The sequence below is a fragment of the Candidatus Anaeroferrophillus wilburensis genome (assembly GCA_016934315.1).
GTDB classification, from domain to species: Bacteria; Desulfobacterota; Anaeroferrophillalia; order Anaeroferrophillales; family Anaeroferrophillaceae; genus Anaeroferrophillus; species Anaeroferrophillus wilburensis.
Genome location: JAFGSY010000022.1, coordinates 1 through 52,077 on the forward strand (window position 1 = coordinate 1; position 52,077 = coordinate 52,077).

The window sequence follows — 52,077 nt, forward strand, 5'->3', positions numbered from 1 at the left end:
ACTACCCGGCCACCCTTGAGCAACTTTTTTCACCTCCGGCAATGCCGCAATAAGCCTAGACAATGACGATTTTCCCGTGAATGCCATCAGAGAGCCCGACTCCGTCACCCTCTTCATCACCTGCCTGATCGACGGCATCTATCCCGAGGTCGGGACAGCGGTAGTGTCGATTTTTGAACAGCTCGGCATCATGGTAGACTACCCCACCGACCAAACCTGCTGCGGCCAGCCGGCCTTCAACGCCGGCTACCGCCGGGAGGCCAGGGCGGCTGCCAGGCGCTTCATTGAAATTTTCGAACACGCCCCGGTCATTGTCGCCCCGTCGGGATCCTGCGTCCACATGGTCCGCCACCATTATCCGCAGCTTTTCCAGGACGACAGCCGCTGGCTGGCCCGGGCCCGGCAGGTGGCAGCAAAAACCTTTGAGCTGACGGAATACCTGGTGGACATCCTCGGAATCACCGATCTGGGAGCCTCGTATAACGGCCGGATCACCTACCATGACTCCTGCCATCTGCGCCGGGGATTGGGCATCGCCGGCCAGCCGCGGGCTCTGCTGGCGGCGATCAAGGGGGCAACGTTTATCGAAATGACTGAAGCGGAGAGCTGCTGCGGATTCGGCGGCGTCTTTTCAGTGAAATATCCGGAGATATCAACGGCCATGGTGGAGAAGAAAGTGAACCATATCATCGATTCTGGCGCCCATGTGGTTACCGGCTGCGACATCAGCTGCCTGATGAATATCGCCGGCAGACTCAGCCGCTTGGGATCGCCAGTCCGCTGTCTCCACATCGCCCAACTGCTGGCCGGCAGGGAAGAACGGACATGACTGATGAATCCGGCCAATCCTATCGTCAGCGGGCCGCCAGGGCGATCGGCGACCCGCAACTCCAGAAAATGCTGCGGCTTCTTCAGGAGCTGCTCGGCAAGGGTGCCGAACGATCCTTTGCCGGCCTGCCGGGCAGCGAAGACCTCCGCCGGGAGGGCCGCACACTCCGCCAGGAAGCGGTGGAAAACCTCGACACCCTCCTGGAAGCCCTGGCAGCCGGTATCCGCCACCGTGGCGGCCGGGTTTTCTTTGCCGAAGACGCCGCGGCAGCCAACGCTTACTGCGTCTCGCTGGCTCGCAAACACCAGGTTAAAAACGTAGTCAAAGGGAAATCGATGGTTGCCGAGGAGGTCGGCCTCAACCATGCCCTGGCGCAGAACGGCATTGAAGTCACGGAAACCGACCTGGGGGAATTCATTGTCCAACTGGCCGGCGAACATCCCTCCCACATCATTGCGCCGGCAATCCATAAATCACGCCAGGAGGTTGGCAGGATTTTTGCGGAAAAGCTCGGCATAGACTACACTGACGATCCTCCCGCCCTCACCCGGGCGGCCCGTCAGGCTTTGCGGGAAAAACTGCTCCACGCCGACATGGGGATTACCGGCTGCAATCTTGCCTGTGCCGAAACCGGCCAGATCACCCTCCTCTCCAACGAGGGCAACATCAGCATGGCGACCATCCTCCCCCGGATTCATGTGGCGATCATGGGAATGGAACGAGTTACCGCCAGGCTGGCGGATCTCCGGACACTTCTTGGCCTTTTGACCCGAGGCGCCTCGGCCCAGAAAATGTCTGCCTATGTCAGCACCATCGGCGGGCCGGCCGGCAATGGCCAAATCGACGGACCTGATGAATTCCATCTGGTGATTCTTGACAATGGCCGCTCACGAATTCTTGCCGATCAACGGTTCAGGGAAATCCTCTGCTGCCTGCGCTGCGGCGCCTGCCTCAACGCCTGCCCAGTCTACGGCATCATCGGCGGCCATGCCTATGCCTCCCCCTACCCCGGACCCATGGGAGCAGTGGTCTCCCCCCTGCTGTTCGGCATCAATCGACATCAGGATCTCTGCCGCGGGGAGACCCTGTGCGGCGCCTGCAAAGAGGCCTGCCCCATCCACATTGACATTCCCCGCATGCTCTTGGAACTGCGGGCGCAGCTGGCTGTTGGCGACCGACAATGGGATGTCAGGCAGACATCAGCCGGCGAAAAGATTTTCTACCAACTCTGGAGCCTGATGATCGGCAAGCGACCGGTGTATGATCTCTTCCTCAGGTGCGGCTCGTTCATCGGCAGGCTGCTGGCCGGCCGGAAGGAAGTGATCTCCAGATTGCCACAGCCCCTCAGCGGCTGGACCATGAGCCGCGACCTGAAACCTCTGGCCAAGGAAAGCTTTACCACCCGTTGGAAACGCTTGCACAAAGGCAGCAATAGAGACCAGCGGTAAATCTGCAGCACCGGCACACGATGCAGGATTTGGCAATTCATCTGAGAAAAACAGCATGATGGACGACAACAATCAGCAGCAGTTTCTTGCCAACCTTCGTGCGGCCCTCGGCCATCCGGCCGCCGTCCGCCGTCGACAAAAACAGGTCTGTGAACGCCCCGATGATGCCGATCGGCAGGCCTTGGTGAAAGCTATTTCCCGGCGATCCCCGGAACAAACACAGGATCTTCTCGACCGCCTGATGGCAGAAGGCCACCTTCTCAACCTCCAGGTTATCTCCTGTCCAAACTGCACGGCCGCCGGCCAAGCCATCGCCGCCCTGCTCAGTGACGACATATCTGCAGGGGGCAGCAAACGAACCATTGCCTGTTGGCAACATCCCCTGGTAACGGAACTGGATCTTGTCAGCCATTTAGGCATACGCAACATCTCAATCTACTGTGTGGAACAGACCATGCACCCTTTGAGGTCCGCCGAGCGGGAGACCATCCGGCGCCGGGTAGCAGCGTCCTTCGCCGGCATAACCTCGGCTGATTACTGCCTGGCTGACACCGCCAGCCTGGTGCTGCGAGGCCGGCCGGGACAGGACCTGTGTGTTGCCCTGTTGCCCGCCATTCACATAGCCGTCATCAGACGGAAACAGCTGCTGGCTGACATGCAGGAGCTGCACGCGCTGCTGCAGACCAATTCCCCGGACTGCAGGGATGAACTGCCAAACCGCATGACCATGATCTCCGGGCCAAGTAAAACCGGCGATATTGAAGCCACCATGGTCTACGGCGTCCATGGCCCCCGGAATGTTTATCTGCTGGTCATCGACACATAACACCATCCTGCACAACTCCCCCGGCTTACAGCTGAAGCAGGCTGGTTCACTGCGCTACACGGCAACCGATTTCCACCCGACATCGTACGGCCAACTGTGGTATGCCGCCATCACTCTTGAACCTGACGATCAATAGTGGTACACTCGTAACAACCAACGGTAAAACGCCTCGAAACCCAGGACGCACAATGAAACTCGCCGGAGCAAACCCCTGGCATTCTGCAAAGGTTTTGGTAACGGTTCCAACTTTGGGACAAACAAAACCTGAGGGATAAAGCGGACAAGAGAGTACACCCGGCGGCAAAGGTTGCAGCTCAATGAAGAAGAGAGAGTTGTTACGAAGCGAGACTATCAACATTGGAGCAGATCATGGACCCTATTGCCCGTTTACGACAGGATGCCAAAACCATCATCAGGAAGGCGATTGAGGCGGTCAATCCTAAAACGGCAATCTGTTCCCATGTCCAGCGGCAGCATGATCTCCTGCTGTGCAACGGCAACAGCTACGATCTTAGCCACTACCGCCACATCTATCTGGTGGGCGCCGGCAAGGCAGGCGCTTCCATGGCCGCAGCCATGGAGAAACTGCTGGATAACCGGCTGACGGCAGGAGTAGTGGTGGTAAAATACGGTCATCTGGATCGGGTTGTCCGGACAACCATCGTTGAAGCCGGCCATCCGCTGCCTGATCAGGCCGGCGTCGACGGCGCCCGGCAGCTGACTGGCCTGCTGGAAAAGGCCGGCCCGGACGATCTGGTCATCTGCGTCATTTCCGGCGGCGGTTCCGCTCTCCTGCCCCTGCCGGCTGACGGCCTGACCCTGGCGGATAAGCAGGCAGTCACCCAGACGCTGCTCGCCTGCGGCGCCGATATTACTGAGATCAACACCATCAGGAAACACCTCTCCGGCCTCAAAGGCGGCCAACTGGCCCGACTCGCCTCGCCGGCCACAGTCCTTTCCCTGATTCTTTCCGACGTCATCGGCGATCCGCTGGCAAGCATCGCCTCCGGCCCCACCGTCGGCGACCCATCCACTTTTGGCCAGTGTCTCACGATCATCAGCAATTATGGCATCGAAGGGAAGCTGCCGCCAGCAGTGATCAAGCACCTGCAATCAGGGGCCGCCGGGGCCATTGCGGAAACTCCGAAGCCAGGCGATCCGCTTTTCAGCCGGGTTGCCAATCTGATTGTGGCAAACAACCGCCAGGCGGTGACGGCGGCTGCCGCGGCCGCCCGCATCCTTGGGTATCATCCCCTGGTGCTTTCCACCTTCATCGAGGGGGAAACCCGGGAGATCGCCCGCATGCACGGCGCCATCGCCAAAGAGGTGGCGGCCAGCGGCAATCCCGTCACCGCCCCGGCCTGCATCATCAGCGGCGGCGAGACAACGGTGACCATCGCCGGCAGCGGCCTGGGCGGCCGCAACCAGGAATTCGTGCTGGCAGCAGCACTGGAGATTGAAAACCAGGCCCATACGGTTATTGTCAGCGTCGGCACCGACGGCACCGACGGCCCCACCGACGCCGCCGGAGCAGTGGCTGACGGCCTGACCGTGGCCCGCGCCAAAGGTCTGCAGCTTACCCCCAAAGACTATCTCACCAACAACGATGCCTACCATTTTTTTGACCGTCTCGGTGACCTGGTAAAAACCGGCCCCACCAACACCAACGTTATGGACCTCCGCCTGATGCTCATCGCCAACAAAAAAGGTGACACCCGTTAGGCGTCACCTTTTTTGTTGCATTGCTTCCCCCGGAAAACTTTTTAATCACCCCCCGGGGGGGCCGATGAGGCACAATGCCTTTTCACTTCAGGAAATCTGTTCGAATTTACTTCCCGGCACACCGCAGACGCTGCACTTGTCGGGGCAGGCACCGATCACCGTGTTGCCGCAGACGCTGCAGACATGGATCTCAGAAGACGGCAGGTCATTACCCGCCTCAATGGCCGCCGCTGCCTGCTCATAGAGGCCATGGTGAATCTCTTCAACCTCATTAGCCCACTCAAACATCTTCAGGGCGGTTTTTTCTCCTTCCTCTTTAGCAGTAGCGATGAACTCGGGATACATCACCTTGAATTCATGGCTTTCACCCACAACTGACTCCTGCAGGTTAGCCTTGGTATCCTTGATGCCACCCATGGCCCGCAGATGGCCGTGGGCATGAACGGTTTCCGCCTCTGCGGCCGCTCGGAACAACTTGGCTATCTGGCCAAAGCCTTCCTGGTCGGCCTTTTTGGCAAAGGCAAGGTATTTGCGGTTAGCCTGACTTTCACCGGCAAAAGCAGCCGCCAGATTATCCATTGTCTTACCCATGATTTCCTCCTTGTCACAACATCATTATTTATGTGATTCAATAGTTGACGAGTAATTATCAAAAATAATTATTTTAGTCAAGTTTAAAATACGGAGGCATCAAGGCTTTTCATCCATAAACCTATCCCTGGCCAGCAACGCCGCCCCATACGCCCCGACAATCTGGGGCACCTCCGGCACCAGCAGTGCCACCCCCAAAGCAATTTCAAGCGCCTTGATCATTCCAGCATTGAGGGCCACTCCACCGGTAAATGCCGGACGGCCTTTAAGACCTAGCTGTTTTGCCATACTGGCCACCCGCCGGGCCATGGCCAGATGTACCCCCCAGGCGATCTCAGCCACCGGCTCGCCGGCGGCAATCAGGGAGATCACCTCGGACTCGGCAAACACGGTGCACATGCTGCTGATCTCTGTGCCCTTTCGAGCCTGCAAAGAAACCGGCCCCAAATCGGACAGCGACAACTGCAGGGTCTGGGCCATGACGTTGAGAAACTTGCCGGTGCCAGCGGCGCACTTGTCGTTCATGGCAAAGTCAAGGACCATACCGGTACCGTCAACATGGATCACCTTGCTGTCTTGGCCGCCGATATCAATGAGCATGTCAACCGCTGGAAAACAGGCCGCCGCTCCCCGGGCATGACAGCTGATCTCAGTCACCTGATGATCGGCAAAGGGAATATTGCGCCGGCCGTAGCCGGTGCCGACGACGGCGGCAATCCGGCCTTCATCGAGCCCCGTTGCCGTCAGCAGCCGGTCAAGAATCTCTCGGGCGGTCTGCAGATGGTTGGGCCTGGTAGCCATCTCCTGCCAGCCGCGGATCACCCCGGCGGCATCAACCAGCACGGCTTCGCAGGAAAGGGAACCGATATCAATACCACAAAAAAATTCATCCATTAGAGATCACTCTTCATAACACTTGATGGCTTCGCTACCGCCCCAAGGCCGGCAGCATCAGTCCAGCACCAGTTGGATGCGGGCCACATCCTCTTCATATTCAACCACCCGGAAACCAAATTTCTTGATAAATTTCATCATCTGCAGATTGTTCATCAACACCAGGCCGTAAATCCTTTTAATCTGCCGATCCCGGGCAATAACCAGCAGTTTATCCATCAACAGGGAGCCTACACCGCTGTTCTGCCAGTCATCGGCGACCACAATGGCAAATTCATACTCGTCATTGTGGGGGTAGTAGACCAGCCGATTGGTACCGATGCTCAGTTCGCGCTCCCCCTGCCTTATTTTAGCGACAATGGCAATTTCACGGTCGTAGTCAATCTGGGTAAAACGGACCATCTGCGCATCACCAATATGCTTTTCATGGCTGAAGAACCGGTTGTATCGCGTCTGATGGGAAAATGAATCGATCATGGCATAGTGGGCCTCGGCATCTTCCGGCTTGATGGGCCGGATGAGAACCTCGGTACCGTCTCTCAGGCTTTCCGTAAACTCGTACTGGTTGGGATAGGGGGTGGTGGCCAGATGGTTGGGCGAGATAACACCCCGGTCCTTAAGAACAATTTTGGCGTCAACAATGCGGAACTGATTATTACTGATGACCAGAGGATCAACATGCAGCTCATAAATCTCGGGAAAATCAACCACCAGCTGGGAAAGCCGGACCAGTATCTCCTCCAGAACTTCCATCGTAAAAGGCCGTAGCTGCCGGCAGCGTGGCAGTGCGGTCTTTTCAATCAGCTTGCGGGCCAGAAAGCGGTTCAGCGGCGGCAGAATAACCGCCTCATCCCGCACCACTCTGGACATCAGGCCGCCCATCCCAAGAAACAGATAGGGACCGAATTCACGGTCCGTTCCGGCCCCCATAGTAAGCTCGTAGTGGACCGGTTCGACCAGTGGCTGAACGGTAAAGCCATCGGCACCGGGTTCACCGAAAACCGCAAGCATCTTCATCCACGCCCTCTTCAGCGTTCCCCGGTTATGGATGTTGAGTATAACGCCACCGGAATCACTTTTGTGATAATAAACCGGGTCATTATTTTTCAGCACCACCGGATAACCAAAATGATCGCCGGCCGCCAGAGCCGCCGGCAGGGTTTTAACGATATCGGTGGGATTGACCGGCAATTCGTAGAGCTGGAGGATTTGCTTGCTTTCCGTCTCGCTGAGCAGTTGCCGCGCTTCCCCGAGCCGTGCGGCAATCAGCTCCCGGACCTCGTCATGATGGTAGGTCAACTCCCGGTTGAAACGGGGCGGCACCACCACCACCTTGTTCAGTTTGGCATAGTAGCGCATCCCGTAATAGTAGGAATTGGTTGCCTCTTCAACGCTGAAATGGATGCTGGTGCCGCGATTCTCCAGTTCCGCCACCCGCCGGGCATAGACCTCCCGGTTACCTAACAGGATGTAGAGCATCTTAACCCGGCATTCCTCAGCCAGGCAGCGAACGGCAGCAATAATCTTTTCCGGCTGCAGAAAACCGCTGAGCACCATGATCACCATCAGGGTGTCAAACTCCCGCGATTCAAGGCACAGTCGGATGACCTTGATAAAGCGCTGGTTGTCGGCATCGCTGGCGATGCAGACGGGATTCAAGGTACCCGAATAGGGGGCGATATATTCCCGCATACGGTCACCCAGGGCGGCGGACAGGGAATGTATCTGCACCTGCCGGCTGGCCAAGTTGTCCACCGCCATCACCCCGACACCACCGGAATTGGTAATAATGCCCAGTTGTTCACCGGCAAGCACCGCCTGCGGCACCAGGGCAACCCCGGCCGCCAGCAAGTCGGAAATACTCTCCACCCTGATGATGCCGGCCCGCCGCAGGGCCGTGTCATAGACCCGGTCCTCGCCGGCGAAACGCCCGGTATGCTTCTTGATGATTGCCTGGCTCAGGGCGGTTTTCCCGCCTTTAACGGCAACAATCGGTTTCACCCGGGCCACCGAACGGCAGGCGCTGAGAAATTTCTTAACGTTCTTCAGATTTTCGATGTAGAGCAGAATGCAGCGGACATTGTATTCCCATCCCAGGTAGTCAATCATATCCCCAAAATCAACGTCCACCAGTGATCCCAGACTGACCACATGGCTGAAACCGACCTTTTTTTCCCTGGCCATATCGAGGATGGAGGAAATGACCGCGCCACTCTGGGAAATGAGGGCAATCTTGCCGTCGTCAGGGGCAGTTTCAAAAAACGAAGTATTGAACTGCCGGCCGGGAACGATCAAACCGAAGGAATTGAAGCCGAGAAGACGAATATTCTGGCGCTGGGCAGCGTTGGTAATCAGCTGTTCATACTGTTCATCCTCAACCGCCAAGCCGCCCCGGGCAATGACGATGTTCTTTACCCTGGCATGCCGGCAATCATCGAGCAGTGCGGGAATCTCGGACAGCGGCAGGGAGGCGATCAGCAGATCGATGGCATCCGGCACCGCCGCAATGGCCGGGTAGCACTGCCCGCCGGCCGTGAACGGGCAGTCAGGATTATCACAGCCACTCATGTTGATGAGCAGGGTCCGGCCCACCCGGGAATCACGCAGGTTCCGGTAAACAACCTGTTCCTTGCACGAGCGGCAGTCGAAGTGACCGATCAAACCGATGGTCCGGGGGGCAAACAAATGGTCAAGATTATAGATTCCCATCCGCGCCCCCTCTCTTCAGCTGACCGGCCAACCGGTTTTCCTCTCCATCCTGTATGAACATCGTTGCCATACAGTTACCTGACTGTCGGAATATCAGACCAGCGACTGGTATAGGCCGGCGACCGGTGGTCGGCCGTCAGCCGCCATGGTGAATCCAGACCTTCGGCGGCAAAGGTGACCGTGCCGCTGCCCAGTCGGGCATTGATGCCATCCACAGCCTGCATCAGCAACCCCTCCCGCTGCCGGTCATACCGGTCAACCATCGACGGCTGCACCTGGCCGGCAGGAACCAGGCCGGCCAGGATAACGCCGGCTTTTTTATAACGGCAGCCGGGGCGGAAAATCGCCTCAATGCCGGTCATGGCATACCCTAACAGCTCACGGGTTGAGCTGCTGGCCACCGGCAGTTCCACCACCCGGGAATCATCATACCGGTTTTCCGGCACAAAGCGACTGGTCTGCAGAAACACCATCAGCACCGAAGCGGCCAGCTCCCGGGATCTGATTTTTTCCACCGCCCGGGCAAGATAGGCAGCCACCGCTTCCTGCATGGCGGCCAGGGTTTCCACCGGCTCCCGGAACGACCGGGAGCAGCGGACGCTTTTCGGCGACAACGGGCACTGTTCCACCCCCAGGCAGGCAATGCCCCGCAGTTCCAGCACCAGCCGCTGGCCGATCACCCCGAGCTTCTGCCGCAGCCACTGGTCATCACAGTCATGCAGCTGGAGAGCGGTTTCAATCCCCCAGCTGCGCAGTTTGACCGCCGTCCGCCGGCCAACCCCCCAGACATCGGCCACCCCGGTCATAGCCAACGCCTGCGGCCGGTGCATCGATGCGGTAAGGTCAACCACGCCGCCGGCTTTTACCGACTTTTTTGCCAGTCGGCTGGCAATTTTGGCCAGGGTTTTGGTCTCGGCAACCCCCACCGAAACAGGAATGCCAAGCCCCCGGCGAACCGCGGCGATCAAGCCTTCCGCCTGTTGCCGGCGGCGCTCGGGAGAAAGGCCGGTAAAGCTTAAAAAGGCTTCATCAATGGAATAAATTTCCAGCTCCGGGGTAAAACCGGCCAGGATGGCCATCACTCGACGGGACATATCGCCATATAGGGTATAATTGGAGGAAAAAACGGCAACCTGATGCCGCTCAAGGAGGGACCGAGCCTGGAAACAAGGCTGGCCCATTGTTATGCCCAGCTGTTTGGCCTCATTGGAGCGGGCAATGATACAGCCGTCGTTGTTGGAAAGGACCACCACCGGACGGTTTTTCAGGGCCGGGTTGAACACCCGCTCGCAGGAAACGTAGAAGTTGTTGCAATCAACGAGAGCAAAAACCCTGGGCATGAGAGATACACCTACATGTATTCTTCCCGCGGTTACCAAGCTGCCAGGACAAGGTTTCCGCTTATTCTCCCCGGCAGTCCATGGCTGGCTCCGAGCTGTCCGCCGCCAATCACCATCCGGGTGATTCGTCCGGTGCCCAAAACCACTTGCAACCCTGGCCTGACAGTTTCAGACAGTTGCCATCGTTTTCAGGGTGGATTAGAGCGAATGGATGACGTAGGTAACCACGCCCCACAGTTCAAAGTCCATCTCTTCCCGCACTTCGATGGGTTCATACGCCGGGTTTTCCGGCAGCAGAAAGAGCCGTTCCCCCATGGTCCGGGCCCGTTTCACCAGCAGTTCTCCATTGATGACGGCAATCACCACCCGACCGTCAGCAGCTTCCAGGGAACGGTCAACCAGCAAGAGGTCGCCATCATGGATACCCGCCTCAATCATCGAATCACCGGCCACCCGGACAAAAAAGGTCGCCGCCGGATGCTTGATCAGGTACTGATTGAGATCAAGAGCCCCCTCAAGGTAGTCATCGGCCGGCGAAGGAAAGCCGGCGGACACCGAGGCCACCGCCAGCGGCAGACGGCAGACCGGCGCCTGTAGGTCTGTGGCAAACAGCTCAACCACCCGCACAGGTGCCACATGATTATGGCCAGGAATACTCCGGGTTTGCATGCTCATGATTCGCAACCAATGAAAAAATGATTTCCCCTCTTGAACGACTTGAACGACGTTAACGACAGAAAGCTATCAGCCTCCGGTTTGCCGCTCATTCTCGCCGCCCATCCGTGGGCGGCTCCGAGGCGCCCACCGCGAATCACCATCCGGGTGATTCGTCCGGCGGCCAAAACCGCTTGCAACCCGGAAACCGACAGCTTTCTGGACATCCTGCTCACCATGGCCGAAAAACCCCGGGGACCTTACGTCTGCGTAATTCGGTGGCCGAATGGCATAATCCGCACCGCGTTATGATAGCAGATCTGCGCCAGCGCCGGCCGGCTCAGGCCAAGCTGCTCCATCTTTTCGACGTTGCGGCGCAGACCGGGCACCCCGGGAAAGTCGGAGCCGAAGAGAAACTTGTCCGCCAGCCGCTCCATCTTTGGATAGTAGGTCAGCAGGTTCTGGGGCGGCAGGCCGGAGATATCAATATGGACGTTTGCATGGCGGATGAGCATAAACTCCGCCAACTGGTACCAGAACCCCCGGCCGCCGTGGCAGAGAATCATGGTCAGATCGGAAAAATCGGCCGCCACCTCATCATAAAGATAGGGATCGGCATGCTTCAGCTTGGTCTTGGGAAACACCGAGGTCCCGGCATGGAACATCACCGGCAGACTTCTTGCCACGCACAGCTCATAGAGGGGATAGAGCCGCCGATCATTGACCGGAAAGAGGCCGTGAACCCCATGGATTTTCAGGCCCTGTACCCCCAAGGCCAGCTGCCGTTCAAACTCAGCCACCACATCGTCATGGACCAGCGGATTGACCGCCCCAAAAGGCAGATACTGGGGAAACCGGCTGCTAATCGCAAAGGTGCCCTCCACCGGCAGCACACCGGCAGTCTCGGGGGAATACTCAGGAAGCAGGACGCCGCCGACAATACCCTCGGCCGCCAGCACCCGGTGATACTGCTCCGGCACCAGCACCCCGTCGTCATTGTAGATCTGCTGCCGGTAGGGCCCGGTATTCATCCACAGATGCACCGCTGCCGGACTCCACTCAAACACATGTCCCACATGAAGGTGAATATCGATAATATCCATACCCCAAACCTACCCCATTGCCCCTGGGAGCGCAACTTTTTTCTCCATCGCCAGCTTCCGACAATACTCTTTTGAGTTATTTGGTTATTGCGTGTTAATCCCTCAACTGAGGCCTGACATATCAACAGTTCCCTAGAAATCATGAACTTTCGAATATCACGGATTCTCAGATCGACAGAGCAATGATGTTTTTAAGGCATCGGCTAAGAAAACCTCTGGACTAAAAAACACCATATGAAGTATCCTTTGACATCAAACATAGTTAACCGCTGCATTTACCTATTGAAAGCCACTATCTATCAAGGAGAAACCGATGTCAAAAGCTGGTGCCCTTCATGGCATAACCGTCATTGATCTGTCTCGTCTTCTACCCGGCCCTTATTGCTCGATGGTTCTGGCTGATCATGGAGCCCGGGTTATTGCCATCGAAGATAAGCGTTTTTTAGCGGACGACCTTTTTTTCAACCTCATCAACAGAAATAAAGAGCATATGGCGTTGAATCTGAAGACTGACGAGGGCAAAGAGATATTCTTTCGTTTGGTCAAAAGCGCCGACGTCGTCATGGAAGGTTTCCGCCCAGGGGTCGTTGACCGGCTGGGGGTCGGCTACCAGGAGGTTCGCGACATCAACCCGGGCATCATCTACTGTTCCATCACCGGTTATGGTCAAGACGGTCCATTTCGCGACCGGGTCGGCCACGATGCAAACTATTTAAGTTATGCCGGCGTTCTGGATCTCATCGGTGAGTCTGGTCATCCCCCATCTATTCCCGGTGTGCCCATTGCCGACATTGCCGGCGGCGGCATGAACGCGGCCATAGGAATTCTTCTGGCCCTGTTCGCACGGGAAAAAACCGGCAAAGGACAATACATCGACATTTCCATGACCGACGGCATGGCAGGTTTTCTTCCCACTTCATTGTTTTTCCAGCAGCGCACCGGCCAGGAACCCAGGCGTGCCGATGAGCTGCTGTCCCACCGCTACGCCTGCTACAACACCTATGAAACGGCCGACGGCAGATACCTGAGCATTGGCGCGGTTGAAAACCGCTTCTGGGCGCAGCTCTGCGATCTTCTCGACGTGCCGGAATATGCTCTGCTGCAATATGACGACTCGCGGCGCAAGGAAATAATTGCGGCAATGCGCACAACATTTAAACAAAAAACCCTGGATGAATGGGATGCGGTTCTGGCCGATCATGATATCTGCTGGGGGCGTGTCCAGTCATTGTCAGAAGTGATGGCAGACCCCCTGTTTCGCCAGCGGGAAATGGTTGTTGACGTTAAAGGGAAGGATGGAAGCATGTCAAAGACGTTGGGAGTTCCGGTGAAACTGAGTGAAACGCCCGGCTCAGTCCGCACCCCGCCGGTTGACTTTGGTGAAAGCACCACGGCCATCCTTGAAGAATTCGGCTATACTCAGGAAGAGATAAAGACTTTGGCAGAAAAAAAGGTACTATGACCGCAATGTAAAGTCACTCGTTATCGGTTTTAGGCAAATGTCCCTCTGTCATCATGGACTCAACGTTGTCAACCCATTGCGCGATTAAATGCATCAGCCGCCTGACTTCTGCCTGACGACGCAAGGAGAATTATAATGAATAGTGTTGATACGAGCGTAATAGACCAAGACATAATGGATCTTTTTACAGATTTAATCAAAATGCGGAGGCACATCCATGCCCATCCTGAAGTCGGGCCAGTGCAACCAGAAACTGTTGCCTACGTCAAAGAACAATTTGACGGTATGGAACATGTCAATATTATTGAAGGTGAACCAACCGCGGGCGTGGTTGTTGATATCTCGGGCAACAGTTCCGGCCCCACAATAGCATTTCGAGCTGACATGGATGCACTTGACATCTCAGAAACTACAACCGAAACTCATTTTCCAAATCAAATGAATTTCCGTTCCAAGTATGACAACAAGATGCATGCCTGTGGTCATGATTTGCATACGGCGATCTTAATAGGATTCGGAAAAATCATCCACCAGCACAGGGACCGTCTTAAAGGAAAAATCAGGTTATTGTTTCAACCCGGCGAAGAAGGATATGCCGGCGGCAAGCAGATGGTAAAGGCGGGGTATCTGGATGATGTTCTTACGGTGTTTGCTCTCCACTGTTGGCCGGATCTTGCCGTTGGCCAAGTAGGTTTTCGAGATGGACCTTTTTTTGCGTCTATAGACTACTTTACCGTTACAATCAGCGGGATAGGCGGACACGGTGCCGCACCTGAAAAAGCAAGCGATCAACTGCTGGCAATGAGTCGAATAATAAATGATTTACAAACAATAGTTTCAAGGAGAATAAGTGGGTTAGATCATGCAGTCTTATCTGTCTGCTATGCCAATGCCGGGTCATATGACGCCCCTGCGGTTATTCCGGCCACTGCACAATTTAGAGGGAGCATCAGGGCTTTCAGCAGCGCAATTCAAGATACGGTTGAAGCCGAATTCAAGAACATTTGTCGGCATAGTGCGTCTTCGGTACACCCTGACTGCAACGTTGCTATCGAATATAAGCGGGTCTATCCACAAACAGTAAATGATAGTCGCTTAACGCGAAAAGTTGCGGAAGTTTTCTCAAGATTTATCAAAAAAGATAATTTGTTCACCGATTACAAACCAACCATGGGAGGCGAAGATTTCTCATTCATGACGGAGAAAGTGCCCGGGGTTCTTTTCTTGGTGGGCGGGAGTTTACCCGAAAATCTTTCTGATAAAACAGTTTTTTTGCACAATCCATCATTCGACGTTGATGAACGTTTAATACTTTTTGGAGTGCAAGCATTTAAAAGTTTGGCGTTTGAACTCCTTTCATAGATTAATAATGTTACCAAACGCCCGCTACCGTTCTCCCGTTAGCCATTTATGCATTATGCTGGAAATTTTATCAGGCTTTTCCAAAGTGCTCATATGACCACAGTTGCTGACTGTAAACAATTCAGCTTCACTCATGTTCGCAACCATCTCTTCTGAACATTCGAGCGGTGTAATTTGATCCTGTTCACCACAAACAACCACTGTAGGACAGGAGATTTTCGAAAGATGTGGCACTTGATTGATCCTGGATATGATTGCACGCTGCTGGCGAATAAAAACTTCCGGCCCCATCCCATAAGCCATGGAAACCACCTGATGTCGCAGTTGAGAATCATTGAGCCTGGCTGGATGAATTAACAATGGGTAGATGGTTTCGATCACTTCATTAAACCTATTTCCCTGGCATCGGGCTATCAGAGCTTCTCGACGAGCCGTTTGCACAGCAGTATCAGCTCGCGCCGTTGTATCAATGAGTGCCAAGCGATCTACCTTCTCACCAAACTTACGGCAGATCTCCAATGCAATATATCCCCCCATGGACAACCCTGCCAACGCAAAACTTGGCGGGGCCTCTGAAACAATTGCCTCTGCAATCTTGCCAATAGTATCATAGTGCATATGTTTATCAGTTATCGTACAAGAGGCAACATGGCTAAGAGAGAGGACTTGGTGCTTCCATAGTGAAGCGTCACACAGCAACCCAGGAATGAGTATAAGGGGAATTTTTTTCATGAGGCCTTACAACGGTACACAGTGACTATGATGGGGAAATGTCTACTCAAAAAAGCTTAAAAGTACTTCATTGAAGACGTTTGCCTTTTCCACATTAACCAAGTGAGCTGCTTCGGCAATAACCATCAACTCAGAGGGAGTTATCTGTTGGTGGATAAATTCCGCAGATGAAACAGGAGTACTTGGATCACACGCGCCCACCACCACCAATGTTTTAGTTGAGACAGCGCGGATGGAATCACGCTGATCCATGTCTCTAATTGCAGCACAGCAAGCACAAAATCCATTCGCCGGAGTGTTGAGAATCAGTTGTCGTATTCGATCCACTTCCAAAGGGAGAAGAGCTTGACCAGCTTTGGTAAACCATCGGTCGATAGTGGCGTCAACGACCGCTTTCATACCATCCTTTTGAACCGTTTCGATACGCTTGTCCCAGATTTCTCGTGGAGACATGAAGGCTGAAGTTGAACTAAGCACCAAAGAATGTAATCGGTCACCATACTGTGTGGCCAACATCTGACCGACCATTCCACCTTTGGAAAGGCCGCAAAAGCGGACCTTCTCCAGACCAAACGCATCCATCAATCCCACAGCGTCTTCGGCCAATAATTCAATTGAATATGGCCCTTCTGAAACTGATGACTGTCCATGACCACGGCTATCATATCGTAACACTCGATACCCTGCCTCAACCAGCGCCGGAATCTGCATGTCCCACATACTAAGCGCAGCGGCCAGCGAGTTCGAAAACATCACCACTGGCCCCTCATCCGGTCCATCGAAGCGATAGTTGATAATCGTTCCATTTACCTCGGCTAAAGGCATGCGCCCTCCTACAACATTTCAATGGCACAGGCCATTGATACACCGCCACCGCCACAGAGCGTGGCCATGCCCAAGGATTTCCCCCGGTTTTTCATCGCGTAGATGAGCGACACTATAATCCTTGCACCAGTTGCCCCAATGGGATGACCCAGTCCAATCCCTGATCCATTCACATTGGTTATCTCACGGTTAAGCCCCAGCTCACGTTCACAACCTATATACTGGGCCGCAAAAGCTTCATTAATCTCAATCAGTTCAAAATCAGCGACTTTGAGTTTACTGGAGAAAAGCATACTTTGAACTGCCGGCACTGGTGACAGCCCCATAATGGAAGGATGGCATCCTCCGCTTCCCACAGCCCGAATAACAGCTATCGGTCTGAGCCCCAAATCACGTGCTCGCGACGCAGACATGATGAGCAAACCGGCCGCCCCATCATTCAGACCACTTGAATTTCCGGCTGTTACCTTCCCGCTGCCCGGCACAAAAGCGGGCGGCAGACTTTGAAGATCGGCCATAGTCATGGCAGGTCTGAAGTGTTCATCTTGCTCAAATACTACCGCCTGTTTTTTCCGTTGAGGAACTTCCACCGGGACAATTTCTTCCTTAAAACGTCCTTTTTTGGTGGCATCTTCAACGTTATTATGACTTCTCAAAGCCACCTCATCCATTTCTTCACGAGAAATACCCAGATACTGAGCCACAAATTCTGCTGTCAACCCCATAATATAAGGTTTCCCTTTAAATATCGATAGAGGGGACTGACTGCTGTCCACCGGTCCATCTTCAGGATGCGGAATCACGTGAGACCCACAGTAGAGAGAACGGATCAAAGCATCGACCATCACTTGATCCTGAAGACGGCAGCCCCAGCGAGCACCGGTAATATGATACGCTACCCCTGACATGTGTTCAACACCACCCGCCAGAATCACATTCGCCATACCAGCTTTGATCATGGCCATACTGGATATGACCGCTTCCATTCCTGATATACAGACCCGATTAATGGTAACCGCGGGAACAGGATCGGGAATCCCAGCCAAGAGTGCCGCAACCCGAGCCACATTAAGGGTTTCAGCCGGTTCAATGCAGCAGCCGTATCGAACATCATCAATAATGCCCGGATCAATGCCTGCCCGTTCCACCGCTTCTTTCATGGTGACACTGGCCAAAGCGGCTGCATTCAGATTTTTCAGAGTACCGCCGAAGGAACCGATGGCTGTCCGGCAGGCTGAAACAATAACAACATCTTCCATGGAAAACTCTCCTTAAGCTGGTCACCAGTCCCCCTAAACGGGGGAAATACCCATCAATAGCGCCATAAACGATCCAAGCAAGCTTTAGGTCGCCTTGTAGCTGACCACCGATCTACCGACCAAAGCCGATAGATCGGATCCAGCGGAATAGTTGAACAGGAACCCTATGATTCGGCAGGACATTGTAGACTAAAGGGACGAAAACCTCTTTGAAAAAATAGTGGACACATATACTGATCGGCGGTCCGCCTTAAACGGACCGCCGATCAGTCGGTTATATCCGGCCGGTCATTTTCATAAGGTTTTTAAGTATATCACCAGCCTTGGCACAATACTTCGGATCCTTCTTGGAGTACTCATCCAAAACTTCAATGGCAAACTTGCGGAGCTGGGCTACCGTATCACCGTCTAAGGTGGAAATCTCACCCATTTTTTCGTCATTCCAGACTTTGATATCCAAAATATCGTTGTAGCCGGACCATGTAAGAAAATCAACGCCCGCGGATCTGGCACATTCCTCAACAACAGCTTGCAGATGGGGTGGCAAGGCAGCCCATTTCTTTTGGTTCATAATAATTTCGCCATTATTGATTTCAGCCAAATTAGGTTTGATAATATATTTACATACTTCCTGCAGCTTCATGTCCCAACCAGTGGAAATAGTTCCCCAATGCGCCCCTTCACAAACACCGGTCTGGAGAGCCTGATACAACTCGGCGCCAGGGAAAAATACCGGTGTCGCTCCGGCTTTCTGGAAAACCTGGGCGGCAATACCGGTACTTCTCACTTTATATCCTTTGAAATCGGCAAGTGTCTTGAGTGGTTTCTTGGAATAAAGTCCAACACCAGCCATGGGCAACGGAGCTACAAGGCGGACACCATGGTCAACATAGGCCTGTCTGAAAACTTCGATGGCCCCCATATCATAAAAATAGGCATACATCTCGTCAACGGTTTGCCAAGTAAACAGCTGGCCGTTGACATATGCAGCGACCGGAACTTTTCCCATCCAGTACGTGGGCCAAATAAGAGAAATTTCAAATAAACCACGCCCCAGAGCTTCGAAAACATCCTTCGTAGGCACGATAGAGCCCGGCGGCAGCGGCGTAATATCAAGCTCACCGTCGCTGGCAGCCCTGACCCGATCACAGAATCTAACGTAGACATCCTTGTAGTACCCCACCCCAGTCGGCCAGTGGGTTTGCATGCGCCACTTTATTGTCGCCTTCTTTGTTGCGGCACGGGCCACTTTAGGAATAACGCCTGCCGCCCCTACTGCCGCCGCAGTTGCACCTGCCTTAAGTACATTTCGCCTAGAAATCTTCTCTTTCATACACTCCTCCTCCGCAGTTGTTAAGGTTTCCTCCCTTCGGTTGAGCCAACCGAATCCGTTTGGCAAAACATCTTGGGAACAGCAAACCATCCCTTTTCTGATGGAAAATAATGAGAAAAGTACAGCAGTAACGTTGCCCTGCAACCATTGATCTGCAGTTAATTATTTCTGAGCTCGCGCCGCAGTATTTTGCCGGTATTGGTTTTCGGCAGCTCGTCGAGAATTTCAATAATGCGCGGATACTTATAGGCTGCCAACCTTTCCTTGCAAAAACTGATCAGTTCTGCAGAAGTGATTTTCCCCGAATAATCTTCACTCAAAGAAACAAAAGCTTTGACGGTCTCGCCACGATAGCTGTCAGGAATCCCCACAACCGCAGCCTCCCTGACCCCGGGATGGAGATAAAGAACATCCTCCACGTCCCTTGGCCAGACTTTGAATCCGGAAACATTTATCAGATCTTTTTTCCGGTCAACGATGTAGCACCATCCCTGCTCATCAATCTTTGCGATATCGCCGGTAAATAAGCGTCCCCCTCGAATCGCTCTTGAAGTTTCAGCCTGATTTTCCCAATATCCCTTGATAATATTTGGTCCCCGCAAAACCAGTTCACCTTCCTGCCCCGGCGCCATGATGATATCCTGATTCTCTACATCAACGATCCATGCCTCAATGCCAGGAATAATAAGGCCCACGGAGAGTGCTCCGGAATTCTCGTCGACAGGTCCGTTGTGACCAAGAGGAGCTATGGTAGCCGGCGAAGAGCTTTCTGTCAGTCCATACACGTTATAGATGGACAGCCCCATGACTTCCTGAAATTTTTCTACGGTACCTGGGGAAACTGGTGCCCCGCCACTATAGGCTTTTTTAAAGCGAGAAATATCAAATGATTTGATCGCGGGATGGTTGAGAAGAGCAATATATACCGTTATGGAGGCGACCGTAAATGTCACCCGATGCTTCTCGATAAGCCGTAAAACATCATGAGCATCAAAACGGTTGAAAAGGACTACGGGAATACCCAAGTGAAAAGCGATTGCCTGATGAGCCACAATGCCAGTGATATGGAACAACGGTGCAATACCGAGCACGACGTCCGAACGGTCCAGACGTGCAGTTGCTTCGTAAACCTAACAATTATAATCAATATTTGCATGGGAAACCATAGCTCCCTTGGGGGGGCCGGTAGTCCCCGACGTATAAACGAGATAGGCCAAATCGTCAGGGTTAATGCTAATCTCGTCAAACGTCTGATCAGTGAATGCTCCAATCAGTGCCAGAAGATCAAAGGTTTCGGCCGGTGTTTCTTTAGACGTATTTTTAAGCTGTTCCGGCACCTGGTCACCGGCAACCAGAAAATCGAGCGGCGAGGTAGTAATCACGGTTCGCCCGCCGGCAGCTGCACGAATGGTTTTTTCGAACAGCATGTCCTCACAGATAATCAATTGCGCGCCACTATCCGTCAGCAGATGCTTCAGATCCTTCGATGTACACATGGGATTGACCGGCACCACAATCCCTCCCCGCATCCAGACCGCCAGCGAGGCAATGATAGTCTGTGGAATATTTTGTAGGACAAACAGAACTCGATCACCCTTGCATATGCCCTTGTCCGCAAGGGCAGCAGCCAAGGAAAGTGCCATTTTCTCCACTTGAGCAAAGCTATACTCCGCGTCAAAATAATAGATGCAGGAACTTTCCGGATACATTGAAGCGGAACGTCTAAATTTATCAAGAACACTTTCACTTTTTTCCGGGAAAATCGGGGCAAACCATTCTGGGTAAATATCGACCCAAGGTTTATCGTCATAATAACGAGGCATGAAATTACTCCATTCTAGCTATCAGCAAATCGTCCATCCACCATCAATTGCAATGCTTTGACCAGTAATAAAATCCGATGCCTTGCTGGCCAAAAAAATAACGATTCCCTCGATTTCTTCCAGTTGCCCCCAGCGTCCCATGGGAGTCCGCGCCTGAATGAAATCAAATCTCTCTTTGTCATCCCTGATCTGTTTGACCATTTCCGTTTCAAAATATGTCGGGGCAATGGCATTAACCCGCACCCCCAGTTTGGCCCATTCCAAAGCCATAATCTTCGTCATTTGCTCGACGCCTCCCTTGGCTGATGCATAGGCAAGCTGGTTGGGGATGCCAATCCTACCCAAAATCGAACTTATATTGATAACCTTGCCGTACCCGCGTTCAATCATCTGTGGAACCACGGCCTGAGCTACCAGATAATACCCTTTTAGATTGATATTGATAATTCGATCCCACTCTTCTTCAGGATAATCGATGATTGAAGTTCTAAAATTAGTTCCAGCATTGTTGACCAGGATGTCAATCTTGCCGAAATGATCCATGATGGCGCCAACAGCTTTGTTGACCGCATCCTTTTGCGTGACTTCGAGAACAAATCCAGCAGCATGGCTACCCATTGCCCGCAAGCGGCCAACCACACGATCAATATCAGCCGCGTTTCGGCCGCAGACAGCCACATCTGCCCCAGCTTTGGCCAGCGCTACAGCACCTGCTTCACCAAGGCCTTTGGAACTGCCGGTAACCATAGCTACCTGGCCCTTAAGATCAAATATCTCTATGGTCATTGGTTTCTCCCTCTCAAAACAGCATGTTAAAGGAATATATCACGCCGATCAGGATATGGGTCCTATCGGTGGAAAAGAGTCGAAAGTCACCCACAGGAAACAGCTTCACTTCCGAAGTGTCGTATGCTACGCTTCCTCATCTAAAAAATGAGGCTTCCTGCCCTGGGCTGTTTCTTCCGCCACAATAATTTCCGCTGCCCATCTGGCAGCCTTACCCACCACAGCCGGACATTTATCTTCATGCCCACCTGCCTGTATAAAAGCATCCCAATCCGCTGGATCATTAAGTTGATACGTCCGCCCCATAACCTGTTTATGGATTTCTCCGCAGGTTGAGGTGCCGTATTCCTCAACAAAACATTCATGAAGAGCATTAGCCAGACGATAGCCGATAAACCGAATCCCCTCAGGATCATCTATATTATCCAAATCACGACCATAGAGATAGCTCAAGAGCATCACCCCGCCAGTAAGCCCCCCGCAGGAACCGGCAACTGACAAGCCTACTCCCCCACCAAGCCCCGTAGCAGCTTTGAACACATCAAGACTTCGCAAATCAGGAAAGGCTTCCATCAACGCACCCAGAACACACTGAGCACAGCCATGGTATTTTTTTTCAAAGTTGGCAGCGCTGGCTTCCACTGAATCCAACAAATCTTTTTCTGATTTATAAGCTAGGTTCATCTCCCCCTCCTTTTGTTGTCCAGACCATGCAAAGGTCCAGAAAACAACTTGTTATATAAAATTACCGTACGCTATCAGCTACATGGTGCCTGGCAACCACATGATAATTGATGGAAAAACCATCATCATAATCATTGCCACAATCATAATCGCAATAAATGGTATCACCCCCCTGAAAATCACCATCATGTCTGTTCCCGGACTGAGAGATTTGAGATAAAAAAGATTGTACCCGAATGGCGGAGTAACATACCCAATACACAGAGCAATATTAAAAACGACCCCATACCAAACAGGATCATAGCCCAAACTCTTAACCACCGGATAAAAAATGGGTAGACAGAGGAGAATAATTCCCATCGGGTCAAGGAACATCCCAAGGATAAGGACTGCGGCCTGGAGCAAAAAAATCATCACCCAGGGACTGACATTAACACCCATGAGCATACTATTAACAAAGTAGATGCCACCACCGCCACTGTAAATTGCCACAAAACCGGAAGCACCAAACATAATCCAGAGTACCATGCCGGTAATACTCGCTGTTTGCCAGGCAGCCTCCTTAATAAATCTCCAGTTCAATTCACCGCGAACAAAGATACAGATCAACACGGCCAAAGATCCCACCGATGATGCCTCTGTCGGCGTTGCAACACCTAAAAAGAGTGAACCCAAGATGGAGATGATGATCAATAGGGGCAAGAAGACCGACTTCAGCGCCCGAAGTTTTTCTTTGAGAGTAACCGGCTCTTCCAATGCTGGGCATAAGTCGGGCTGGAGCCAAGCTCTGATTGCAATATAAAGCATGAATGCCGCGACAATGAGCGTCCCGGCAACCAAACCACCGGCAAACAGCTTGCCGATTGACTGGCCGGTCATCATCCCGATAACAATCAGAGTAATACTTGGCGGAATAAGAATACCCATGGTCCCAGCCGAACCGATCGAGCCAAAGATGATCGATTCACTATAGTTTCTCCGACGCATGGACGGAATGGCGACCAGGCCGGTGGTGACTGTGGAAGCGGAACAGTTTCCTGTCATGGCAGACAGGACAGCTGCAAAGCCGCAGCTGCCAATTGCCAGCCCGCCTCTCAACTTTCCGAACCAAATATAAAAAGCATCAAACATATCTTCCGCTATCTTCGACTTGGATAATGCCACCCCAATGAACACAAACATCGGAACTGCTGCCAGCAGCAACATCCACATGTAATTAAACACGCCGGTAACAATCGGCATGAGTCCGTCGGGACCCCACATAACCAAGGCTGAGATTACCCCGATCGCCCCCATGGCAAAGGCCAGGGACACACCAAACATTATACAGAGAATCAAGGATCCGAACATCCCAATGGTGAGCAGCAGTTCTTGACTCATGCTTTAAACTTAACCCCCTTGACAAAAACATAAACTGACAAAAGCAACTGGTTGAGCCCCTGCAGAGTGATCAAGACTGCACCAACCACCAGCAAAAACTTCACCGGATAGACCGGGTGAGCCAGCACCATCTCGTCAGCTTCACGAATAGCCCAAGAACTTGCAAAAAAGGCAATCCCCTCTTTGATCAACACCGAGGACCAGAGCAGTAGCAGCAAATAATTGATTATGTCCAGAAACGCCCGTCCGCGCACTGAAAAACGCCTGTAGAGAACATCGACTCTCACATGACCATTCTGGAGCAACGTATAGGCTCCAATCATAATAAAATAACTGCCAAACAGGCGCTGAGAATAACCATGGGCCCATACCGTTGGCGAATTAAAAAAATACCGGGCAACAACTTCGAACACCAAAATGAACATCCCAAAATAAACCAGGAACGAAATTATTTTCCCCGACCATTCACTAAAGCTGTCGGTAACCATTAAAAATTTTCTCAATGCTTCTCACCCTTGGTTCAAATTATCAGTTGTCACAAGGCACCACTATCACGCTCACTCTTCACTGCCTTCCAAATGCGGTTTAACGTTACGCATTTTCGAATCATCCAATTCTTCGTCAATGCCAGCCAGATAGCGAGCCAATTTTTTTCTATCATCAAAATCATATCCAAGGTTGAGCGCTATGGTCTCCATAATGGGGGAACCTCCTCCATGGACACCCGCAATTTTGTACCAGGACGCCATGCCGGAAGCACCGATATTCTCAACAAGCTGCCAAATCTTCAGAGAGTCTTCTGAAGACAAGTTCGGATTCCTGACAATGAACCGCTTGAGTGCGGCCGCGCAATCTCCTTGCTCGAAATCTTCATCGAATGGCATGGTCACCGCAATGCCTCCGGCAATTTCAGTCAAGATATTGAATTCATGATAAATCATTTCGCCAGTCAGCCGCCGGCCTACGTTCGCATAGATCTCATTGGGGAAAAATACGCCGCTAGAGGTTTTTTCTCCATAAACCGCCGCGGCAACTCCCGCGGCATAGGCCAATTCAGCCGCGCCGGCAAATTCAGAAAGCTTTTCCTTGACGTGGCTGGCCTTTAAAATATTATTAGCCTCAGCCGCTAAAGCCGTAACTCCACAGAGGATATCGGATACTCCTGGTTTACAGCCACTATAACTATGCCGGTGCGAATCAGCAAAGAGCAATGCCATTCTCCGGCCAAATTGCCATTCTCCACACATGAAAACCCGTTCTTTCGGCACAAAAACCTTATCAAAAAAAACGATACTGTCAGAAACTCCATATTGACAAAAAGGAGCCGCATCAGGTTTATCATTATTTCTCAGCCAGACCGGACGGGTGATCAGACTCAAACCTTCCGTGTCACCCGGGACCGCGAAAGCTACCGCATAATCCTGATCTGATTCCGTAAGCGCCCGGGTCGGCAGTGCAATTATCTCATCGGCATAGGGGGCCTGGGTAATGGACATTTTAAAACCACTTACCACAATGCCATCATCGCGCCGCTCGACAATGTGTAGATATGCATCAGGGTCTTCCTGTTCGCTTGGACGCTTCATCCGATCGCCCTTGCTGTCTGTCTGAGCGCAACAACCAACCAAATCTTTCTCGTGATACATTTTCAGATAATCCAGAAATCGTTGATGGTAGTTACTGCCATTAGCGGCATCCATCTCTTTTGTACAAACCGCCAAGGCGTTAATGGCATCATGGCCCATACAGCGCTGGATACACCCCCCTACCCTGCGAGCGGCAAGACGGATAAGTTTCTGCTTCTTTATCAAGTCACTAGGACTCTGGGGCAAATGGGCCCACCGGTTGATCTCTCCCCCGGTTACCGGCGAAACAGCGGTAGCAAGGCCTTTCCATTGCGGATCCTGAGCCAAATCGAAGGTTACATCAAGGACATTGATCCCCGGCTTGAGCCGCGGATCATCACGGCCAACAGGCTCACCGCCGATGAAGACATTATGCCTCATTGCAAAAAGATCTTTATGATACTGCTCCTTTGTTCTCAACATCTTTCCATGCCTCCTTATATGATATTATGTATCTGCTACGTTAGACCACCGGTCACGTTAAAAACCTGTCCGGTAAGATATTTTGACCCATCACCAATTAAAAAAAAGACCGCGGCAATGACATCGAACAACTCGCCTAAGCGACCTGAAGGAATCTCTTCTGCAACCTCGCTTTTAAAAGCTTTTTCGATCTTCAGCGGCCTGGACGCCCGAATATAACCAGGCACAATGCAATTGACATTTACCCCGGCGGCGGCCATATCCTTCGACATAACCTGACTCAAGGCTATCGCACCTGCTTTGGCCGTCTCAAAACGGACGGCATCAGCGTAACGGTCCCAAGCCCATGGCGCCAGATAGACAATCCTCCCTGCTCGACGAGCGCTCATTCTCTCCCTCAAATAGTTTGCTAAGTCATGGGCATGACGCATATTATCATCAAGAGCGCTCATCGCCTGCCCTCCAACTCCGGCTGCAGACTCACTCTCCATACCCATACCGAGATCATGGATATAAATATCGATCGGACCATATTGGTCCTCGATATCCTGCATCTTGGCCGGCGTAAGCTGGACTTGCCCATCCATAACATACACAGGCGCACAACATGATTGCCCGCTACCATTTCCAGGCTTACCATCTCCCCCGTTCCAGTTATGTCCATGAACAATTAAACGCCCGCCATTTGCCAGAAAAGCACTGCATATGGCCTGCCCCAAAACAGTGCCGCCGTTAAGAACAAGGACTGTTTTACCCTGAAGATCATCAAAAGTTTGAGGCAATGCGGCTAAAGCTTGCTTATCACGACTCAACCCATTGAAGATGATTTCAAGAATCATGCGTTCAGCATCAAGCTGATTCACATGATTTCTCAGGTCCCATCGTTTGATTACCCAGCTGTCAATCATCGATTTAATCAAGTTGGCCGTCAAACGCAAATCACAATCATTAAGTCTTCCAGCGGCAACACATTCCGCGATAACCTTCTCGAACTTTCCCAAATGCTGCCGCTCCTTCTGAAGCAACTTCCTGAGAAAATCACCTTTAAGAATATGGCTCTCCTGATAAATCAGCAACAGGGCATCTGCCCATTGATCCATCAAGTTGAACTCAGCGCGCACCATTCTACGAAGCTTATCAATCGGATCCTGGATATTTTCGATGCTCCGATTGATAATATCCATTGCCGACCCGGCCAAGAAATCATGGATCAGGAAAAAAATATCCTCCTTGCTTCCCACATAGTCATAGATGTTCCCATAACTAAGATTGGCTTCCGCAGCCAACTCTTTGAGAGTTGTCTTATGAAAACCGTTTTTGGCAAACAATTTAATCGCCGCCAGCACAATCTGGCGTCGACGCTTCTCAACCAAACCCTTGTTCTTAACTGTCGTTGGAATATCAACCACCGCGATTCTCCACAACGCTGCATTCAATAATTATGACTGACTAATCAGATTGTGACTGACTTGCCGAAAAAATCGATATCACAAACACACAGAGCTGTCAAACGAATAATTACAGTGTTTTATTTTTTTACAAGGGATAAGTTAATTACATCATGCTTGATGTGTTCCCTGTCGCAACATAAAACTACTACTGTACCGCTCTGATAATGAGCTATCTGAATCAGTTGCAGTTTCGTTTTTCGTCCGCGTGATAGGGAAACGGGCAGGAACATAATCCGGAAGAAACCTGGGGCGGGATCGTCTTTTATTTGATTCTCAGGGGTGCGAAGTGGTTAGAATTTCACGGCGTTTCGTGCAATTCTCGACCGACATCACCCACCTTACCGATCAGCCAGCAGTTCCACCAGCTCGACCAACCGGGAAACCATCACCCCCCCCTGGGGAGGCTGAAAGCTAAACCCCACAAAAGGAATGCCGGCCCCCTTACTGGCTTCCCAGTCAAGGGAGGAATCGCCGACATAGATTGCTTCCTCAGGGCATATCTGAAGCAGATCCAGGGCATGGCAAAGCATGTCAGGATAGGGTTTTGGCCGGGGGACATCCGTAGCGGTCACCACATGCCGGAAATAGGAGCCAAGCTGAAAATCATCACTGATCAGCTCCATGGTATTGGTACGGTTGGTGGCGATGGCCAGCTGAAAACGACCAGCCAACTCAGCCAGCACCTCATGCAGCCCCGCCTGCGGGACCATGAACGGAACAAAGCGACGGTAGTCCAAAGTCTGGGCATAACGATAGGCGTCCTCATACAGGCCACCCCGGCCGAAAAAATACTCCAGCACCTGGGGAGTTGAAAACGTATGAAGAACAGTGAGTCGCCGGTGATCGTCGGCCGCCACCTCCGGGAGGCCAAAAACTGCGAAAACACAGTTATAGTAGGCCAGGTTGGCTGCTTCGCTGGCAAACAGCACCCCATCACAGTCGAAAATAACTGCTTTGAGCTTTTGACCTTTTGGAACACACTCAGTTGCGGTCATCACCCCTCCTCAGTCGGCCCCCCACCAGCTGGCCGCCAATCGCCATGGCAATAAAGATCGGCACCGCCTGGTAGCGAATACCCAGGGATAGCCGCAGCCAGACAACCAGCGGGATAGAAAGATGAACATAGACAAACCAGTGCAGGGAAAATTTCCGCACCCCGGCCCGCAGGTACCCTAAGGGGATATTGACCACCAGGGCAACCAGGGCAATAACAACAATGGCTCTCATGAGGGGAGAAAAAAAAGAACTTTCCACCGTTGTCCTTGAAAATTGAAAGGTTGTAATGACAACATAGCTGTTATTTTAGCAGGTCTTTATTCAAACGGTTATAGCGCTCAATCTGCTCGACCAGGCTCAATTTCCGGTCGCCATGACGGCCGCACGACGGGCATTCGCCCCGACAGAGCCGACAGCGGTCATCACTGCACCACTGGCAGAAGCGACAGTCGGGGCAAGGATGTTTTTTGGCTGGCTGGCCATTATCCTGATGCTGTTTCATTAAAAAAATCCCGCGCCAGGGACAGTACATAGGCGGAGTTTCCCTGTAACGCCCGCTGCATGGGCAGCGAATTCTGCAGTTGAAGGCCGTAGCTTTTGCTCACCAGCCGGTTATCGGTTACCACCACGATGCCCCGATCACTTTGGCCGCGAATCAGGCGGCCAACACCCTGTTTCAGTTTAATGGCCGCCTGGGGCAGGGCATAGTCACGAAAAGGGTCACCGCCCTGGCGGACAATATGTTCAGTACGGGCCTGAACCACCGGGTCCGTCGGCACCTTAAAGGGCAGCCGGACAATGACCAGGGTTTCCAGTGCCCGGCCCTTGACATCAACCCCTTCCCAGAAACTGTCAGTGGCCAGCAACACCGCAGCGGGATTGTTTTTGAATTCATGGAGGAGCTGGTGCCGCTGCCCCTCTCCCTGTTTGAGGATGAGAAACCCCTGCCCCCCCAGCCTCTGTCGACACTGATCGGTGATCCGGTTCATAAGAAGGTAAGAGGTAAAAAGAATCATCGCCCGCCCGCCGACCGTGCTGATCAGATCGGCCAGAAAATCAGCCAACCGTTCTGGGTACGCCGCTGCAGCCGGTGGCGGCAGATCATCCGGCACCACCAGCAGGCACTGACGCTGATAATCAAAAGGACTGTTCAACAGCAAGGTTTCGAGCTTTTTGCCGGGCACTATCCTGTCCAGACCAACCCGGCTGAGAAAATAATCAAATCTACGGTCAACAGCCAGGGTGGCGGAAGTCATTATCGTTGTCTCAAACTGGGGATAAAACTGCTCCGCCAGTACCGAACCAACATCCAGGGGTGACAACACTACTTTAAGATTCAGACGCCGGCCGCCGCTGATTTCAACCCAGTAAATAAGCTCAGGATCACCATTGTCAGCCAGAAAAAACCGGGCAAAGATCCCCAGCTGCTGCTGCAGGCGGCTGCGAATTCCCCGCAGTTCGGACAGCAGAAAGTCAAACTGCTCAACACCCAGTAGTTGATCCCTGATGCCTGTCTCAACCCCATGGTCTAGCTGGTCCAGACCATGGAGCAGGGGAGCGCAGAGATCACCCAGCTCCTTTGCCAGGGGCAGGATATCATCTTTCCAGAGAGGCTGCCGGCGAATTGTATCGGTCAGCCGCAATTTGAACGCTCTTTGTCCTTCACTGCCAGGTTCTGCTTCGAGAAAGGAAAAAGCCACCCGCCAACGGCTGAACAAATCACCCAGCTCACGGGGAAGGAAGGCAACGGCAGGCAGCAGGTCCGCTTCAAGGAGGGCAAGCAGCGGTTCAATGGCCTGCTGGTTCCCTTTGCGGCATACACTTTCCAGACGCTGATAGAGGCGGGCAAGAACCCCGGCCTGGGGTCGCCGCTGGGAAGCCAGACGGGCCATGGTCCGTCCCAAACCCAGCCGTGAGGCGCTCTCTCCCAGATGAGAGGTGGCAGCTTCTTCCACATGGTGGCCCTCGTCGAAGATAACCGCCTCGTATTTAGGCAGTATCCGGGCACCGGCAGGCAATGCCTGGTCGGCAAGCAACAGGTGGTGGTTGACGATCAGCAGGTGGGCGGCCGCTGCCCGACGGCGGGCTTGGTAAAAAAAACAACGCTCAAAATGGAAGCACTTCGCCCCCAGGCAGATGTCCGCTTCACTGTTGCACTGCTCCCAGATGTCCGTTCCCGGAATCACCGGCAAATCTGCCAGGCTGCCGTCACTGGTGGTCGCCGCCCAGGCACAGATATCGGCCATCAGCTGCCGATCCTCTGCCTCCAGACCGGGCAACATGGTCGCATCAGCCTGCCATTCCTCCATCTTTTTCCGGCACAGATAGTTATGCCGGCCTTTCACCAGCACCACCTGTACCGGAATCTGCAGATGATCGGTCAGGAGGGGGATGTCTTTTTTAATCAGCTGTTCCTGGAGATTGATGGTATTGGTGGAGATAACCGCCCGCTTCCGGTTGGCAAGTACCCAGAGCGCGGCAGGAATAAGATAGCCAAGACTTTTGCCAACGCCGGTCCCGGCTTCAATCACCATGATACCCGGGTCATTGAAGACGCCGGTTACCGCAGCCGCCATGTCCACCTGTGGCTGCCGGTATTCATAGCTGGGCAACCGCTTGGCAAGCAGGCCATCCGGTTTAAAATAGGAAACCACCTCGTCTTGGTCAATGGCATGTTTCGCCGGCATTTTCAGCGGTTCGACCACCGCATACACCGCAGATACCTGATTGTTGACGATCAGGCTGCCGACCCCTTGAGCTCCCAGCTCCGAGGCCACCATAACATCAGCATCAGACGGGGTCAGCTCCCCTGATGGATGATTATGGATAACCACCTCGCCGGCCGCCACCACATTGAGCAACGCCGGAGTCATCATCCGGTTGCCGCGGGTCAGTACCTTGACCTCCACCACCCGGTACCGGGCATCAACCCTGCCCTGAAACAGCATTTCATTGCCGTTGTTCGCCTGAATCTGGCGACGCAAGGATTTCATGACCTGAGGGGTAAAATAGGATTCGGGCGTAAAGGGGCATTCAATCGCGGGACAAGAGTTAGTCATAGGCAATGGCAAACCGGTCAAATTCACCGGCAAAATCATGCCAGGAAAAGACAACATCGGTAACCAGAGCCAGAGTCGGCCCCCGGCGACACCAAGAAAGCAACCGTTCCAGCTGAGTCTGCTCCCCTTCGGCGATGATGCTGACGCTGCCGTCGGCGGCATTCCAGACCTTGCCGGTCAGTCCCAGGCGTTCAGCCTCCTCCCGGGCATGGGCCCGAAACCAAACCCCCTGAACCCGGCCGACAACCTCTATTTGCAGACGTTTTTTCATCATAACGGCAACGCAGAGTACCACATCAGTCAGCTAAGATTCTTTTGTCACCAACCTGAAGTTGGTCGTTAAAATAGTAGACCAGTGGCACCGCGGTTTTCACTTCTATGGTGGAAATATCAGCCGGAGCCAACCCATCCAACTGCATGATCAGGGATCTGATAACATTACCGTGGGAAACCAGCAGAACATTTTTCCCCATGGTCAAGTCAACAGCAATCGTCTGCCGGTAAGCTTTTCCTACCCTGGAGACCGTGGCCGCCAGGCTCTCCCCGCCGGGCGGCGGAATTTCGTAGCTGCGGTGCCAGAGCTGGTAGATATCCTGGCCGTAGCGCTGCCTGACAACCTCCTTGGGAATCCCTTCCAGATCACCATAAAAACGCTCATTGAGTTCGGTCAGGCGGACAACCGGTATCTTAACATCCAGGGTCTGCAGAATGACGCCCAGGGTCTCTTCGGCTCGACTCAACCGTGAAGTATAGGCCACATCGAAAGTACAGCCACTCAGCCGGGCAGCAGCCTGCTCTGCATCTGCAACCCCTTTGGCGGTCAAGGGCACATCGGCGGAGCCGGTAAAGCGGTTTTCAAAATTCCACAGCGACTGGCCGTGGCGAATCATCACCAGCATCGGCATGAGCGGTCATCTCCTACTGTTTCTCGTCCGTCTCGGGCAGAGCGCAGCGCTGCTCCAGCACGTACCCTTTATTATAGATATAATGAACAATCGTCATGACGAAAATGGTGCCAACGCTGATCCCGATCTCCAGGGCATAGGCCTTGTGGTCATAGTGGCCGATGGACATCTCGGCCTCCACCAGCAGAATCCGTCGAATACTGGAAATGATACAGACATAGATAAAAGGATTCAGGGTGAAGGGATCCTTTTTCAGGAAGGTCAGGACGGGCCACAAAATCTCCATGACGATCAGCACCAGCAGGACCATATTGACCGCTTTCAGCAGCGAATGGATATCCAGTGACTTGAAATGCACCACCGTATGCCCCAAAATACATAATGCAATGATCACCAGGGTCAGGGCCACCAGGACATGGACCAATTCATCCAGGTGAAAAAGCTGCCGGACAATGCGGCAAAGCAGATGAACCGATGATTGCGGATCATCAGAGCAGGGTTTTTCCATTGCAGGTTCCTCCTTGTCACACATTGATGAGCAAATTATAGCACGTTGCCATATTTTTCAAAGTTTTTTCTCAGCCCATCGCCACGCTGAAGGGGAATGCTTTGACAACCGGGATATTTTCTTTTATGACCAGATGATGGACATGAAAACCCTCGACCTTTTACTCCCGGCCCTGGAAGACTGCCTGCCAGGATCTTTCATCCGCAAAGTTCACCAGATGACCGCCTATCATCTGCTGTTTAAACTGGGCGGCAGTCATGGATCACACAACCTGCTCTGCTCACTGGCACCCGAGGATAGCGGTCTTCATCTGACCCAGGGCCGTTTTGCCAATCCTCCCCGGCCATTGCGGTTCTGCGCCTACCTGCGTCACCATCTCCAGGGTGCCAGGATTGTAAGCATTGAACAACTTCCCGGTGACCGGATCATGGTGATTCGCGCCACAAGAGCTGACTCACCGGTGCTGTCGCTGATTATTGAACTAACCGGCAAGCAGGGCAACCTGATCATCGCCCGGGGAGAATCCCAGGTGATCGAAGAACTGCTTTTCCCCCGTCATCCGGCGGCCAATGATCGTCTGCGTCAGCAGATGCCCTATCAACCGCCGGAGCGTCCGCCGACAGCAAGCGGCAACAGAAGCGCTGCCATACCGGTATTCCTGCAGGCACTCGAGGCTCCCGACGGGCTTGATTCGTTCGCCCTGCACGAAGCCTATGACCACTGGTTCCTGCCCCGCTATCAAGAACGCTACGGGGTTGTCAACCGCCGGCAAATCCTTTCCCGACTGAGAAAGGTTATCAAGCGGGAGAAGCGGAAGATCGACAACATCACCCGTGAACAGCAGGAAAAACAGCTGCATCTGCAGCAGGAGCCATGGGGTGAGCTTCTGAAAAGCTCCCTGGCAAAAATCAAGCGGGGGGATACTAATATTAGCGTGGTCAATTACTGGTCGCCGACCATGGAGGAGGTGGCTATCCCCCTGAATCCGGCGCTCAGCCCCCAGGAAAACCTGGAGCATCATTTTCGCAAGGTAAAAAAGGCCAAACGGGGACTGAAAATGATTGCCGACCGCCTAGCAAACGCCCACCTGGAACTGGCCTACTATCAGGATCTGCTTTTTCAGGCGGAGGAAAATGACCGAATGGAGGAATTAGCCGGTTATGCAGAGCTTTTGGGACAGAGCAGCCCCACTGGCGGAAAACAGTGCAAAGCTGCAGATAAACCTAAAAAAACCGTAGCTGGGGCGGTGGAAACCCATCCGTTACCTGACGGAGCTATGATTCTGGTGGGCAGAAGTGCAGCCGGCAATGAGAATATCTATCGCCACCTGGGTTCCGACAGTGATCTCTGGTTCCACGCCCACAGCATCCCGGGCGCCCATGTGCTCCTCAAACCCGCTCCGGGACAACGAGCAACCGCAGAACAGATTTCCCTGGCCGCCGGCCTCGCGGCCGTCCATTCCCGAGGTAAAAACGACACCCGGGTGACGGTGGACTATCTGCCATTGAAGTATCTGAAAAAACCGAAGGGGGGCAAACCAGGACAGGTGCTGATTGCCGGCAGTCGCCAGACGATAACCATCACTCCGGCAACCGTCCGGGATAACCTGCCCTAAACCTTATGAGATAACCAGTGATTTGCTTGTTTTGTCTATCTTTTCTGAAACTGTTTTTTTAACTCTGGAATGACGAACCCCGGATGCGCCGGTATGGCCAGTTCGACATAAACCGGATCGTTCACCACAATATCTATAAAAACTGATAATGCTTGAGAATCAATTCCTGACCTTCCTGACTGGTAGAGGGCTGTTCGCTGGGTACCTGGATGGAAGACTCGAGGACATCATCAATCATCGTAATCAGGTAGCAAAAAGATCGTATGACCACCAGCTGTTATATCGGTACACTGCAGGTCCAGACAGGAGTCAGTTCATGAAGAGGAAAAAATCATGGAAATAACCCTTCGCTATGGCCATGATGGTCTGCAGGTCCGCCTGCCGGAAACCCCGGGCTACCAGGGCGTGCTTCGCCCCCGGGAAGCACCGGTTATTCCGCAGCCGGACACCTCCCTCGCAAAAGCCCTGCAGCACCCCATAGAGTGTCAACCTCTGGCAACGTTGGCGGCCGGCAAAAAAAATGCCTGCATCGTCATCAGTGATGTTACCCGGCCGGTACCTAATACTACCATCCTGCCACCCCTGCTGTCCGCCCTGGAACATGCCGGCCTCCAGCCGGACAATATCCTTATTTTGATCGCCACCGGCATTCACCGCCCCAATGAAGGTCAGGAGCTGGTCAACCTGGTGGGCAATATCAGCGATGGTGTGCCGGCCTATGTTAACCGTCATTATGTGGAGGCCGATCTGAAAATTCTCACCGGCTTCATCGAACCCCATATGTGGGCCGGTTATTCCGGCGGCCGCAAATCCATTCTGCCGGGTATTTCCTCCATCGACACCCTGGAATACATGCACGGCCCGGAGATGATTGCCCATCCCAACACCGTCTATGGCGCTCTGGAGGGCAACCCTTTTCATGAAGCCGGCCTGACGATCATGGAAAAAGCCGGGGCTGATTTCATCGTCAACGTGACGTTGAATACCAGTAAGAACATTACCGGCATTTTTGCCGGCCATCCAGTAAAAGCCCATCTGGCCGGCTGCCGCTTCCTGGCCCCATTCTGTGTCCACACCCTTGATGAACCACTGGATTTCATTGTCACCACCAATTCCGGCGCCCCGTTGGACTGCAATCTGTACCAGACGGTTAAAGGCATAACCGGTGCCGCCCCGGTGCTGAAAGACCAGGGTACCATCCTGATAGCCAGTGCCTGCTTCGAGGGGGCCGGCAGTCCTGAGTATTGCAATATTCTCACCTTGGTTGACACGCCGCAACACTTCATCGAGCGGCTGATGGCCAAGGAATTTTTCATCCCCGACCAGTGGTGTGCCCAGGAAACCTATCAGGTAATGCTCAAACACCCGGTATGGCTCTACACCGAAGGACTCAGCAAAACCGCGGTCGAAGGCTATCACTTTACACCGGTCAACACCATGGAACAGGCCATCGACAAACTGCTGGCCATCTACGGACACGAGGCCCGTTGGGCTGTCGTTCCCGACGGCCCGCTGCTGATCCTCAAGCTCAGTCAGCAGTAAATGACAGACAACCCCTACTGATACCCTACAATCCCCAGGGAGGTACCACCATGGCATCATCAACTATCACCTTGCTTGACGTGCTGACGGCAGATGAGTACGACGTTCTTGATCACTGCTGCCGGGAGTGCCACGGCAGTAGTGATCTGCCAAAACTGGCAGATTTTCTTAACCGGCATTTTGCTGTCCAACTGAGCCTTGACCCTGACGTGGTAGCCGGCTATGCCACCGACTCCTCCAATCTGCCCGGTCATGCCGAGGCCCTGTGCCGGCCGGCCAGTGAACGGGAATGCGCCATCATCCTGAGAGCCTGCCACCAAAGCAATATTCCCCTGACCATCTCGGCCGGCCAGTCCAATCTTACCGGCAGTGCCACCGCCGAGGGCGGAGTTGTCCTTTCTCTGGTCAAAATGACCAGTCCTTCGGTTGCCGTTGATGCCACCAATAAACTGGTCACCACCCCGGTGGGAATAGTCCTGGAGGAGATGCGCAATCAGGTACTGGAACAAAGCAGCAAAAAGCTTTATTATCCGGTTGATCCCACCAGCCGGGCCGATGCCTGGATCGGTGGCACTCTCTCCTGCAATGCCTCCGGGTTCACCCCCGGCGAGATCGGGGCAACACGCGAATGGGTTGAAGCAATTGACTTTCTTCTCCCCAACGGCTTGAAAATCCATGCCAAGCGGGGTGACTATAGTTCCCGGGCCGGAGAGTTCAAACTCAAACATGGCAATCAGTCTCTGCTTCTGCCTGTACCTACCTATCCCCGTCCGGCAATTAAAAACGCCAGCGGACCCTTCTCCTCCGCTGACGGTACCATGGATTTTATTGATCTGGTTGTTGGCAGTGAAGGGCTGTTTGGGCTGATCACCGCCTGCACCCTCAAGCTGGCAGAACGGCCGGCAAGCTACCTTGAACTCTTTTTTTCCCTGCCCGCCGAAAGCAATGCCCTCGCCTTCCTTGACTACTTGGGCAACAGACTGGCGGGAGATTTCGGCCGCCTGGCAGCCTTGGAATATTTCGGCGTTAACTGTCGGCAGTACATGGACCATGAAACCAAACTGTTTCATGGCAACAATCAGGTGGGCATTTATCTCCAGGTTCCCGTTCTCCAGACGCCAATCGAGGAAATGACCGAATCCTGGTTCAACCTGCTCCTGGCAGCTGGATGCGGCATCGATCCTGAAGCGGTATTATTGCTCGATAACGAACCCATGCAAAGAACGTTCATGGAAGCCCGTCATTCAATGCCGGCTAACGCCCTGGAGGTGGTCCAGCAACGTGGCACTTATACCATCATGACCGATACCGTGGTTCCCCCGGCAGCATTTGCTGAGTTTCTCGCATACGTTCACGACCTTATCATCTCTGAAGGTATTGACTACCTTTCTTTCGGCCATTTCGGAGATTGCCACCTCCATTTCACCCTGCTGCCGGAGAAGGAAAATCTTAATCGAGCGTCGGCAATTTACGATCAGATCATTGCCAAGTCTGCGGCACTGGGAGGAGTTTATTCCGGTGAACATGGCACCGGCAAAAGGAAGCGGAAAGATTTTCTCAGATGTTTCGATGAACAGGCGATTGTCCAATTGAAGCGGTGCAAAGGGGCCGTTGATCCCGGTTTTTTGCTCAACCGGGGAAATGTTTTTGTCTAGGAGAAGAGGAGTAACCGCCCGGTTATAAGTTGTTTTTTTGTTAATAGTTATCAACGAATGAGCCCGGTGAAGCCGGGCTCATTTTTCTCTACGTCTTTCTGTCGTTCCCACCATGACATCGGCCTTGGATGGCCGGACTCACTTCATTTCGTTACCCCCTGCCATATATTCAGATGATCTTGCAACTTCCTTTTTATTGAACAAAAATGCTCATTTCTCAAGACATCCCCTACGTTTACTTTCTAATGAACATCGCCTGGGATATCAGAAAGACCTTTGCTGCACATACAGGAAGATGAGCGTACGTTTCTTATGTACTCCCCACCAATATCCAAGAAGCTCTTATTTTTCAATTAGTTATGAGATATAGCGTCTTACGGCAGGCCTTATGAGCGAATAAAATGTATAAAAAACATATACATCCGGAGGCTGGCCAGCTACTTAGCTTTCCTTTAGCAATCCACTAATATTAATTAAATTCAAATAGTTACACATCAAATGTGGCTTTTTTCCCCAGTGGAACGCTTTATGCAATTCTTTATACTGTATACAAGAATACCACAAAAGACATTGAAGTCTTTTGGAGCTGCAAGGAGGTGGGATCATGAAAAACACATTTCGCATCATCACACTGTTTGCCATCCTGCATGCAAATTCGGTTTTTGCCGCAAGCGGAGCCGGGGGTGGGGGGATCGGCCTCATCGGGTGGATTTTTATCGGATTTCTGGCGGTTATCATCACCTTTCAGTTTGTCCCGGCCGCATTTATGTTTGTATCCATGATGGCGGCTATTTTTGGGAAGGCGAGGAATCGTGAGAGAGTTACGGACAATGCCAAAGTCAATAACTCCTGATTTGATGGGCTACCGCGGTATTCCCTGGAAAGGGGGATCAATCATGCATCTTCTTCTTATAGCCGACAGGGATGAAGAAACTCGCAGTCGGATCGTCGGATTTTTCAACGGCAGCGAGTATAAGGTCATCGAGGCGGATTCCGTGGATGTTGTTCTTCGTAATATCCTCAAAAAAGAAGCCAGTGTCATTCTGTTGGGAAGCGAGTTTGACGGGTTAAAGGCAATGGAAATAATCCCCCTCTTAAAGAGGTGCAACCAGAAATTAACCATTATCCTCATATCAAATGAGGAGTCCCTCTCCCTTATCCGCAGATTTCGTAAAGAGGGGATATTCTATCACGCTTTAAAGCCGGTAAACGGCGATGACCGGGATGAACTCAGACAGGTGGTTCAATGTGCCTTTCATAACACAACGGACAGAAGGCTGTCCCAAAAAAGTCCCACCGGGGAACTCTAACGGGGAGACACCCCGGTAATGGGATGGAAAGGAAAAGGAGGATTGATCATGAAAACGGCCATTTCAACAATCTTTTTGGTTCTGGCAGCGATGGGTCCGGCATATGCCGGAGATACTACGGTGGTTTACAAGAGCGGGATTCTCGTCAGCGTCTTTGTCGGTGTTCTGGCGCTGATTGTTGTGGCCCAGCTGGTCCCGGCCCTTATCCTCATTGTTGGATTTGTCAAATCGTTGATAGCCGGAAAAGAGGCGGCCCCTGCGGCGGCCGAATCCACAACGAGTACGGATTAACTACAAAAAAGGAGAGCTTTCATGACTGGATTTTTTGCGACCATCGGCGAAGCCGTACAGATTGGCACCTTGGTGGAGTACTACGATTATATCAAGGCTGTTGAATACCTTATCTGCATCGGGTTTCTGGTGGCATTCCCCATATTTTACAAGAACGTAATCATGCACGATAATGATGCCGGGAAACGGGACAGATAGAATGTCTGGACATGTGAGGAGGGATGAACGAATGAAAAGTAGAAAAAGATGGATACTGGGAGGGATGATCGTCGCACTGGTTTTTCTTGCCGCTCCGGCTTTCGGTACTGCTGATGAGCCACCGGCATCCGTGCTGTTAGACTCCCTCTCCCACCTTTACTATGGGGCTGACTTCAACCATGATCAGCATGTGGAGATCGCCGACGATTGTTCGGTCTGCCACCATCATCGGTTCGGAAAAGGTGTCGAGGATGAACAATGTGCCAGATGCCATGCCGATAGTGAAGGAACATCTGCCGTGGTCTGCAGGGATTGCCATGTCCAAGAGCCGTTTACCGGCCAGCATATCGGGAAGATGGAGGCTGATCCGAATCGCTACCATATCGACATGACGGGTCTGAAAGGCGCCTATCATCTGAGGTGCTTCACCTGCCATGCTACGATGGGAGCACCAACAGCGTGCGAGGATTGCCACGAAATGACTGACGAAGGCGAACAATTCTACCATTCCGGCAAGTATGCGCCGGTGGGAGGTGGAGTTGGCGGTCGACATGAGTAGATTGTCCTGGAAAGAGACCATTTTTCAATATCGAAAGGAGGATGGAACATCATGAATGGTATAAGCCGGAGAGGATTCTTCAAGGTGGTCGCTGGTGGCAGCGCCTTGGCGTTGGCCCCCAAGAAAAGCGCCTTTGGTATGGCGGAGTTTGATGGTTATCCGGAGAGCATGGGAGTATTGGTAGACCTTACACGCTGCATCGGTTGCCGGACCTGCGAGGCAGCGTGCAACAGGGAGCATGGCCTTCCTGAGCCCGACCTTCCCTTTAACGACCTCTCGGTTTTCGACCAGACCTTCCATGGAGGAACCCAGAAACGCAGAACGGATGATGGTGCATTCACCGTCGTCAACCGGTATGACACTAAAACTGCTGGAGGACCGGTCTATCGGAAAATCCAGTGCAACCATTGCAAGGAACCGGCCTGCCTGACCTCATGTTTTGTCAGCGCTTACAAGAAAACAAAAGAGGGGGCGGTTATTTATAACCCCGATGTCTGTGTCGGTTGCAGAATGTGCATGGTCGCCTGTCCCTTCGGGATCCCGGCATACTCCTATGACAGCGCTTTGCATCCAGAAGTAATAAAATGTAACTTCTGCTACGACAACCGGCTGAAACATGGAAAACCGCCCGCGTGTGTGGAGGCTTGCCCCCAGGAGGCCCTGACGTTCGGCCACCGGAACACCCTTGTCAAGACCGCCCATGAACGCATTCGGGCAAACCCCGAAAAGTATGTCGACCATGTGTATGGGGAAACAGAGGTTGGCGGCACATCCTGGATGTACCTGTCAGGCGTTCCCTTTGATCAGCTTGGCTTCAACACCAGCCTGCAGCACCATCCGATCCTGGATAACACCAAGAGTTTCCTTGGCATCGTACCGATGGTTCTGGGTATCTGGCCTGCCATGTTCATGGGATTTCATCTCCTGGCAACCGGGGGAAAGAAAGAGGAAGAGAACAAAAAGTCTCAACATAGAGGGGAGGTGCACGAAGAATGAACCGACTTATGGAAAAAGGCTTTAGGCCGATTGACTCTCTGAACGATCCGGATAATGGTCACCGGTGGAGTTTATCGCAGAAACTGCTGCTGGGATTATCTCCTAGAGATTACTTCCGGCAGGTTCTGCGCAACCCCTTCAACTGGGTATTATTTCTGATCTTTGCCATCGGCCTGCCTCTTATTGTCTACCGGTACGCCAACGGCCTGGGCAGCGTTATGCACGGCAGCTGCGATTATCCATGGGGACTTTTCCTGGGCTTCGGGCTTTTCTGCATGGTCCCCCTTTCCGCCTCGGGGTTTCTCCTCGGCACTGCGGTGGAGCTGTTCGGCCAGAAAAAATTCAAACCAATCCTGAATCTGGCGTTGCTCAACGGCTTGTTGGGATATTTCTTTGCGGTTGTCAACCTTCTGGTGGACCTTGGTTGTCCATGGCGGCTCTATTACCCCATGTTTGTCTCCTGGGGTACAGCAGCCGTTCTCTTTCTGGTTGGCTGGCATGTTGCGACCTACCTTTCTGTGCAGATAATGGAAGTTTCCGAGGCATTTTTTGAATGGATCGGCTGGCCCACCGCGAAGAAATTTATCCATGCAGGAACCATCGGCCTGACGGTGGCGGGGATCATTCTTTCCACCCTCCACCAAGGAGCCCTGGGAACCCTCCTGACCTATGCGCCGGCAAAGGTGCACCCCCTTTGGTACTCACAGGAATTTCTCTGGATATTCTACCTCTGTTCCTCGGTCTTCGCGGGTCTTTGCATGGTCATCGCAGTAAGTACCATCGTGGAAAAGACCATGGCCTGGCGCTGCAGCAGGGATTTTTTGGACCATCTCGGATCCATTACCATCGGCCTAGCCAAAGGCGCCACCATGGCCTTGGTAACCTACTTTGTTATCAAGCTTATCGGCATCGCCCATGACAACGAGTGGTCCTACCTGACCACCGGATGGGGCAGTTGGTTTATGCTGGAAATCTTTCTGGGAGTTGTACTGCCCATCATCCTGTTCTCCGTCGCTATCAGGAAAAACAGCGTCGGCCTGGTCCGGTTTACCGCTTTTCTTACCATCGTGGGTTTAATCATGAACCGGTTGAATACCGCTCTTATCAGTTTCAACTGGAACCTCTACCCGGAGATTCCCCATCCGTACGAATTGATGATCACCATAACCATCTTTACCATGTTCATAGCAGTCTATCGCTTTATCCTCTATCGGCTGCCCATTCTGTATTCATGGAAAGCAGCACCGGAAAAGGTGCTGGTAGCCAGCCCAGTCAAAAATCGGGCACCGGTATTCATCGAAGACAGCGCGGAAGGAGCCTGGGCCCGGCCTAGTGGCCGACCCTAGCCGAACCAAAACCTACGTCTTCCGGTTCCCAGGGGGGTTATAATACCTCGGGAACCGGAAGACTGGATAAGGAGGGCCGCAGATGTTCAACAGCTTTGCTACCCATACAAACATTCCTCATGGTGGTTTCATGCCCGGGTTGACCCCGTTTTTCCCGACACCCCTCGGGGCGGAATGGGTATATAATAATGGAAATCGCGTTGTCGTAAGCGATGTAAAAGAACACAATGGGGTTTGGTTTGCATGTGGCGTTGATAACAAGCGAAATGACGGCTATACATGGTTTGAAATTGGAACAGACTATGTAAAAACAGGAACATACTGCCGCCCGGATCACATAGTGCTGTCGGATACATTTTCAGAACCCTATATCCTGAGTGGAGATCTGTCCCTCGGGTCAACCTGGGCTGGAGAGCTGAATTCGAATTGGTATCCCATAAACACGTTATCGACGGTTACCGGTGTGGATGTGACGGTCTTCGCCAATGGAATCGCCTATGCGAGTTGCCTTCAGGTAACAGTTGAGTACGAATATCCGGAAGGGTACATGTACATGCCATGCATGACAAGTCGTGTACTCCACTTTGCCCCTGACGTCGGCTGTGTGAAACGTACTGACAGGAAATCCGACGGAAGCACATTTATTCTCGAGCTCACGGAACACAATCTCGGCAACGGAAACCCGCTGCAACTATGACAGAATAGAAGGTAAAGGATTCGTAAAAATCCCAGAACCCGATGACCCAAAAGGCTCCCGATTCGAGGCACACGTCTGCACCCATTGGTGTAAAAACCATGAACATAAGATATCCATTCAGCACCCCGGAATGACATAAGGTACAGCATAGAAGATGGAGTTTTTACAAAGCCATCAGAGGAGAGGCTTTTAACAGCACCTCGGATTGGAATTGGAAGGCCGGAAAGGAGGGCCGGAAATGTTCAACAGCTTTGCTTCCAAAGCAATCATCCCAGTGGCGCTTTCCCTGACTGGTTTTGTTATCGTCTGCAGCCTCATCCTTTATTCCTCTATTAGAGAGGGTTTTCTGAGGGACGCGGTACGGCAGGAAACCAGCCTTGCCGATACGGTCGTCAGCTCAACCCGCTACACTATGATGACTGATGACCGGGAAAGCCTCTACCATATCATTGACAGTGTCGGAGCCCAAAAGGGAATCGAGCATCTCCGCATTTTTAATAAAGAGGGGGTTATCATGTTTTCCTCGGACCCCGGAGAGCTGAACAAGGTCGTAGACAAAACGACAGCCGGATGCATCGAATGCCACAGCGGTCCCGAGCCTGCGGAACGTTTGGGCTCCATGCAGCTGGCAAGGCGCTTCGTCAATGGCAAGAATAACAACGTGCTGGCCATCACCGCCCCGATCTATAACGATGCACACTGTTCAGCAGGTGACTGTCACTTTCACCCCGACCACCAGAAAGTTCTTGGCACCCTGGACATCGGCCTGTCGACCGCTTCTCTGGATAGCAGCCTGCTGGCCCTGCGCTTGAAAATGGTCGTCTTCTGCGTCATGGTTCTCATCTTATCTGTAGGCGGAATCAGTGCTCTCCTCAGGCGAAACCTGCTGGCACCAATAAACAATCTGATTGACTATGTAAGAAATGTTTCCGGGGGGAGCATGGATAATGATTTCCCCAAGGGGATCAGCGAGATCGAGACCCTTGGACAGATATACCATGAGATGGCCAAGGAAAAACATCATGCTGAAACGGAATTGATAAAAATCAGGAAAGCTGATAGCCTACCTAAAAGAAAGGGTGGCTAATTGTAGTTAAGACATGGCTCAAAAACCTTGACCTCATGGAATTTCTTGGACTAAATGGGGGTTTCGCGTGTTTTTACGACGGAAACAGAGACAAAGTCATCCCCTGACTCCGGACGAAGGTATACCAAGCCCAGAGTCACGGCGCCAGGAAATTCAGGGTCGCATCCACTACCTGACAAAACAGATACGCTACAGTAAATGGTGGATGGCCCTCTTTTTCCTCTTCAGCCTCTGTGCGGCGGTTGATTTCCGTTTTTTTCCCCCCATCTCCGAAAAAACAAGGCAGTTTCTGGGGGCATCCCCTTCTCCCACTCTCATCAGCATTGCGCTGATCGTCTATGCTTTTTCCGCCCTTATCCTCATACTGGGTCATATGAACACCGGCTCGGTTCGCTTTCGTGGATGGTCGCACATCGGCTATCTTTCGGCATTTTATCTATTCTACTACTATACCGGCGTCCTGCGGGAGAATTTCTGGCCGGTGTTCATCGCCGGCCTGACGATTCTCGGCCTGGAGAGCTATCGGGTCTGGTCCGCCTGTAGTGAGGCCATCAGGATGGAAAAAGAGATCCTTGCGTCAGTGAAAAAGTAATGGGGTTTGCTGCAGGTCCATCAAACAAGAGATTTGATGCTCAGATGGGTAGAATAATCGTAAAAGCAGTGCCTTTTTCCAGCTTGCTGTCAACCTTGATCTCCCCGCCATGGGACTGGATAATGCCGTAGGAAACCGAAAGTCCCAGACCGGTGCCTTTGTGTCCCTTGGTGCTGAAAAAAGGATCGAAAAGTTTTTCAATATTTTCCGCTGGGATGCCGCAGCCGGTATCCTCGATTTGCACGTAGATGTGCTCCCCTGACGCATGCATCCCTGTCCTTATGAACAGCTCCCCTCCCTGCGGCATAGCTTGACTGGCATTGATCATCATATTGATGAGGACCTGTTCAATCTGGGAAGCGTCAATCAAGGTTTCCGGAAGGTCGGGATCATACTCCTTGACAATCTCGATGTCTCTGAAATCAGCATTGTGTTCAATCAGGGCGGTAGTTCGGTCAATGGCTTTGCTGATTGGCTGTAGTGCCTTCTGCGAATCAGAGACCCTGGCGAAATCCAGCAACTCCTTGACGATCTTCGAACAGCGCCTTGCTTCGTGAATTACCGTCCGGCAATCCTCCACCAGACCATCTTCCAATCGCGGATCCTCGGCAATAAAAGAGGCATGGATCATAATCCCGGTCAGGGGATTATTGAGCTCATGGGCGATCCCTGCGACCAGTTCTCCGAGAGACGCGAGTTTTTCCGAGCGGACCAGAACGGACTGCATCGCTTTTATCTCGCGCGTTCGCTCCTCCACCTTGGTTTCCAGCGTAGCCGCCCATTCATCCCGTTCCTCCCGGTTTTTTTTCAACTTACCGGTCATATCGTTGAACGCCTCAGCAAGTTCCCCCAATTCGTCACCGGGTACTGATTTGATCAGGCACCAATTTCCCTTGCCAACCGCCCGGGTGTGCTCCAGCAGCGTATGAACCGGCTGGATGATCAGCCTCTTGGTAAGCAGGGTCAGGCAGAGAGAGATGGAAAGAATCAAAAAAATGATCTGGATAATGGTATTGTTGCGATAGCTGCGGATGATCGTCAGCATAGGATCGGCGGAAATAGTAATGTCCAAAAGGCCCAGAAAACGGGTATTTTCAGAGTGGGCGTGGCATGCACCCGTCCAGCAGGTTTTTTCGTTATAGATCGGCCTGATCATGCCGAGAACCGTTTTCCCCCGACTGTCAATAAACATCCTGCTGCGGGCCAAGGGGGAGGGGTCATCCAGGGACATTTCATCATTATGGCAGACCATACATGCCGGAGCCCGCTTTTTGTCGAGAGTAGTGCCGATTTCGGCACTTCGGGTGGAAAAGGCCAACATTCCCTCGCGGTTGAGGATTCTGATACGCCCGATCCCCTTCTGTTTGCCCATCTCGCCGATGGTAACCTGGATCTGATTCCGGTCATTTTCCAGCATTTGATGAAAGACAGCTCTGAACATCGTTTCACTCAGATGCTCAAGATCTGACACCGCACTCTGCAGAAAGGCATATTTGAGGGTGGTTATATTGAAATAACCGAAGAGAGCCGAGGTGAACAAGAGGACGATTCCCGTAATCAGCGAAATCTGAACGATCAGTTTCAGACGCATGCCTGTTTTCTCCTCTCCCCTGGTTCGAACTCCAGGGGAAAACCCCTGCTACTCGGAATGATCTCTCACAGAAATCCCCTGTTTTTTCAACATTGCCTGAAAATTGGGCCGCAACATCCCCACATCCCGGGCGGCCCGGGTGACGTTCCAGTTGCTGCGTTCAAGGGCCTGGATAAGGAATGCCCGTTCCACAGGTCCAACCGCCTTTTCCCTGACTTTTCTCTTGGCCTCCTTCAGGCTCTCTGCACTCTGGGGAATGGACTCGGTCATAGTTTCAGGAAGACCGTCGGTGGTGGCCTCAATCTCGAGGTCCTCAGGTTGGATGAGTTTGCTATGGGTAAGCACAACCGCTCTTTCAATAATATTTTCCAACTCCCTGACGTTTCCGGTGAACGGATGCTGCGCCAGGATGGACATGGCGGCCGGCGACACTCCATGGATCTCCTTGTCGATCTCTCCGGAGAATTTTTTCAGGAAATGACCAATAAGCAGGGGAAGATCTCCTTCTCGCTCAATCAGGGGAGGTAGATGAACAGGGATGATGTTCAGTCTGAAAAAGAGATCCTTGCGAAAAAGCCCCTCATCAACCAGATCACTCAGGTCTCTGTTGGTAGCGGTTATGAGACGGATGTCAATGGAAATGGGCTTGGTCCCCCCGATGGGGGTTATGGTAAATTCCTGAAGAACCCGCAACAGTTTTCCCTGGGTGGCCAGACTGATGTTGGAAATCTCATCCAAAAAGAGAGTTCCGCCGTCAGCTACTTTGAACAGGCCCATCTTCGTCTGTACCGCCCCGGTAAAAGAGCCCTTGACATGGCCGAACAGTTCACTTTCCAGCAGGTTCTCCACCAATGATGTGCAGTCAACGGCAACAAAAGGCTTATCACAACGCATGCTGTTTTCATGAATGGCCCTGGCAACCAGTTCCTTACCCGTACCGCTCTGACCGGTGATCAGGACCGTACTATCAGTGGGAGCGACCTGCTTGATTCTGTTATAAACCCTTTGCATCGCTTCGCTCTCGCCGACAAAAATATCAAAACCGGCTTGGCTTGGTCCAACTGCTGGATGACCACGCTGCAGCTGAACGGTTCGCTGTTCCAGCGCTTTTTCGACCATTTCGATCATCTGCTCGGGGGTAAAAGGCTTGGAAATATAATCGAAAGCGCCATTTTTCATCGCATCAACGGCGGTATCAACGGTGGAATACCCGGTGATAATGATGACCGGCACATCAGGCTGCAGGATTTTAATGGCCTTAAGGACCTCTATGCCATCCATTCCCGGCATTTTAAGATCCGTAATGACGATGTTGAACGGCGTTTTCTGGAGCTTTTCGATCGCCCCAAAACCGCTTTCAGACGCCTCCGCCTGGTAGCCCCTGCCCTCCATGACCCGACAGAGCCCTCTCCTGATTACCGCTTCATCGTCAACTATAAGAACTCTTACCCCTGTCATATCCTACTCCTTGAAGATCACAGCTCCATTCACGTCATGGCAATGGCCATCTACAGCTCTCGAACGCATGGCCGGCTTCCCACTCAAGGACATGCTGGTTTGCGCGTGCCTCATTAATGACCTCCAGAGCAGACACTGTAAAGTCATCGTGAAACCGGACTTTCACCTTCATTGTGATGTTGGACTTCACCTGCACGACACACTATTACGAGGAAACTCTTCCGATAGCTACTCCTTTATTCCGGCCCTTGTGAATCAGTACACAGTATAATGTATAAAATGATTTTGTCAACTGTTGCCTGCACCCCGGCAGCACCGCGCCAAAGAAAACTGTGAAAAAGCAGGGTTTACAAACCATAATTAATTCGTTAGACTGGCTCCATAGAGAAAGGCAACAACCAGCAACCAGTAAGGAGGCACGAACATGCTGATCAAAAAAGTATTGACCTTGACGGATGGTTCCGAACTGAGCCGTAGTGCCCTACGCTATGCGGTGGAAATCTGCCGCCAGTTCGACGCAACGCTGTACCTGCTCACTGTGGTGGATAAAGTGCCGTCGTATATTGACGCAGAAATCAGCCACGAGATTTATGAAAAAATGGAGGATGTTCTTAGAAGTGAAGTGGCCAACTGTTCCGGCTACTGTGAGACTTCCGGTCTGGGATGCAAGGCGGAAGTCCGCCACGGGATACCCTACGAGGAGATCATCTCATATGCAGAAGAGATTGATGCAGATCTGATTGTCCTGGCCACCCATGGGCACAGCGGCATTGCCCATGTACTGCTTGGCAGCGTCGCTGAAAAAGTTGTCCGCCATGCTCCTTGTCCGGTGCTGACCGTCCGGCCGAAAGGCAAGGATTGGGAAATTAGCAAACCTGGCTCTTGCGAGGTCTAACCGGCTTACGATCATCTCTATCTCATACTGCTAAAACCCCTGGGTTCCAGGGGTTTTTCATTGCCATTTGATGCCCTTTGCTAAAAGGCATCAAATTGCCAGAAGCGTCAAAACAAAGGGGTCAGGAGGACATTTCCTGTTTTGTAGCAAAGCAGAATATGCTATGCTGACAAAAGATAAGGCATTCTGTACTACGTCTGGAAACCTTCGGGAAAAAATTTGCTGACATCAGCCAAAAAACAATAAGAACATCATGACACTCAAACAACAGCTTATCACCAGCGGTTTAACCGACGGGCAGATCCTCGACAGCCCTGAAGCTCTGCTCTGCTATGGCTATGACGCCACCCGTCAGTGTGGCCAGCCCCAGCTGGCCGTCTTTCCGGAAACCACCGCCCAGGTAGCGGCAGTGATGAAGATCGCTGATCGTGAAAGCATTCCTGTTTTCCCCCGGGGGGCCGGCAGCGGCATGTCAGGGGGATCCGTACCGGTCAGCAAAGGCATGGTTCTTTCCCTGACCAGCATGAAAAACATTATCGAAATTGACCTTGACAACCTGATGGCGGTGGTGGAACCCGGAGTCATCACCCTTGAGCTGCAGGAAGCGGTGATGCGACACGGACTCATGTATCCGCCCGACCCGGCCAGTCTGGCGTTTTCCACCATCGGCGGCAATGTGGCAGAAAACGCCGGGGGTCCCCGGGCAGTAAAATACGGCGTTACCGGCAATTATGTCCGCGGCCTCGAAGTAGTCCTGCCCAACGGCGACATCATCAATACCGGCAACAAATGTGTCAAATCGGTATCAGGCTATGATCTGACCCACCTTTTTGTCGGCTCTGAAGGAACTCTGGGGGTTATTACCCGGATTCTCCTTCAGCTGGTGCCAGCACCGGCCGCAACCGAGACCCTGCTGCTGGCCTTTGCCGAGATGGAAACCGCCGCCCAGACAATTACCGAGATGGTTCGCAACCGGATTATTCCCTCAACCACAGAATTCCTTGACCACCACTCCATTGCCGCCATCCGTGACGCACTCCCTTTCTCCCTGCCGACTGAAGCCCGCACTCTGCTGCTGGTGGAGGTTGATGGTGATCCGGATACCGTCAGCCGGGAAGCGGCGGCAATCCGACAACTGGTTGCCTCCCGCTGTGTTCTGGTGCTGACCGCCACAGACAAAGCTGACCGTGAACTGCTCTGGCAGGCCCGACGATCCCTGTCGCCGGCAATCGCCAAAATTGCCCCTCACAAAATCAACGAGGATATTGCCGTTCCCCGGTCGGCAATACCGGCAGTCCTTAACCGGATTGAAGCCATCTCCCGGGCCACCGCCCTGCCCATTGTCTGTTTTGGTCATGCCGGTGACGGTAATATTCATGTCAATGTCATGCTCGATAAAAACAACCCCCACCAGACCGCCCACGGGGAACAGGCGGTCAGAGAGATTTTCGCCGCCACCATTGAGCTGGGGGGGACTCTGTCCGGTGAGCACGGCATCGGCAACACCAAATCAGCATTTTTTCCCCTGGAATGGAGTCCTGAAACGATCGCGGTAATGCAAAGGGTAAAAAAAGCATTTGACCCCCATAACATTCTGAATCCCGGGAAAATCTTTCCCCCCGCAAACTCATGACGACTGCCATAGATCCCCGAGAAGAACTGAAAAAATGCGTCAAATGCGGCGCCTGCATGGCCGTCTGCCCCATTTACCGGCAAACAGGACGGGAGGAGATGGTGGCCCGGGGCAAACTGGCCCTGATAGAGCGGCATCTTGAACAGGCAGCTGCTATTCCAGCCAGCGACAACCTTTCTCCTTTTTTCTGCCAGGCGGTTGACTACTGCCTGCTCTGCCACTCCTGTGAGGACAATTGCTCCAAAGGGGTATTGATAACTGAAATCATTAAAGGAATCCGCGCCGAGATTACCAGCGAAAAAGGGCTGCACCCGGTGAAAAAATTCTTTTTTTCCCTTTTGCCGGGCAAAACCGGCCGACTGAAAAACCTGCTCAAGATTGGTTGGCTGCTCCAGCTTATCGGCTGGCGCCGACTGCCCGCGGGCAGTGGTTTACGACGGCGGCTGCCCATGCCGCTCACCGATGAGCATACGGTTATCCCGGTTATCCCCCGGCACAACCTGCAGGACCGGCTGCGAAAACGGCAACCACCTGCAGGATTGCCAACCCTGCTCTATTTCCCTGGCTGCGCCACCGGCTACCTGACCCCAAACCTGGGATTGGCGACCATAACGGTACTGGAAAAACTCGGGTTTGCCGCTATCGTCCCCCATGCCTGGGCCTGCTGCGGGGCGGTCACCCAAGGCAGCGGCGACCGGCAGTCATACAACGTGCTGGAGGAGAAAAATCTTGCGATAATCAGGGAACGTCGCACCGATCTCGACCTGGTGGTAACCAGCTGCGCCACCTGCGGCTACACCCTGAAGCACTACCCGTTGCCGGAATCGGTCAAGGTCATGGATATCACCGAATTCCTGTATGAGCAGCGGGAAAAACTGGAAAAGCTCCTGGGCGGGAAATCCCTGGAGGAAAAAGTCACCTACCACAGTCCCTGTCATCTCCGCAGCCAGAAGGTTACCAGGGAACCACGCTGGCTGCTGCAGCTGATGGCAGGTGACCGGTTTGTCGAACTGCAGCATCCTGAACGCTGCTGCGGTTCGGGGGGGTCGTTCGGCATCACCCATAAAGCACTATCCCGTGACATCCTGGGCGAAAAAATGGCTGACCTTGAACATTCAGGGGCCGGCATTATAGCCAGCGGCTGTCCCGGCTGTCTGATTCAGTTGCGGGAAGGCATCCATTATGCCGGCCTGCCGGCAACTGCAGAACACCCCATTACCCTCCTCGCCCGCCTCCTTTCCTGAAGAACCACCGCTCTCCGGCCCAACCATTGCACCTGCCATGCCGCTTTCATCCGGCTGCCGCGAGCCCATGTCGGTAATTCTCAACCGGCTCAAGACAAGCGTTTATCCGCATCACTCAGAGCGCCTCTCAGCCGGAAGCTCTTCGTCTCTGCCAGGGCAAATCCTCATAGACCAGTGATCGTTCAATAAGGCATTCATCCCTGTGGCCTGCAATGGGAGATCTTACATGAAATCTGATCAATAACTATATAATAATATAGGATTTATTGAATAATTATCGGTAAAAAAAAGCTAAACTTTTTATCCAGCCAAACGATAAGATAAAAAAACCATAGCTCAAAAGCGGAATAAAGAAATGATCAAACAATCAGGGTCAGATCACCCAACACCATCTTCAGCAAGGATTACTGGTCATGCTGGTCTGGCTGGTTTGCAGCCTGATTCTTCCCGGGACCATTCTGGCCGATAAACATATAATAATATACAACTTTTCATATTATTATCAATAAAGGTAGTTTTTCTTCCTGACCAGTCAATAAAATAGAAAAATTATATTTTCAGAAAGGAATAAAACAATGGAAAACAATCAGTGTCAGATCACCCAACACCATCTTCAGCAAGGATTACTGGTCATGCTGG

Annotated in this window: 48 protein-coding genes and 1 pseudogene; 22 read left to right on the forward strand and 27 right to left on the reverse strand. The window is 52.6% G+C overall.

The features are described 5' to 3' along the window. Positions 1 to 85: 85 nt before the first annotated feature. The 4 genes from JXO50_05495 (at position 86) to JXO50_05510 (ending at position 4,825) form a co-directional block, all read left to right on the forward strand. On the forward strand, positions 86 to 829 hold the full coding sequence (locus JXO50_05495; protein MBN2332544.1) for a (Fe-S)-binding protein: 744 nt from the start codon (positions 86 to 88) through the stop codon (positions 827 to 829). Continuing rightward, entirely contained in the window at positions 826 to 2,277 is a 1,452-nt protein-coding gene (locus JXO50_05500; protein ID MBN2332545.1) for an iron-sulfur cluster-binding protein, read from the forward strand. The genes JXO50_05495 and JXO50_05500 overlap by 4 nt, the downstream gene beginning before the upstream one ends. Before the next feature lie 55 nt (positions 2,278 to 2,332). Further along, a complete protein-coding gene (locus JXO50_05505) occupies positions 2,333 to 3,103 on the forward strand; it encodes a lactate utilization protein (GenBank protein ID MBN2332546.1) in 771 nt (256 codons plus the stop codon). A 369-nt stretch (positions 3,104 to 3,472) separates the two neighbouring features. Next, complete coding sequence (locus tag JXO50_05510; GenBank protein MBN2332547.1) at positions 3,473 to 4,825, forward strand: glycerate kinase; 1,353 nt, start codon at positions 3,473 to 3,475, stop codon at positions 4,823 to 4,825. Between the two features lie 87 nt (positions 4,826 to 4,912). Here the strand turns inward: JXO50_05510 and JXO50_05515 are convergent, their stop codons facing one another. From JXO50_05515 to JXO50_05545, 7 genes are all read right to left on the reverse strand, one after another. Beyond that, positions 4,913 to 5,416: a rubrerythrin family protein gene (locus JXO50_05515; GenBank protein MBN2332548.1), complete on the reverse strand. Its 504-nt coding sequence runs from the start codon at positions 5,414 to 5,416 to the stop codon at positions 4,913 to 4,915. Positions 5,417 to 5,515: 99 nt separating this feature from the next. Further along, positions 5,516 to 6,310: a 2-hydroxyglutaryl-CoA dehydratase gene (locus JXO50_05520; GenBank protein ID MBN2332549.1), complete on the reverse strand. Its 795-nt coding sequence runs from the start codon at positions 6,308 to 6,310 to the stop codon at positions 5,516 to 5,518. A 57-nt stretch (positions 6,311 to 6,367) separates the two neighbouring features. Beyond that, positions 6,368 to 9,019 (reverse strand): bifunctional acetate--CoA ligase family protein/GNAT family N-acetyltransferase, encoded by a 2,652-nt coding sequence (locus JXO50_05525; protein ID MBN2332550.1) that lies wholly within the window; start codon positions 9,017 to 9,019, stop codon positions 6,368 to 6,370. Between the two features lie 74 nt (positions 9,020 to 9,093). After that, complete coding sequence (locus tag JXO50_05530; GenBank protein MBN2332551.1) at positions 9,094 to 10,359, reverse strand: Y-family DNA polymerase; 1,266 nt, start codon at positions 10,357 to 10,359, stop codon at positions 9,094 to 9,096. A 198-nt stretch (positions 10,360 to 10,557) separates the two neighbouring features. Further along, entirely contained in the window at positions 10,558 to 11,028 is a 471-nt protein-coding gene (gene umuD / locus JXO50_05535; protein ID MBN2332552.1) for a translesion error-prone DNA polymerase V autoproteolytic subunit, read from the reverse strand. Between the two features lie 2 nt (positions 11,029 to 11,030). After that, positions 11,031 to 11,240, reverse strand: coding sequence for a hypothetical protein (locus JXO50_05540; protein MBN2332553.1), 210 nt, complete (start codon positions 11,238 to 11,240; stop codon positions 11,031 to 11,033). A 33-nt stretch (positions 11,241 to 11,273) separates the two neighbouring features. Further along, positions 11,274 to 12,116 (reverse strand): amidohydrolase, encoded by an 843-nt coding sequence (locus JXO50_05545; protein ID MBN2332554.1) that lies wholly within the window; start codon positions 12,114 to 12,116, stop codon positions 11,274 to 11,276. 313 nt (positions 12,117 to 12,429) lie between these two features. Here JXO50_05545 and JXO50_05550 point away from each other — a divergent pair, with 313 nt between their 5' ends. After that, entirely contained in the window at positions 12,430 to 13,578 is a 1,149-nt protein-coding gene (locus JXO50_05550) for a CoA transferase (GenBank protein MBN2332555.1), read from the forward strand. Positions 13,579 to 13,713: 135 nt separating this feature from the next. Further along, positions 13,714 to 14,940: an amidohydrolase gene (locus JXO50_05555; protein MBN2332556.1), complete on the forward strand. Its 1,227-nt coding sequence runs from the start codon at positions 13,714 to 13,716 to the stop codon at positions 14,938 to 14,940. 24 nt (positions 14,941 to 14,964) lie between these two features. Here JXO50_05555 and JXO50_05560 read toward each other — a convergent pair whose 3' ends face one another. The 18 genes and pseudogenes from JXO50_05560 to JXO50_05645 all read right to left on the reverse strand — a co-directional run bounded on the left by JXO50_05560 (position 14,965) and on the right by JXO50_05645 (position 32,729). Continuing rightward, on the reverse strand, positions 14,965 to 15,558 hold the full coding sequence (locus JXO50_05560; GenBank protein MBN2332557.1) for an alpha/beta hydrolase: 594 nt from the start codon (positions 15,556 to 15,558) through the stop codon (positions 14,965 to 14,967). Positions 15,559 to 15,714: 156 nt separating this feature from the next. After that, complete coding sequence (gene pcaD, locus JXO50_05565) at positions 15,715 to 16,497, reverse strand: 3-oxoadipate enol-lactonase (protein MBN2332558.1); 783 nt, start codon at positions 16,495 to 16,497, stop codon at positions 15,715 to 15,717. Positions 16,498 to 16,505: 8 nt separating this feature from the next. Next, positions 16,506 to 17,756 (reverse strand): acetyl-CoA C-acyltransferase, encoded by a 1,251-nt coding sequence (locus JXO50_05570; GenBank protein ID MBN2332559.1) that lies wholly within the window; start codon positions 17,754 to 17,756, stop codon positions 16,506 to 16,508. Between the two features lie 274 nt (positions 17,757 to 18,030). After that, the gene (gene dctP, locus JXO50_05575) at positions 18,031 to 19,089 is read right to left on the reverse strand and encodes a TRAP transporter substrate-binding protein DctP (protein ID MBN2332560.1); all 1,059 of its coding nucleotides are present in this window, start codon (positions 19,087 to 19,089) and stop codon (positions 18,031 to 18,033) included. Between the two features lie 158 nt (positions 19,090 to 19,247). Continuing rightward, positions 19,248 to 20,912: pseudogene (locus tag JXO50_05580) on the reverse strand (AMP-binding protein). Between the two features lie 21 nt (positions 20,913 to 20,933). Beyond that, positions 20,934 to 21,698 carry a glucose 1-dehydrogenase gene (locus JXO50_05585; protein MBN2332561.1) on the reverse strand — a complete coding sequence of 255 codons (765 nt, stop codon included), beginning with the start codon at positions 21,696 to 21,698 and terminating at the stop codon, positions 20,934 to 20,936. Between the two features lie 126 nt (positions 21,699 to 21,824). Continuing rightward, positions 21,825 to 22,382: a C_GCAxxG_C_C family protein gene (locus tag JXO50_05590; GenBank protein MBN2332562.1), complete on the reverse strand. Its 558-nt coding sequence runs from the start codon at positions 22,380 to 22,382 to the stop codon at positions 21,825 to 21,827. 78 nt (positions 22,383 to 22,460) lie between these two features. After that, positions 22,461 to 23,762 (reverse strand): TRAP transporter large permease subunit, encoded by a 1,302-nt coding sequence (locus JXO50_05595; GenBank protein ID MBN2332563.1) that lies wholly within the window; start codon positions 23,760 to 23,762, stop codon positions 22,461 to 22,463. Next, positions 23,759 to 24,265, reverse strand: a complete 507-nt coding sequence (locus tag JXO50_05600; protein MBN2332564.1) for a TRAP transporter small permease subunit — start codon at positions 24,263 to 24,265, stop codon at positions 23,759 to 23,761. The genes JXO50_05595 and JXO50_05600 overlap by 4 nt, the downstream gene beginning before the upstream one ends. A 54-nt stretch (positions 24,266 to 24,319) precedes the next feature. Next, positions 24,320 to 25,810: an aromatic ring hydroxylase gene (locus tag JXO50_05605; GenBank protein MBN2332565.1), complete on the reverse strand. Its 1,491-nt coding sequence runs from the start codon at positions 25,808 to 25,810 to the stop codon at positions 24,320 to 24,322. 35 nt (positions 25,811 to 25,845) lie between these two features. After that, positions 25,846 to 27,219, reverse strand: a complete 1,374-nt coding sequence (locus tag JXO50_05610) for an SDR family oxidoreductase (protein MBN2332566.1) — start codon at positions 27,217 to 27,219, stop codon at positions 25,846 to 25,848. 380 nt (positions 27,220 to 27,599) lie between these two features. Continuing rightward, on the reverse strand, positions 27,600 to 28,256 hold the full coding sequence (locus JXO50_05615) for an HAD-IA family hydrolase (GenBank protein ID MBN2332567.1): 657 nt from the start codon (positions 28,254 to 28,256) through the stop codon (positions 27,600 to 27,602). After that, positions 28,243 to 28,488, reverse strand: a complete 246-nt coding sequence (locus JXO50_05620) for a hypothetical protein (protein ID MBN2332568.1) — start codon at positions 28,486 to 28,488, stop codon at positions 28,243 to 28,245. Before JXO50_05620 ends, JXO50_05615 begins: the two co-directional genes overlap by 14 nt. A gap of 70 nt (positions 28,489 to 28,558) precedes the next feature. Then, the gene (locus JXO50_05625; GenBank protein ID MBN2332569.1) at positions 28,559 to 28,759 is read right to left on the reverse strand and encodes a hypothetical protein; all 201 of its coding nucleotides are present in this window, start codon (positions 28,757 to 28,759) and stop codon (positions 28,559 to 28,561) included. Further along, the gene (locus tag JXO50_05630; GenBank protein MBN2332570.1) at positions 28,740 to 31,250 is read right to left on the reverse strand and encodes a helicase; all 2,511 of its coding nucleotides are present in this window, start codon (positions 31,248 to 31,250) and stop codon (positions 28,740 to 28,742) included. Before JXO50_05630 ends, JXO50_05625 begins: the two co-directional genes overlap by 20 nt. A 58-nt stretch (positions 31,251 to 31,308) precedes the next feature. Further along, positions 31,309 to 31,590, reverse strand: coding sequence for an acylphosphatase (locus tag JXO50_05635; GenBank protein MBN2332571.1), 282 nt, complete (start codon positions 31,588 to 31,590; stop codon positions 31,309 to 31,311). 22 nt (positions 31,591 to 31,612) lie between these two features. Further along, a complete protein-coding gene (locus JXO50_05640) occupies positions 31,613 to 32,221 on the reverse strand; it encodes a 2,3-bisphosphoglycerate-dependent phosphoglycerate mutase (protein ID MBN2332572.1) in 609 nt (202 codons plus the stop codon). 13 nt (positions 32,222 to 32,234) lie between these two features. Continuing rightward, on the reverse strand, positions 32,235 to 32,729 hold the full coding sequence (locus tag JXO50_05645; GenBank protein MBN2332573.1) for a hypothetical protein: 495 nt from the start codon (positions 32,727 to 32,729) through the stop codon (positions 32,235 to 32,237). 13 nt (positions 32,730 to 32,742) lie between these two features. Between JXO50_05645 and JXO50_05650 the strand changes: the two genes are divergently transcribed. The 13 genes from JXO50_05650 (at position 32,743) to JXO50_05710 (ending at position 44,617) form a co-directional block, all read left to right on the forward strand. Beyond that, positions 32,743 to 34,344 carry an NFACT family protein gene (locus tag JXO50_05650; GenBank protein MBN2332574.1) on the forward strand — a complete coding sequence of 534 codons (1,602 nt, stop codon included), beginning with the start codon at positions 32,743 to 32,745 and terminating at the stop codon, positions 34,342 to 34,344. A gap of 333 nt (positions 34,345 to 34,677) precedes the next feature. Continuing rightward, positions 34,678 to 35,886 (forward strand): nickel-dependent lactate racemase, encoded by a 1,209-nt coding sequence (gene larA / locus JXO50_05655; GenBank protein MBN2332575.1) that lies wholly within the window; start codon positions 34,678 to 34,680, stop codon positions 35,884 to 35,886. 50 nt (positions 35,887 to 35,936) lie between these two features. Continuing rightward, positions 35,937 to 37,541 (forward strand): FAD-binding oxidoreductase, encoded by a 1,605-nt coding sequence (locus JXO50_05660; GenBank protein ID MBN2332576.1) that lies wholly within the window; start codon positions 35,937 to 35,939, stop codon positions 37,539 to 37,541. 604 nt (positions 37,542 to 38,145) lie between these two features. Further along, complete coding sequence (locus tag JXO50_05665) at positions 38,146 to 38,394, forward strand: hypothetical protein (protein MBN2332577.1); 249 nt, start codon at positions 38,146 to 38,148, stop codon at positions 38,392 to 38,394. 43 nt (positions 38,395 to 38,437) lie between these two features. Continuing rightward, positions 38,438 to 38,851, forward strand: a complete 414-nt coding sequence (locus JXO50_05670) for a response regulator (GenBank protein MBN2332578.1) — start codon at positions 38,438 to 38,440, stop codon at positions 38,849 to 38,851. Positions 38,852 to 38,899: 48 nt separating this feature from the next. Further along, complete coding sequence (locus JXO50_05675) at positions 38,900 to 39,142, forward strand: hypothetical protein (protein ID MBN2332579.1); 243 nt, start codon at positions 38,900 to 38,902, stop codon at positions 39,140 to 39,142. Positions 39,143 to 39,163: 21 nt separating this feature from the next. Beyond that, positions 39,164 to 39,340, forward strand: a complete 177-nt coding sequence (locus tag JXO50_05680) for a hypothetical protein (GenBank protein MBN2332580.1) — start codon at positions 39,164 to 39,166, stop codon at positions 39,338 to 39,340. Between the two features lie 31 nt (positions 39,341 to 39,371). Beyond that, entirely contained in the window at positions 39,372 to 39,899 is a 528-nt protein-coding gene (locus tag JXO50_05685) for a cytochrome c3 family protein (protein ID MBN2332581.1), read from the forward strand. 51 nt (positions 39,900 to 39,950) lie between these two features. Beyond that, entirely contained in the window at positions 39,951 to 40,895 is a 945-nt protein-coding gene (locus tag JXO50_05690; GenBank protein ID MBN2332582.1) for a 4Fe-4S dicluster domain-containing protein, read from the forward strand. Next, the gene (gene nrfD / locus JXO50_05695; protein MBN2332583.1) at positions 40,892 to 42,241 is read left to right on the forward strand and encodes a polysulfide reductase NrfD; all 1,350 of its coding nucleotides are present in this window, start codon (positions 40,892 to 40,894) and stop codon (positions 42,239 to 42,241) included. Before JXO50_05690 ends, nrfD begins: the two co-directional genes overlap by 4 nt. An 82-nt stretch (positions 42,242 to 42,323) precedes the next feature. After that, the gene (locus JXO50_05700) at positions 42,324 to 42,938 is read left to right on the forward strand and encodes a hypothetical protein (GenBank protein ID MBN2332584.1); all 615 of its coding nucleotides are present in this window, start codon (positions 42,324 to 42,326) and stop codon (positions 42,936 to 42,938) included. 238 nt (positions 42,939 to 43,176) lie between these two features. Next, positions 43,177 to 44,025 (forward strand): HAMP domain-containing protein, encoded by an 849-nt coding sequence (locus JXO50_05705; GenBank protein ID MBN2332585.1) that lies wholly within the window; start codon positions 43,177 to 43,179, stop codon positions 44,023 to 44,025. Between the two features lie 67 nt (positions 44,026 to 44,092). Further along, the gene (locus JXO50_05710) at positions 44,093 to 44,617 is read left to right on the forward strand and encodes a menaquinol oxidoreductase (GenBank protein MBN2332586.1); all 525 of its coding nucleotides are present in this window, start codon (positions 44,093 to 44,095) and stop codon (positions 44,615 to 44,617) included. Between the two features lie 40 nt (positions 44,618 to 44,657). Here the strand turns inward: JXO50_05710 and JXO50_05715 are convergent, their stop codons facing one another. Beyond that, complete coding sequence (locus JXO50_05715; GenBank protein ID MBN2332587.1) at positions 44,658 to 46,208, reverse strand: HAMP domain-containing protein; 1,551 nt, start codon at positions 46,206 to 46,208, stop codon at positions 44,658 to 44,660. Positions 46,209 to 46,256: 48 nt separating this feature from the next. Then, the gene (locus JXO50_05720) at positions 46,257 to 47,666 is read right to left on the reverse strand and encodes a sigma-54-dependent Fis family transcriptional regulator (GenBank protein MBN2332588.1); all 1,410 of its coding nucleotides are present in this window, start codon (positions 47,664 to 47,666) and stop codon (positions 46,257 to 46,259) included. A gap of 424 nt (positions 47,667 to 48,090) precedes the next feature. On the opposite strand from JXO50_05720, the gene JXO50_05725 reads away from it, so the two are divergent. From JXO50_05725 to JXO50_05735, 3 genes are all read left to right on the forward strand, one after another. After that, entirely contained in the window at positions 48,091 to 48,561 is a 471-nt protein-coding gene (locus JXO50_05725; protein MBN2332589.1) for a universal stress protein, read from the forward strand. 253 nt (positions 48,562 to 48,814) lie between these two features. Further along, positions 48,815 to 50,194 (forward strand): FAD-binding protein, encoded by a 1,380-nt coding sequence (locus JXO50_05730; protein ID MBN2332590.1) that lies wholly within the window; start codon positions 48,815 to 48,817, stop codon positions 50,192 to 50,194. Then, complete coding sequence (locus tag JXO50_05735; GenBank protein ID MBN2332591.1) at positions 50,191 to 51,438, forward strand: (Fe-S)-binding protein; 1,248 nt, start codon at positions 50,191 to 50,193, stop codon at positions 51,436 to 51,438. The genes JXO50_05730 and JXO50_05735 overlap by 4 nt, the downstream gene beginning before the upstream one ends. The last annotated feature ends 639 nt before the right edge of the window (positions 51,439 to 52,077 follow it).

Coding starts and splice junctions, on each gene's coding strand:
- JXO50_05500 (MBN2332545.1), top strand. CDS start 826: ATGACTGATGAATCCGGCCAATCCTATCGTCAGCGGGCCGCCAGGGCG.
- JXO50_05505 (MBN2332546.1), top strand. CDS start 2,333: ATGATGGACGACAACAATCAGCAGCAGTTTCTTGCCAACCTTCGTGCG.
- JXO50_05510 (MBN2332547.1), top strand. CDS start 3,473: ATGGACCCTATTGCCCGTTTACGACAGGATGCCAAAACCATCATCAGG.
- JXO50_05515 (MBN2332548.1), bottom strand. CDS start 5,416: ATGGGTAAGACAATGGATAATCTGGCGGCTGCTTTTGCCGGTGAAAGT.
- JXO50_05520 (MBN2332549.1), bottom strand. CDS start 6,310: ATGGATGAATTTTTTTGTGGTATTGATATCGGTTCCCTTTCCTGCGAA.
- JXO50_05525 (MBN2332550.1), bottom strand. CDS start 9,019: ATGGGAATCTATAATCTTGACCATTTGTTTGCCCCCCGGACCATCGGT.
- JXO50_05530 (MBN2332551.1), bottom strand. CDS start 10,359: ATGCCCAGGGTTTTTGCTCTCGTTGATTGCAACAACTTCTACGTTTCC.
- umuD (MBN2332552.1), bottom strand. CDS start 11,028: ATGCAAACCCGGAGTATTCCTGGCCATAATCATGTGGCACCTGTGCGG.
- JXO50_05540 (MBN2332553.1), bottom strand. CDS start 11,240: ATGTCCAGAAAGCTGTCGGTTTCCGGGTTGCAAGCGGTTTTGGCCGCC.
- JXO50_05545 (MBN2332554.1), bottom strand. CDS start 12,116: ATGGATATTATCGATATTCACCTTCATGTGGGACATGTGTTTGAGTGG.
- JXO50_05550 (MBN2332555.1), top strand. CDS start 12,430: ATGTCAAAAGCTGGTGCCCTTCATGGCATAACCGTCATTGATCTGTCT.
- JXO50_05555 (MBN2332556.1), top strand. CDS start 13,714: ATGAATAGTGTTGATACGAGCGTAATAGACCAAGACATAATGGATCTT.
- JXO50_05560 (MBN2332557.1), bottom strand. CDS start 15,558: ATGCACTATGATACTATTGGCAAGATTGCAGAGGCAATTGTTTCAGAG.
- pcaD (MBN2332558.1), bottom strand. CDS start 16,497: ATGCCTTTAGCCGAGGTAAATGGAACGATTATCAACTATCGCTTCGAT.
- JXO50_05570 (MBN2332559.1), bottom strand. CDS start 17,756: ATGGAAGATGTTGTTATTGTTTCAGCCTGCCGGACAGCCATCGGTTCC.
- dctP (MBN2332560.1), bottom strand. CDS start 19,089: ATGAAAGAGAAGATTTCTAGGCGAAATGTACTTAAGGCAGGTGCAACT.
- JXO50_05585 (MBN2332561.1), bottom strand. CDS start 21,698: ATGACCATAGAGATATTTGATCTTAAGGGCCAGGTAGCTATGGTTACC.
- JXO50_05590 (MBN2332562.1), bottom strand. CDS start 22,382: ATGAACCTAGCTTATAAATCAGAAAAAGATTTGTTGGATTCAGTGGAA.
- JXO50_05595 (MBN2332563.1), bottom strand. CDS start 23,762: ATGAGTCAAGAACTGCTGCTCACCATTGGGATGTTCGGATCCTTGATT.
- JXO50_05605 (MBN2332565.1), bottom strand. CDS start 25,810: ATGTTGAGAACAAAGGAGCAGTATCATAAAGATCTTTTTGCAATGAGG.
- JXO50_05615 (MBN2332567.1), bottom strand. CDS start 28,256: ATGACCGCAACTGAGTGTGTTCCAAAAGGTCAAAAGCTCAAAGCAGTT.
- JXO50_05620 (MBN2332568.1), bottom strand. CDS start 28,488: ATGAGAGCCATTGTTGTTATTGCCCTGGTTGCCCTGGTGGTCAATATC.
- JXO50_05625 (MBN2332569.1), bottom strand. CDS start 28,759: ATGAAACAGCATCAGGATAATGGCCAGCCAGCCAAAAAACATCCTTGC.
- JXO50_05630 (MBN2332570.1), bottom strand. CDS start 31,250: ATGAAATCCTTGCGTCGCCAGATTCAGGCGAACAACGGCAATGAAATG.
- JXO50_05635 (MBN2332571.1), bottom strand. CDS start 31,590: ATGATGAAAAAACGTCTGCAAATAGAGGTTGTCGGCCGGGTTCAGGGG.
- JXO50_05640 (MBN2332572.1), bottom strand. CDS start 32,221: ATGCCGATGCTGGTGATGATTCGCCACGGCCAGTCGCTGTGGAATTTT.
- JXO50_05645 (MBN2332573.1), bottom strand. CDS start 32,729: ATGGAAAAACCCTGCTCTGATGATCCGCAATCATCGGTTCATCTGCTT.
- larA (MBN2332575.1), top strand. CDS start 34,678: ATGGAAATAACCCTTCGCTATGGCCATGATGGTCTGCAGGTCCGCCTG.
- JXO50_05660 (MBN2332576.1), top strand. CDS start 35,937: ATGGCATCATCAACTATCACCTTGCTTGACGTGCTGACGGCAGATGAG.
- JXO50_05665 (MBN2332577.1), top strand. CDS start 38,146: ATGAAAAACACATTTCGCATCATCACACTGTTTGCCATCCTGCATGCA.
- JXO50_05670 (MBN2332578.1), top strand. CDS start 38,438: ATGCATCTTCTTCTTATAGCCGACAGGGATGAAGAAACTCGCAGTCGG.
- JXO50_05675 (MBN2332579.1), top strand. CDS start 38,900: ATGAAAACGGCCATTTCAACAATCTTTTTGGTTCTGGCAGCGATGGGT.
- JXO50_05680 (MBN2332580.1), top strand. CDS start 39,164: ATGACTGGATTTTTTGCGACCATCGGCGAAGCCGTACAGATTGGCACC.
- JXO50_05685 (MBN2332581.1), top strand. CDS start 39,372: ATGAAAAGTAGAAAAAGATGGATACTGGGAGGGATGATCGTCGCACTG.
- JXO50_05690 (MBN2332582.1), top strand. CDS start 39,951: ATGAATGGTATAAGCCGGAGAGGATTCTTCAAGGTGGTCGCTGGTGGC.
- nrfD (MBN2332583.1), top strand. CDS start 40,892: ATGAACCGACTTATGGAAAAAGGCTTTAGGCCGATTGACTCTCTGAAC.
- JXO50_05700 (MBN2332584.1), top strand. CDS start 42,324: ATGTTCAACAGCTTTGCTACCCATACAAACATTCCTCATGGTGGTTTC.
- JXO50_05705 (MBN2332585.1), top strand. CDS start 43,177: ATGTTCAACAGCTTTGCTTCCAAAGCAATCATCCCAGTGGCGCTTTCC.
- JXO50_05715 (MBN2332587.1), bottom strand. CDS start 46,208: ATGCGTCTGAAACTGATCGTTCAGATTTCGCTGATTACGGGAATCGTC.
- JXO50_05720 (MBN2332588.1), bottom strand. CDS start 47,666: ATGACAGGGGTAAGAGTTCTTATAGTTGACGATGAAGCGGTAATCAGG.
- JXO50_05725 (MBN2332589.1), top strand. CDS start 48,091: ATGCTGATCAAAAAAGTATTGACCTTGACGGATGGTTCCGAACTGAGC.
- JXO50_05730 (MBN2332590.1), top strand. CDS start 48,815: ATGACACTCAAACAACAGCTTATCACCAGCGGTTTAACCGACGGGCAG.
- JXO50_05735 (MBN2332591.1), top strand. CDS start 50,191: ATGACGACTGCCATAGATCCCCGAGAAGAACTGAAAAAATGCGTCAAA.